Genomic DNA, 57,671 nt, shown 5'->3' with positions numbered 1-57,671 from the left:
GCGCCCTACGGAATTGATTAAAGGGGCGATGTTAAAAGAAATATCGCTCGCTTTTAAAGAGCGTTTTCTAAAAACTTCTCTTTGGCGTAAAAACCCCATCGCCCCTAAGGATTCTTTTTGCAAAAAATACAAGGCTTTAGAAACTAAAAAGCGGTTAAAAAAAGTCAAAGGCATCATGTCAGCAATAGTCGCCACGCCCGCTAAGCATAGCAACTCACTAGAATGGCTTTTTTCTTTTCCCAAAAGCTGGTGGATCCCATAGCACAAATAAAACGCCACCAACGCCCCGCACACTTCCTTTTGGATAAAATCACAATCTGGTTGCTTGGGGTTGATCACCGCATAAGCGTCTGGGACTTCATCATGGTGTAAGCAATGGTGATCGGTGATGATAAGGGTGTAGTTTTTTTCTTTGCAAAATCGCGCGGCTTCAAAGGCGTTAATCCCGTTATCCACCGTGATGATTAAAGGGGCGTGGTGTTTTTCTAAAAATTTTTTAGAAATCCCATAGCCATCCATGAAGCGATTAGGGATTGCAATGCGGACATGCTTATAGTTCAGGCTTTCAAAGAATTTTGCCATGATAGCAGAGCTAATCACGCCGTCAGCGTCATAATCGCCCACCACTAAAATTTCTGTGTTTGCACGCATGGCTTCTATGATTTTGAGTGCGGCTTTTTTCAAGTCTTTAAATAAAAAGGGGCTAGGAAACCCTTTTTCATTATAAGCGATAGAAGCCAATCGCTCTTTGATTTGAGCTTTAAGCTTTTGTTTCATTTGTTAGATTAGGATTTATGAAGAGCGCTCTTAATGAAATCCAAAATAATAGGGTTAGGGCTTTGCAACCTGGAAGTGAATTCCGGATGGAATTGCACCCCCACAAAGAACGGGTGATCTTCTAATTCAATCGCTTCAATCAAATGATTCGCTCCAAAACCCACCACTTTCAAGCCCTTATTTTCCCACTCTTGGCGGTATTTGGGGTTGATTTCATAACGATGGCGGTGTCTTTCTTTGATGTTAGGTTTTTTATAGGCTTTTTCTAGCAAGCTGTTGGGCATGATTTCGCATTCGTATTCGCCTAATCGCATGGTGCCACCCAATGGCGAATTATAGGTGCGCACCTGTTTTTGGTGGTTTTGATCCATAAAATCTTCAATCAAATACACCACAGGGTATTCGCAGCGTTGGTTAAACTCCGTAGAGTTAGCCCCTTTCAAGCCTAAAACATTGCGGCAAAATTCCACGATCGCTAATTGCATGCCCAAACAAATCCCTAAAAAGGGGAGTTTTTCTAACCTAGCCCTTTGAATGGCGCAAATTTTGCCTTCAATCCCCCTTTCTCCAAAGCCCCCAGGCACTAAAATCGCATCAACGCCCTCTAAATCAGTCTTTTCATTAAAATTCTCGCTATCCAGCCATTCAATATTGACTTGCGTATCCAGATGCGCCCCCGCATGGATTAGGGCTTCAATCAAGGATTTATAAGATTCTTTTAAGCTTAAATACTTGCCCACAAAACCAATTTTGACCTTGTGTTTAGGAGCGATAATCTTTTCTACTAGAGTGTTCCAAGCCGCCATTTTGGGATGCAACTTATTCAAATTAAAGCGTCTGGCAATGGGGGTCAAAATGCCTTCTTGTAAGAAAAGAATAGGGCATGCGTAAATGCTTTTAGTGTCTGTGGCGACAATCACGCTGTCTTGCTCCACATCGCAACTCAAAGCGATCTTTTTTTTCAATTCTTTATCCAAAGGCTTAGGCGATCGCGCCAAAATGATTTGAGGGGTTACGCCAAGGCGCCTTAATTCCTGGACGGAGTGTTGCGTAGGTTTGGTTTTTAATTCGTTAGTGGTTTGGATATAGGGGATCAAGGTTACATGCACATTAATGACTTTCTCATTCCCTAATTCCAATTTAAGCTGGCGGATCGCTTCCAAATAGAACATGCCCTCCATATCGCCCACGGTTCCGCCCACTTCCACGATTAAAAAATCCAACCCTTTAGCCGCGCTTTTAATGCGCCTTTTGATTTCATCGGTTACATGGGGGACGATTTGAATGGTCTTGCCTAAATATTCCCCTTTCCTTTCATTTTCTATCACGCTTGAAAAAATCTGCCCGGTGGTGAAATTATTCAACCTCGTTAAATTCCTGTTCAAAAAGCGTTCATAATGCCCGATGTCTAAATCCGTTTCAGCGCCATCGCTAGTAACAAACACTTCCCCATGCTCTAAAGGGCTCATGGTGCCTGGATCAATATTAATATAAGGATCAATCTTCAAAATAGAAACCTGGTAATTGCAATGCTGTAAAAGCGTAGCGATTGAAGAAGATGAAATCCCTTTCCCTAGAGAGCTTAACACACCCCCTGTAACGAATATAAATTTGGCTCTATCCATAAGTTATTGCGTTCCTTTGATTTTTACTTCTTAAAATTGTAGTCTAAAAAGGGTTAAAAAGCTTTAAAAGAGGGCAAAAATTAAAACGATTTCAAAAAAAAAAAAAAAAACAATTTCAGTTTCTTATTAGTTAGGTTTGATTAAAATAAAAAGCTTTTATGTGTTTAAACTTCATTGTCTTAAATTTTTTAGGAGCAATTTTAAAGTTCGTTGGCGTATAATATCCAGTTTGAATGAACTGACTAAAAGGGTTTTAAATAATGGCTGAAAATTCTTTCAAAAATGTTTCCACACAACCCAAACCATTTTTCTTATTACCAGTGAAAACCCTGTTTCTTTTAGGAGGCGTTTTTAGCGCGTTTTTTATCCTTATTGCTGGCTTGGTTTTTTTTGATTATACTAATTCAATGGATAACGCCATTTTTAACTTGATGCGTTTAAATTCTTCTAACCCTATTTTAGATCAAACGCTCCAACGCGTTGTTTTTTTAGGCTCTTCTCAATTCGTGTTGCCTTTGAGTTTGTTAGTGGGGGTGTTTTTAAGCCTTTATCGCAGAAATTTAGCACTTGGGGTGTGGTTTGTGTTAAGCGTGGTTATATTTGAAGCCCTTTTAAAATCTTTAAAGCACCTTTTTTTGCATTCTGTTCAATGGCTTTCGCACAGCGTTAATTTCCCTAGCGCTATTGCGCTCTCTTTGACGCTATTTTATGGGTTGCTTGTTTTACTGATACCTCATTTGATCACGCATCAAATATTTCAAAACATTCTCTCTTATAGTTTGCTTGGTTTGATTCTTTTAATAGGCTTAGCGCTCATTGTTTTAGGGGTGTCTTTTAGTAGCGTTTTAGGAGGGGTTTGTTTAGGGGCGTTAGGGGCTTGTTTTTCCATAGGGATTTATTTGAGCGTGTTTCAAAAGATCTAAGCGAACGGCTTAAAAGAATGAGAATTTTATCAAGGTTTTAATATTGGATTTAAAGGTATTATTGCAACGGATTGTTGATTTTTTCATCAAGCTCAATAAAAAGCAAAAAATCGCCCTGATCGCAGCGGGGGTTTTGATCACCGCTTTGCTTGTGTTTTTGTTGCTCTATCCTTTTAAAGAAAAAGACTACGCGCAAGGGGGCTATGGGGTTTTATTTGAAAGATTGGACTCTAGCGATAACGCTTTAATCTTACAGCACCTCCAGCAAAACCAAATCCCTTATAAAGTCTTAAAAGACGACACCATTCTCATCCCTAAAGATAAAGTGTATGAAGAAAGGATCACTCTGGCTTCTCAAGGGATCCCTAAAACGAGTAAAGTGGGCTTTGAAATCTTTGACACTAAAGACTTTGGGGCGACTGATTTTGATCAAAACATCAAACTCATTCGCGCCATTGAGGGCGAATTGTCGCGCACGATTGAAAGCTTAAACCCCATTCTTAAAGCCAATGTGCATATTGCAATCCCTAAAGACAGCGTGTTTGTGGCTAAAGAAGTCCCTCCTAGCGCTTCGGTGATGCTCAAACTCAAGCCTGACATGAAGCTTTCACCCACTCAAATTTTAGGGATTAAAAATTTAATCGCTGCAGCTGTGCCTAAACTCACGATAGACAATGTGAAAATCGTGAATGAAAATGGCGAATCAATAGGCGAAGGCGATATATTAGAAAACTCCAAAGAATTAGCCCTAGAGCAATTGCGCTACAAACAAAATTTTGAAAACATTTTAGAAAATAAGATCGTCAATATCTTAGCCCCTATTGTGGGGGGTAAAAACAAGGTGGTCGCAAGGGTCAATGCGGAGTTTGATTTCAGCCAAAAGAAAAGCACTAAAGAGACTTTTGATCCCAATAATGTCGTAAGGAGCGAGCAAAATTTAGAAGAGAAAAAAGAAGGCGCTTCTAAAAAACAAGTTGGCGGTGTGCCTGGGGTTGTGAGCAATATCGGGCCTGTGCAAGGATTGAAGGACAATAAAGAGCCAGAAAAATACGAAAAGTCTCAAAACACGACCAATTATGAAGTGGGTAAAACCATTAGCGAGATTAAGGGCGAGTTTGGCACTTTAGTGCGTTTGAATGCGGCGGTTGTGGTGGATGGCAAGTATAAAATTGCGCTTAAAGATGGGGCAAATACTTTAGAATACGAGCCTTTGAGCGATGAATCGCTTAAAAAAATCAACGCTTTAGTCAAACAAGCCATTGGTTATAATCAAAATAGAGGCGATGATGTGGCGGTGAGTAATTTTGAATTTAACCCTATGGCGCCCATGATTGACAACGCCACTTTGAGCGAAAAAATCATGCACAAAACTCAAAAAATCTTAGGCTCATTCACGCCTTTAATCAAGTATGTTTTAGTGTTTATAGTGCTATTCATTTTCTATAAAAAAGTGATTGTGCCTTTCAGCGAACGCATGCTGGAAGTGGTGCCTGATGAAGATAAGGAAGTGAAATCCATGTTTGAAGAAATGGATGAAGAAGAAGATGAATTGAACAAACTCGGCGATTTGAGGAAAAAAGTAGAAGATCAATTAGGGCTTAATGCAAGCTTTAGCGAAGAAGAAGTAAGATATGAAATTATTTTAGAAAAGATTAGAGGAACCCTTAAAGAGCGCCCTGATGAAATCGCCACGCTTTTTAAACTCTTAATCAAAGATGAAATTTCTTCAGACAGCACGAAAGGTTAAAAGATAAAAGGTTAAAAATGGCAACCAAGCTCACCCCCAAACAAAAGGCTCAATTAGACGAACTCTCCATGAGTGAAAAAATCGCCATTTTACTCATTCAAGTGGGCGAAGACACCACGGGCGAGATTTTAAGGCATTTAGACATTGACTCCATTACAGAGATTTCTAAGCAAATCGTGCAATTAAACGGCACGGACAAGCAAATCGGCGCGGCGGTTTTAGAGGAATTTTTTGCGATCTTTCAGTCTAACCAATACATCAATACCGGCGGTTTAGAATACGCTAGGGAGCTTTTAACTAGGACTTTAGGGAGCGAAGAAGCCAGGAAAGTGATGGACAAACTCACTAAAAGCTTGCAAACGCAAAAAAACTTCGCTTATTTAGGCAAAATCAAGCCCCAACAACTCGCTGATTTCATCATTAACGAACACCCTCAAACCATCGCCTTGATTTTGGCCCACATGGAAGCCCCTAATGCGGCTGAAACTTTGAGCTATTTCCCTGATGAAATGAAAGCCGAGATTTCTATTAGAATGGCGAATTTAGGCGAAATATCGCCCCAAGTGGTTAAAAGGGTTTCCACGGTGTTAGAAAACAAACTAGAATCGCTCACCAGCTATAAAATTGAAGTGGGCGGCTTGAGAGCGGTGGCTGAAATCTTTAACCGCTTGGGCCAAAAGAGCGCTAAAACCACGCTCGCTCGCATTGAAAGCGTGGATAACAAGCTCGCCGGCGCGATTAAAGAAATGATGTTCACTTTTGAAGACATAGCCAAACTAGACAATTTCGCTATCAGAGAGATTTTAAAAGTGGCGGATAAAAAAGACTTGTCTTTGGCCTTAAAAACTTCTACCCAAGATTTAACCGATAAATTCTTAAACAACATGAGCAGTAGGGCTGCAGAGCAATTTGTAGAAGAAATGCAATATTTAGGGGCGGTTAAAATCAAAGACGTGGATGTGGCCCAAAGAAAGATCATTGAAATCGTGCAGAGCTTGCAAGAAAAAGGCGTGATCCAAACCGGTGAAGAGGAAGATGTCATTGAATAGCCGTAAAAACTTGATCCAAAAAGACCATTTGAATAAGCATGACATTCAAAAATACGAATTTAAGAGCATGGCAAACTTACCCCCTAAAACTAATCCTAATAGCGCGTCTTTAGAAACGCCTAACCTAGAAGAGCCTTTGGAAAAAAAAGCGATAGAAAACGATTTGATTGATTGCTTATTAAAAAAAACCGACGAGCTTTCAAGCCATTTAGTGAAATTGCAAATGCAATTTGAAAAAGCCCAAGAAGAGAGCAAAGCTTTGATTGAAAACGCTAAAAACGATGGCTATAAAATCGGCTTTAAAGAGGGCGAAGAAAAAATGCGTAACGAACTCACTCACAGCGTGAATGAAGAAAAAAACCAGCTTTTGCATGCGATCACCGCTTTAGATGAAAAAATGAAAAGCTCAGAAAATCATTTAATGGCTTTAGAAAAGGAATTGAGCGCGATTGCGATAGATATAGCTAAAGAAGTGATCCTTAAGGAAGTGGAAGACAACAGCCAGAAAGTGGCCCTAGCTTTGGCTGAAGAGCTTTTAAAAAACGTTTTAGACGCAACGGATATTCATCTAAAAGTCAATCCCTTGGATTACCCTTATTTAAACGAGCATTTGCAAAACGCTTCCAAAATCAAATTGGAGAGCAATGAAGCTATTTCTAAAGGAGGCGTTATGATCACTAGCTCTAACGGGAGCCTTGATGGGAATTTAATGGAGCGCTTTAAAACGCTCAAAGAAAGCGTGTTGGAAAATTTTAAGGTGTGATTTTGCAAAATAAAACTTTTGATTTAAACCCTAATGATATTGCAGGCTTGGAATTGGTGTGTCAAACGCTAAGGAATCGTATTTTAGAAGTGGTGAGCGCTAATGGGGGGCATTTAAGCTCTTCTTTAGGGGCTGTGGAGCTGATTGTGGGCATGCATGCCTTATTTGATTGCCAGAAAAACCCTTTTATTTTTGACACTTCGCACCAAGCTTACGCCCACAAGCTTTTAACTGGGCGCTTTGAAAGCTTTAGCACTTTAAGGCAATTCAAGGGTTTGAGTGGCTTTACTAAACCCAGTGAGAGCGCATACGATTATTTCATTGCCGGACATAGCTCCACCTCTGTGTCTATAGGCGTGGGGGTGGCTAAAGCTTTTTGTTTGAAACAAGCGTTAGGCATGCCTATCGCTTTATTAGGCGATGGGAGCATTAGTGCGGGGATTTTTTATGAAGCCTTAAACGAATTGGGCGATAGGAAATACCCTATGATCATGATTTTGAACGATAATGAAATGAGTATCAGCACGCCTATTGGAGCTTTGTCTAAAGCCCTTAGCCAGCTGATGAAAGGCCCGTTTTACCAGTCTTTCCGCTCTAAAGTTAAAAAAATCTTAAGCACCTTACCTGAAAGCGTGAATTACTTAGCGAGTCGTTTTGAAGAATCTTTTAAGCTCATCACCCCGGGCGTGTTTTTTGAAGAATTGGGCATTAATTATATAGGGCCTATTAACGGGCATGATTTGAGCGCGATTATTGAAACCTTGAAATTAGCCAAAGAGCTTAAAGAACCGGTGCTAATCCATGCGCAAACCTTAAAAGGCAAAGGCTATAAGATCGCTGAAGGGCGCTATGAAAAATGGCATGGGGTGGGGCCTTTTGATTTGGATACCGGTTTGTCTAAAAAATCCAAAAGTGCGATTCTACCGCCCACTGAAGCGTATTCTAACACCCTTTTAGAATTAGCTAAAAAAGATGAAAAAATCGTAGGCGTAACCGCGGCTATGCCTAGCGGCACAGGATTAGACAAACTCATTGACGCTTACCCTTTGCGCTTTTTTGATGTCGCTATCGCTGAACAACACGCTTTAACTTCTAGCAGCGCTATGGCTAAAGAGGGGTTTAAACCTTTTGTGAGCATTTATTCTACTTTTTTGCAGAGGGCTTATGATTCCATTGTGCATGACGCTTGCATTTCTAGCCTGCCGATTAAATTAGCCATTGACAGGGCTGGGATCGTGGGCGAAGATGGCGAGACGCACCAAGGGCTTTTGGACGTGTCGTATTTGCGCTCTATCCCTAATATGGTCATTTTTGCCCCACGAGATAATGAGACTTTAAAAAACGCCGTGTATTTTGCCAATGAGCATGATTCAAGCCCTTGTGCGTTCCGCTACCCTAGGGGGTCGTTTGTGTTAAAAGAGGGGGTTTTTGAGCCTAGCGGTTTTGTTTTGGGGCAAAGCGAATTATTGAAAAAAGAGGGCGAAATTTTACTCATAGGCTATGGTAATGGCGTGGGGCGGGCGCATTTAGTCCAACTGGCTTTAAAAGAAAAAAACATAGAGTGCGCGCTTTTGGATCTCAGGTTTTTAAAGCCTTTAGATCCAAATTTAAGCGCGATTATTGCCCCTTATCAAAAGCTCTATGTTTTTAGCGATAATTACAAGCTTGGGGGGGTGGCTAGCGCGATTTTAGAGTTTTTGAGCGAACAAAATATTTTAAAGCCTGTTAAAAGCTTTGAAATCATTGATGAATTTATCATGCATGGGAATACCGCTTTAGTGGAAAAATCCTTAGGCTTAGACACAGAGAGTTTGACTGACGCTATTTTAAAAGATTTAGGACAAGAGAGATGAAACCAAAAGCGCCAATGAAGAATATCCGCAATTTTTCCATTATCGCTCACATTGACCATGGTAAAAGCACTTTAGCGGATTGTCTGATCGCTGAATGCAACGCTATCAGTAACAGAGAGATGACTAGCCAGGTGATGGACACTATGGATATTGAAAAAGAAAGGGGCATTACGATTAAGGCTCAAAGCGTGCGCTTAAATTACACTTTTAAGGGGGAGGATTATGTTTTAAACCTCATTGACACCCCAGGGCATGTGGATTTTAGCTATGAAGTGTCTCGCTCTTTGTGTTCGTGCGAAGGGGCGTTATTGGTGGTGGATGCCACTCAAGGCGTGGAAGCGCAAACCATCGCCAACACTTACATCGCTTTAGATAACAATTTAGAAATTTTACCAGTGATCAATAAAATTGATTTGCCGAATGCGAATGTTTTAGAAGTCAAACAGGATATAGAAGACACGATAGGGATTGATTGTTCTAACGCTAATGAAGTGAGCGCTAAAGCTAAGCTTGGCATTAAAGATTTGTTAGAAAAAATCATTACCACCATTCCTGCCCCTAGCGGTGATTTTAACGCTCCCTTAAAAGCGCTCATTTATGATTCATGGTTTGACAATTATTTAGGGGCGTTAGCACTAGTGCGTATCATGGATGGGAGCATCAACACCGAGCAAGAAATTTTAGTGATGGGGACGGGTAAAAAACACGGCGTTTTAGGGCTATACTACCCTAATCCTTTGAAAAAAATCCCCACCAAAAGTTTAGAATGCGGCGAGATTGGCATTGTGAGTTTGGGGCTAAAAAGCGTAACTGATATTGCGGTGGGCGACACGCTCACAGACGCTAAAAACCCTACCCCTAAACCCATTGAAGGCTTTATGCCGGCTAAACCCTTTGTTTTTGCGGGGCTTTACCCTATAGAAACGGACAGGTTTGAAGATTTAAGAGAAGCGTTATTGAAACTCCAGCTTAACGATTGCGCTTTAAATTTTGAGCCTGAAAGCTCTGTGGCGCTTGGCTTTGGCTTTAGGGTGGGCTTTTTAGGGTTATTGCACATGGAAGTGATTAAAGAAAGGCTGGAAAGGGAATTTGGCCTTAACTTAATCGCTACCGCTCCCACGGTGGTGTATGAAGTGCATTTGACGGATAATAGCGTCAAATACGTCCAAAACCCTAGCGAATTGCCCCCTGAAAATCATATCGCTTGCATCAAAGAGCCTTTTGTTAGGGCGACGATCATCACGCCGAGCGAATTTTTGGGTAATTTAATGCAGTTATTGAACAATAAAAGAGGCATTCAAGAAAAAATGGAATATTTAAACCAATCTCGTGTCATGCTCACTTATTCCTTGCCGAGCAATGAAATTGTGATGGATTTTTACGACAAGCTCAAATCTTGCACGAAAGGGTATGCGAGCTTTGATTATGAGCCGATAGAAAACAGAGAGGCTCATTTAGTGAAGTTAGATGTGAGAGTGGCAGGCGATGTGGTGGATGCACTTTCTATCATTATAGATAAAAATAAGGCGTATGAAAAGGGGCGAGCTTTAGTGGAAACGATGAAAGAGCTTATCCCAAGACAGCTTTTTGAAGTCGCTATCCAAGCGAGCGTGGGGAATAAAATCATCGCCAGGGAGACGATTAAATCCGTTGGTAAGAATGTAACGGCTAAGTGCTATGGGGGCGATATTACACGAAAAAGAAAACTCTTAGAAAAGCAAAAAGAAGGCAAGAAACGCATGAAAGCTATCGGTAAGGTGGAGCTTCCCCAAGAAGCGTTTTTAGCGATATTAAAGATTGATTAGGGCGTTTGATGAAAGTAGGCTCACTTTTTGCTGGGATTGGAGGGTTTGAATGCGCGTTTTTGCAAGCGGGCTTTGAAATTGGTTGGGCGAATGAATTAGACAAAGACGCATGCAACACTTATAGGGCTAATTTCAAACACAAGCTTTTGGAACAAGACATTAAAGATTTAAACCCTAATGAGTTAGAAGATGTTGGGTTGATAAGCGCGGGGTTTCCTTGTCAAGCGTTCAGCATTGCTGGGTTGCAAAAAGGGCTTAATGATGAAAGAGGGGCGATCGTTATGGAAATGTTTCGCATCATTCAAGCCAAAAAACCTCAAGTTCTATTATTAGAAAATGTCAAAAATTTAGTGAGCCACAATAAGGGGGAAACCTTAAAATTTATTTTAGAAACTTTGAAAAACTTAGGCTATTTTGTCCATTATAAAATACTAAACACATATGAATATTCTACTATACCACAAAATAGAGAGCGGATTTATATCATAGGATTTTTAGATAAAAACCATTACAAGCGCTTTCATTTTCCTTTAAAAATCAATCACACACAAAGCATTAAGGATTTATTAGAAATAAAAGTGGGTGAGGAATTTTATTACAAGCAATATCGTTTTTATGAGACTTTAAAAAAAGAAATCACTAAAAGAGACACTTGCTACCAATGGCGCAGGCATTATGTAAGAGAAAATAAAAACAATCTTTGCCCCACTCTTACAGCCAACATGGGGACAGGAGGGCATAATGTGCCTTTAGTTTTAGATGAGCAAGGCATAAGAAAACTCACGCCTAAAGAATGTCTGAATTTTCAAGGTTTCGCTAAAGATTATGTTTTACCTAATACCGCTAAAAGCAAACTTTATAAACAAATTGGTAATTCTGTGAGTGTGCCTGTGGTTAAAGCTTTAGCGTTAGAAATTAAAAAGGTTGTTTATGGATAATCATACGCATCAAACTTGGGTCATCAATTTAACCGGTATTGACAAGGGGATTTTTCGCACAATGAATGGCAACGCTGATGAACTCATTGCTATAGGAAGGGTGATTAAAGCAGGATTTCCTTGCAGTAGAGTGGATGTTACAAACGCTAAATATGATGCCATTGTGGATCTAGGGGGAAAGCAGAAATTATTGAGGATACAGATTAAAGGCACAGGGGGAGATACCTTGAATTTTACAGGAGGCTATAGGAGTGGGGTTCAAATTGATAGGAATGCCCCCAAACGCACTTACAAATACACCAAAAAAGATTGCGATTTGATTTTAGGGATAGACACTCGCACGAGCGAATGCTATATTATCCCTATTGAAGACATACAAGAATGGGGCAACACAAAGAGATTGTCGCAACTCCAACACTATAAAGAGAATTGGCAGATTTTGATTGACTTGGCGTTGGAGTAAAAATATAAAACTACATTCACAAACAAGAAAAAAGATTTCTTTAGATATAGTGTTGGTTATGCCAAAAGGATAAAATCAAATTGGACTTAAAAAACAAAAGTTTTCGCTCACACACCGCCTATACAAACGCTTTAAAGAATGACTTGCTCTTAAACCCTAGTTTAGTGGAAGCAGAAAGAAAATTTTTACAAGCTTTTTAAAATGGCTCTATCTTAAAATGGACGCTGATAATCAAGTGGGTAATCAAAAAGCTTGATTGGGGCAATAAAAACATTAAGGGAATTAGAAACCAAGTCGACACTCTCTAATCATTACAGAGACGGCATCAACTATAGCGTCTCAAACCTTAATGGGAATATCCTACCACAAACGAGCTTAAAACACAAGAACCATAACGAACTGAACAATAAAAAAGAAAAAATAAACATGCAAACACACGCATGCATGGAAATTTTTCACAAGTCAAAGAGGCAAAAGAAATTTTTGAAGACTCGCAAGCTAAAAACAATCCTAAACCATTCGCTCTTAAGCTTTTGTAGCGAGTTTGTTGATCGCTTCAGCGTTCATGTCATCTTGATGGGTTTTTAGCACTTTAGAATACATGTCCAAAAAGCGGTTGATTTCAATCAAAGCGCTCATTTCACGCACCGCATTGACATTGCTTTTTTCTAGCATGGATTGCCTTAACGCGCCAGAGTCAGAGACTTGATGGACGCCTTCGCCCTGATAAGTATAAAGGTTTTGCCCTATTTTTTTAAGGTTTTTAGGTTCGCTAAAACTCACTAAAGCTAACGCGCCCGCTTGAATTTGGGCTTCATTATCCCTAAAAGTGATTCCACCATTTTGATCCACTTCAATTTCAGCGTCAGGCATGAGCATGATCCCTCCTTTTTCGTTCAAGCCAGAGCGTGAAAGCACCCTAAAGCCATTAAGAGTAACTAAAAAGCCGTCTTTATCAACGCTGAAATGCCCGTCTCTGGTATAAGCGACTCCCTCATTAGTTTGTATCGCAAAATAAAGGTTAGGGCTTGTTAGGGCAAAATCTAGGGGGTTATTCGTCCCTTCAAACGCGCCAAGACTCCTATCCGTATAGATTTCTGATAAAATAGGCACACGATTGAGGTTGCGGTTTAGATACTTCGCGCTCGCTTTGGTTTGATCTTCTAAGGGCAGTTGCTCTCGGTATTGTTGGTAAAGCCTTAAAAAATCGCCTGTAATCGCATCGTCTCTTTTAAAGCCGTTGGTGTTTAGGTTGGCTAAATTATTAGAGGTTAAATCCAAGCGGTTGAATTGTGTCGCCATAGCGCCTGTGGCCGCATAATACCCATTTTGCATGCAATAATCCTTTTAAAAGGAAAAATTATAGCAAAAATCAAATAAAAACAGATTCATTCCAAATAGGTTTTTTTAGGGAATATGATAACCATAACCATAAAGATAATAATACTCAACATGACATAGCCCACAAACCCCGCTTCAAAACCATGCTGTTTGAACTCTAACGCTATATAGCTCGCGCTCCCTCCAAAAAGCGCATTGGCGATCGCATAGGCTAAACCCACGCCAAGCGCTCGCACATGTTCAGGGAATAATTCCGCTTTAATGACCCCAGCAATGCAAGTGTAAAAACTCATGCTGCTCAATGCGAGTATTTCATAAAATAGGGCTTCATACACGCTAGTGGCATGCTTGATACCATAAAAGACAACAGGCGTTACAATAAGCCCTGTGATCGCAAAAACCATCAGCATTTGGGTGCGTTTGATTTTATCCGCAAGCATCCCGCATAAGGGTTGTAAGAAGATGAAATAAGAGAGCGCTAAAAGCATGATGAAACTGCTTTCTTTAGGGCTGAACGATGAGCTGTTGGTTAAAAAGATCTTTAAATACACCGTAAAAGTATAAAAACACAAACTCCCTCCCATAGTTAGCCCAAAGACTATCATTAAGGCTTTTTTATGGTGGAGCAATTCCCTTAAACTGCCTCTTTCTTCTTTAATAGTGATTTTGGAAGTTGTTTTACTATCCATGGTTTCTTCCATGATATTTCTTAAAAAGAGCGAGAGTAGGGCTAATATACCCCCTAAAGCGAATAAATAACGCCAAGCGAACGCGCTGATTTGCTCATGCGTGTAAATGTTTTCAACGATAAAGAGCGAAAAAATAGCTAAGAGTTGCCCTCCCACTAAAGTTACATATTGGAAAGAGCCATAAAAACCTTTTTTGCCATTCTTGCCTAATTCAGAGAGATAAGTAGCGACCACGCCATATTCGCCTCCCACGCTAAAGCCCTGTAAAAGCCTGGCTAACAATAAAAACAAAAACGCCCATTCCCCTACGATTTCTTTAGTGGGGAGCAATGCGAGCATGAAAGAGCCTAGCGCCATAAGGATAATGGAATACACCATAGAAGTTTTACGCCCCTTTTTATCCCCCAATTTACCAAAAAACAAACTCCCCAAAGGGCGCATGAAAAACCCTAACATGAAAACTAAAAAAGCTGAGATGAGCACTAAAGTGGGGTCGTTCGTGTGGGTAAATTCCTTAGCGAAATAAGGCGCTAAGAACGCATAAGCGTAAAAGTCATACCATTCCACTAAATTACCTGAACTAGCGGCTAAAAGGGATTTTAAGGGTTTTTTGGTGGCGGGTTGGGGGCTCATGGCTATCCTTGAATATGAAATTTTTAGGTAATTTTACTAGGAGTTAGGGAAACCACAGATAATATTTGATTAATAGATGAAAGGTTGGTGTCGTTTGTATCATTGAGAAAAGTTTTTGTTTTTAATAAAGGATTGGTGGTAAAGCCTAAAAAATGCGCACAGGCATTTTTAAAATCAATCATAAAAAGCTTGCGAAAAGCAAGCGGTAATTTTTTAAAGCGGTCTTTTAGGGGATTTAGTTGGGGTTTTTAGGGGAGAATGATTTCAAAATAGCCCCCATCCCCTTAAGAAAATGAGTTTTAAAATAAAACTATTAAATAAAGTTTAAAAAATTTTAAAAATTAAAAACAATGTTTTTATTACCAATATCCAATGGAAACAAAGCCTAAAAATTTTGCAAAATCTCTCTGTTGCCTTTGGCGTTTCTTGGGGATAGAAAGCCTTGAGCTTCTAATTCGTCAGTAATGGTGGCGGCTTGGTTGTAGCCGATTTTTAATTGGCGTTGTAAAAAACTCGTAGAAGTGATCTTTTTTTCTAAAATCACCGCTTTAGCCCTTTCTAGAATGTCATCGCCTTGATAGTTAGGGGTGTCTAAAGGCATGCGCGATTCTTCTAGCAAGAAATCTTTATCATATTCCACCTCTTTTTGGGCTTTAATAAAATCCACGATTTTTTTGATTTCATCTTCAGTGGCAAAGGGGGCATGCAAGCGCACTAACCCGTTTGTTCCTGGGGGGGTAAAGAGCATATCGCCCCTTCCTAACAAGCTTTGCGCCCCATCGGTGTCTAAAATCACTTTAGAATCAATCTTAGTGCCTACCCTAAAACTCACCCTTGAAGGCAAATTGGTTTTAATCAAGCCGGTTACGACATCCACGCTCGGGCGTTGGGTCGCTACAATGAGGTGCAAGCCGCTCGCTCGCCCCATTTGAGCGATTCTAGCGATAGGAACCTCCGCTTCTTTTCCCCCTGTCATCATCAAATCCGCTAATTCATCAATCACCACAATCAAATAGGGGAACGCTTCAACGCCATTACTTGGGGCTTGCTCATTATAAGAATCAATGGTTTTAACCTTGTATTCGCTCATTAAAGAATACCGGCGCTCCATTTCTTTAGCCACGCTTTGTAAAGCCCCAATAGCTTTTTTAGGGTCGGTGATAATGGGCGTGAGTAAATGAGGGATGTCCGCATAAATGCTAAATTCCACCATTTTAGGATCGATCATCACTAATTTGAGTTGATCAGGGGGGTTTTTATAAAGTAAGGATAAAATCATCGCATTCACGCCCACGCTCTTACCGCTCCCTGTCGTGCCGGCGATGAGCAAGTGGGGGAGCTTTTTTAAATCCGTGATGAAAGGGTTACCCACAATGTCTTTGCCTAAAGCTAGAGTTAAGGGCGAGCTGGATTTTTGAAACAATTCGCTCTCTAAAATTTCTCTTAAATAAATAATTTGGCTTTGGCTGTTAGGGATTTCAATACCAACGACATCTTTACCCTTAATGGGGGCTTGAATGCGGATGGATTCAGCGCATAAAGTCATCGCTAAATCATCGCTCAAGCCTAAAATACGGCTCACCTTAACGCTAGGGGCTGGGCGGAATTCAAAAGTGGTTACAATAGGGCCTGAATAAGTGCGGATAATATCGCCATCAATTTTAAAGGTGCGCAACTTGCTCAATAAATCCTGGATTTTTTGGTCAATCTCGTTTTCGTCTAAAGAAGTTTCTTTCAAACAAACCGCATTCAATAATTGCGTGGTGGGAAGCTCATAATCTTTGGGTTTTTGCACTTCGCCATAATCCAATCCGTCTAATATCTCTTTATTTTCGCTCAATTCTTTAACCATAACGGGTTTTTTAGCGCTGGTGGGGGTTAGTGGGCTAAAGCTTGGAGCGTTTTGTGTTTCTTTTTCTTCTTCTTTAAGATTTTCTTTTTCTTCTATATTTTCTTTTTGATTTTCTTTTTGTGGGTTTTCTTGTGGGCTTTCTTCTTTTTTTGGGTGGTTGGGGGTTTTTTGGTTTTCTGTTTTGTTGTCATTTTCTGTGTTGGGTACAGATGCGGGCATGGCAGGTTTGGGTGTGGTGGGCGTAAGAGTTTCTTTTGTAGGCGTGGGTTCTCTTTCTTTAGTTTCTTGCTTAGTTTCTTTTAAAGTGGGGTTAGTGGGGTTAGCCAAATCATCAAATCGGTTTTTTTTAGGGTAAATGGTGTAATGGGTAGGGGGGTGGGAGGAAATTTGGACTAAGCCTTCTTGCGGCTCTGAATCGTTTAAAGTCGTGTTATAGGGGGTAGGGATCGCTAGAAACGATTCTTCGTTAGGGGGTTTGTGGTTTTCATCAATAGGGTTTTCTTTGAGGTTTTCTTTTTCGTTTTTGGTTTCTTTTTTTTGAGAATCTGATGAGGTGTTTTCAAAACCCTCTTTTTTCAGGCTAAAATTAGGGCTAAAAGCCTGTAAGCATTGTTTGTAAATCTCTTTTAAAAGGTTTTGTGTTTTGTTCATATAAGGATAAAAAACGCTTTTAGGGGGCAGTTTGAATAAAATCAAATAAGAAATAACTACCATAAGCACCATAAGTGCATAAAGCCCAAAATCCCCTATAAAAGGGCGTAAAAACAAACGCACGCTGTTGCCGATTTCCCCTTGATTCAACAGGCTAGATTGTAAAAAGAGTAAAGATAAAATGCCTAATAGATGCCCTAAAGTTTTTTCTAAAACGATTTCTGTAAAAGGGTTTTTAGCCTTGTATAAAAGGAATAAAACCCACGCTAAATAGGGTAAATTAATCAATGAAAGATACCCAAAATATTTTTTATTGAGTGCGGCAAACCACACCCCAAAACGCCCCACTAAACCGCTATTACCCAGCCATGAAGATAGGGTTAAAAACGCTAATAAAACCCCTATGATTAAAGCTAAATAAAGTTTTTTAGATTTCATCGGTTGCACATGTCTTTAAAAGAGCAATATTCACAATCTTTAGCCTCTAAAGTTTTTTCAAAATCAATCTCTTGTTTGAGCTTGGGGATAAGAGAAAATTCCAAATGATCCATTTTAGCCTGTAAAACAAGCTTGTCTTCTTCTAGCAACTCGCCCTTTCTCAAATCATAAAAAAAGGCTTTTATAGGATCTTTGTAGCCTAAATTTTTAAGAGTGCACGCGTAGATGGCCATTTGATAATCGGTGCTGATTTGAGAGATTTCTATGGGGCTTAAGCTTTTTCGTTGTTTTTCGCTCATGTTGTCTAATTTCAAATCGTTTTTGAATTTGTAATCCAATAAAATAATCTCATTGTCAGCCGTTTTGTCAATCCTGTCTATACGCCCTTTAAAAATAACGCCTTGAATGATCGTTTCAAAGCTTTTTTCAAGATCAAGGATTTTGATTTTTGTATTAAAGCGTTCTTTTTCTTTAAGATAAAAAGCCTGGATTTTTTTGAGTGCTACAAGAGTGTCTAAACGCTCTTTAGGGGTAATGTTTTCTCTTGTTTCTAAGAGCCAAATGAGCCTTTCTTCTAATGAATAGGGGTTTTTGTCTTTTTCATAAGCTTCTTTTAAAAGTTCATGGAGCAAACTGCCCACAGCGTTATTATTTTCGTCTTTAGGGCTTTCTTTGAAGTGCTTCATGTAGTGGTAGTAAAAACGGCGCTTGCAAGTTAAAAAAGCGTTCAATGAGCTAGCGCTAAAGCTAAAATCTTTAGGGATAGCGGCTTTGATTTCTTCTTCTTGGTAGTCTTTTAAAGGGCTTGTTTCAAAAAGCGTGTAAGCGTCTTTGATAGGCTCTGTGTGTAAATCCAATTCTAAAAGCATGTTAGAGGCTTTTGAAGTTTCGCTCTCTATATAAGAAAGCACCACTTCTTTAGAGTTTTTAAAGAGCTGGTAGTAATAGTGTTTTTGCAAATTTTTCTTATCCAATAAAGTGGGGAGGTTGAGCGATTTCCTTAAAGCAGAGTTTAAAAACAAATCGCAATCTTTAAGGCTTGGCACACAAGTTTCATTAAAATCCACAATAACGATTTTATCAAATTGCATGCCCCTTGTCTCTAAAGTGTCCATGACTCGTATTTTGCCCCCACTAGAATCGTCTAAGCGGAAATTGGCTTCAAATTCTTGCAAATACAAATACAATAAATCTTTAAGGCTGTAGTTTTTAAGCGTGTCTTTTAAAAGATGATACTGGTGCATGATTTGAGAATGCGCTTCTTTTAAGGGCGCTTTTTCTTTAGAGCTTTGTTGTTCTAAAAGCGGGAGCGTAATATTTTCTAAATCCAATAACGCAGACTCGCTCAAATTACAATCGCTTGTTTGTAAATCTTCTAATATTTTGACAAGCTCTGTATAATAAGGGCTGTTTTTAGCCCCTAATCCCATCGCAAAATTCAAATTGTTGTTTTTGTCTAAAAGTTTTAAAAAAGGCAAAAAATCCGCATTAGGCGTGATGATCGCCATTTTATTAGGGTCGTTATCTTTTTGCAAATATTCTTCTATGGTTTGTAAAACTAAAGCGCCTTGTTTTAAATAACTGGAGTTAGCGTAAAGCTTTGGCTCTATTTTTTGATCATTAAAAGTTTGAGAAAGGATCTTTTGGGTTTTAAAATCAATGGAATAATCGCAATCCGTTTCTAATTTGAGATTGAGAAATTCCAAGAATTTTTGATTGTATTTATCGCATGACAGGTGTAAAGTGATAGGCACTAATTCGGCCACTTCTAATAAGCATTGCCTTTCAAAAACGCTCATAAAGCCGTCTAAATGCCATTCAATGGAGGAAAAATGCTCAAAAAATTCTTTTAAAATCGTGGGCTTTTCTTGCATGATTTTGTCATAAAAGCCTAATTCTTCTAGCTTTTTAATGTAACGATTATAAATCATTTCTAAAACTTCTAAATGCTTTTCATAATCCAAATAAATGTCTTTAAAAGAAAGTTCATTGAGTTTGATACAAGCGGAGCTTAATTCATCAAACAAATCAAACAAAAAAGAAGTGCTTTCCAAATACCCTAAAAAGCTGTTTTCAAAAAGCAAAAGCCCTTCAAGAATGGATTTTTTTTCTTTAGCGATGGCTTTAATGGTGTCTATCATTAAAATTTGGCGTGCGTTTTTAGGGATTTTCTTTTTATTAGGGATGTAAAAAGCCTGTTCAAAAAAATTCCCCATGCTCATTGCGTTAGGCAAAAACCCTTCGCCTTGCTCTAAATAGAAATGTTTTAAACGCCTGGTGGAGCTAAAAACAAATAGGGGGGTTTTTTCTAAAAAAAGTTTTTCTAAGTTCATGCGTTGAGTAACCTTTTAGCTTGAGCGGTAACATTTTCAACGCTAAAGCCAAATTTTTCAAAGAGTTTATCGCCCTTTGCTGAGCTACCAAAAGAATCCATGCCAATGATTTTATCCGCAAAACGATACCACTCTATCGCGCGGCTCGCTTCAATCACTAAGACCTTACCCTTAAAGAGTTCTTTAAGATAGCTTTCATCTTGCTCTATCAATAAATCAAAGCATGGCACGCTGATGACTTGCGTTTGGATATTTTCTCGCTCTAAAATTTGAGCGCTCTCTAAAGCCAAAGAGACTTCACTTCCGCTCGCAACAAGCGTGATAATGGGATCTTTAGAGTGGTGTTTAACATACGCCCCTTTTAAAACCTGCTCTTTAGAAACCTCATCAAGCACGGGCAAATTCTGGCGCGATAAAATAAGAGCGCTAGGAGCGTTCAAACTTAACGCCACTTGCATGCAAGCCGTATTTTCAAAAGCGTCGCTGGGTCTGAAAGCGTAAAAATTAGGCAAGGCTCGTAAATGGCTCAATTGCTCTACGGGTTGGTGCGTTGCCCCGTCTTCGCCCACGCCAATGCTGTCATGCGTGAAGATAAAAAGGGCTTTTAGTTTCATTAAAGCGCTCAAACGCATGCTAGGCATTAAATAATCGCTAAACACAAAAAAGGTCGCACAAAAAGGCAAAAACAAGCCATACGCCGCTAAAGCGTTAGTGATAGCCCCCATGGCATGCTCTCTGATCCCAAAATGCAGGTTTTGCCCTAAAGGGAAATCGCCAGAGTGTTTCAAATGCGTGTTATTGGATGGGGCTAAATCCGCGCTCCCCCCTAAAAAGCCCTCGCATTCTTTAGCGATAGCGTTTAAAATCATGCCGTTACTCACTCTCGTGGCTAGAGATTCGCCTTTTTTAAAGGCGGGGTAATTAATGGCGTTAAAATCAAAATTCTTTAACGCATGGATTTTTTCTTTTGTTTTAGGGCTTAAGGATTTTTCCCATAAGGCTTCTAAACTAATACCCCTAACTTTCACTTCTTCAAAATGCATTTTGTTTTTTGGGCTGATTATAAAGCTTTCATTGGGATTGATTTGAGCGTTTTCTTTGGATTGTTTTAACACTTCTTTGTTTAAAGGCGATCCATGCGTTTTTTCACTCCCCTCTAAACCAATAGCCCCCTTACCAATGATCGTATGAGCGATTAAAAGCGTGGGTTTAGGGGATTTTTTGGCTTCTTCTAAAGCGTCATTAATGGCTTGATAGTCATGCCCATCGCATTCTAGAACTTCCCAATTTTGCGCTAAAAAACGCATTTTAACCTGTTCGCTAAAACTGATATTAATAGTGCCTTCAATACTGATCTGATTACTATCATAAATCACAATGAGGTTATCAAGGCGAAGGTGTCCGGCTAAAGAAGCGCTCTCATAGCTAATGCCTTCTTGCAAATCCCCATCCCCACACAAGCAATAGACTTTATGAGAGATCGTTTTTTTATCCAAAAGGGTTTGAGCGTATTGGCTCGCCATGCTAAAGCCCACAGCGTTAGCAAAACCTTGCCCCAAAGGGCCTGTGGTGATTTCAATGCCTTCGGTGTGGTGCAATTCGGGGTGTCCTGGGGTTTTAGAGTGTAATTGCCTGAAACGCTTTAAATCGTCTAAACTCAAATCAAAGCCCCATAAATGCAACAAACTATACGCTAACGCGCTCGCATGCCCTCCGCTAAAAACCAACCTGTCCCTATTGAGCCATTTGGGGTTGGTGGGGTTTAGATTAAGGTGCAAGCTTAAAACCACCATCACATCAGCTAACCCTAAGCACACGCCCGGATGCCCGCTATTAGCCTTATCTATCATGTCCGCGCACAAAAAGCGAAGCGTGTTCGCCATGCTTTTTAATCGTTCCAAGTCAGCGTTACTCAATCGCATCAAATTTTTCCATTTTTAAGGTTTTTAAAAGCCATTTTAACACAAATTATCTCAAAATCTCTTTGGCCATTAAGATGTCTTGTTGGATCTGGTTTTTAAGCTCTTTTAAAGAATTAAAACGCATGTTGTCTCGTATTTTTTGAACCCAACGCAAAGCGATTTCTTTGGGCGGGTTTTCTATGATAGTGTCAATTGCATGGCATTCTATGGCGAAATTGTGATCCGTGCTTAAGCGATTGCCTATAAAACTCACGCTTTTTTGATAAATCTGATCTTTTATTCTCACCAAACTCGCATACACCCCAAAGCTAGGGAGGATAAAATCTTTGGTTTTGATATTTAAAGTAGGCGCTAATTCTTTATGCCCTAAGCCTTGATCACTAATGACTTCCCCGCACACTTCATAAGGCCTGCCTAAGAGCTTGTTAGCTAAAAGTAAGTCGCCATGACTTAGGGCTAGTTTGATGATTTTAGAATGCACGCTGATGTTTTGGATTTTCACTTCAGGCACAATAATGGTTTTTTCAAAACGCTCTTTTAAAAATAAAGCGTCGTTTTGTCTTCCATGCCCAAACCTGAAATCATAGCCCACCACTAGGCGTTCTAAATTGGGGAATTTCTTTTTTAAAAGCTCTAAAAAATCTAGAGCATTTAATTGTGAAATCTCTTCTAAATACACAAAAAATAAAGGCATCTTAACGAGTTTGGCGCGGTATTTTAAGGGGGTTAAATAGCCCTTAGTGTAATGCTTTTTTTCTATGATTAAAAGGGCTTTGGGATCTTTTAATTCCTTAAAAAGGGCTTGATGCCCTAAATGCAAGCCATCAAATTTACCGATAGCTAGGCTTTTAATCTCAGGCTCGCTTGAAATGGATAAAAAATTCAACATTCCCGTTTTTCCCTTTCACTAAGCTTTCTTGGATCGTTAAGATTTGAAAATCCTTTGTTTTTAAATGGTTTTTAAAGTTTTCTAAAGCGTTTAAAATGGCTTCTTTATCCATTACTACCCCCTTTTTATTGCGTTTTGTGGCTCTGCCCACTTCAAATTGCGGTTTGAAAAGCGCTAAAAATTCACCGCTTAAAGGCGCAATCGCTTCTAAAATACAATATAAAGAAATAAAACTCACATCACAAAGCGCTAAATCAATTTTTTCTGGCGTTTTAAACCCTCTAATATCGCATTCTTCGTAACATTCTATGCGTTGGTCGTTTTTCAAACCCTCATCTAATTGCATTTTCCCCACATCCACGCAAAGCACCTTTTTAGCCCCTTTTAAAAGAGCCACTTGACTAAAGCCCCCCTTACTCGCTCCCACATCTAAAACGACCTTTTCTTTAAAATCTATAAAGTGATTTTCTAAAAAAGCCCCTAATTTTTCCCCAGCCCTGCTAACGAATAGATTTGGAGCGATGAGTTCAATTTGATCACCCTCTTTAACGATAAAAGAGGGTTTAGAAACCACTATTTTATTGACTAAAACTTGATTTTTTAAAACCAACGCTTTAGCTTTTTCTCTGCTATTTGCTAAATGCTGGTTGAATAGGGCGTAATCTAGGCGCATTAAAATTGAGGTAAGGGGACTTGGTAAGCGAAATTAAAAACAATCTTGCCTAAACTATAGGCATCAAGCTCTAATTTGGCTTCTTGCACCGCTAAATAATCCAATTTGTTAAAAGCGAGCAAAAAGGCTCGGCTCCACCGGTTCGTGGTTTCTAAAATGCCATCAAATTCGTCTTTTGTGATTTCTCGCACCCATAAAGGCTCTGAGCCTGTAGGTTTTGTGCCAAAAAGCTCATAAGAAATATAGCCATCATCTATCCAGTCGTTATTTTGCGTGAAAATCTCCACTAAAAAATACTCATGGTCATAGTAAGTGCCGCTATCCACATCGTTTAAATGCGTAGCGATAGCTGTGATGATAGGCACATTATTTTGGGTGATTTCGCCCTTTCTGCTGGCTTGGATCTTTTTTTCTAGAACTAAGTCTAGCGTGTAGGTGTCCTCATTAAAATTGCTCACACACCCCAAACAAAAGAATAAAAACACCAGAAGTGTTGAGAGATTTTTCAAGCCCATTCCTTGCTAAAACCCATGCCATTTTTAGCTAAAATAAAATCTGTATTATAACTAAAAGGGGGTTTTATGCCAAAAAAATGCCGACACTTGCTCCAAACCAGCGATTTAAGCCTAGATGAAATCAAGCTTTTATTGAACAAAGCGAGCGTTTATGCGAACGATTTTAACGCCGTATTTTTAGAAACGAAAGAAAAAATGCACAATAAAATCATCGTGGCGTTATTTTTTGAAAATTCCACCAGAACGGTGTCTAGTTTTGAAATCGCAAGCTTAAGGTTGGGGGCAAAAATAGTGAAATTAAACATGCAAACAAGCTCCACTTCAAAGGGTGAAACTTTGATAGACACTTTTAAAAATATCCATGCCATGCAGCCTGACGCTATCATCACACGGCATGCTTTTTCAAGCGCACCTTTTAAATTAGCTGAATTTTCACAATGCCCCTTGATTAACGCAGGAAGCGGCACAAGCGCTCATCCTACCCAAGCGTTATTAGACTTGCTCACCCTTTATCGGCATTTTGGCAGTTTGGAAAATCTAAAAGGGAAGAAAATCGCTTTTATAGGCGATGTGAAAAATTCAAGAGTGGCTAATAGCAACATTAAATTGCTCCAAAGACTAGGGCTTGAGATCATGCTGTGCGCTCCAAGCTCCATGCTCCCTAGCACTCCTTTAAGAACGACGCATAATATTGAAGAAGCGATAGGATTTGCTGACATCTTAATGAGTTTGAGGACCCAAACCGAACGGCACAACGCGCCCATTTTTGCGAGCTTGAAAGATTACGGCAACGCTTATTGCATCACCCAAAAACGCCTAGAGGCTCATGCTAAAAATAAAGAGGTCATTATTTTACACCCAGGCCCGGTGCATAGGGATATTGATATAGAAAGCGCGGTGTTAGAAGATAGGCGATCTAAAGTTTTAGAGCAAGTCAAAAATGGCGTAGCGATGCGCATGGCGGTGTTGGAGTTTTTGCTATTAGATTGATTGTCAAACTTAAAAATGCTTTTTGGCATTTTTTAAAAAATGGGTTTGGTTGTAAAACGGCACAAAAACCCCACTTTGATTAAATTTTGATTTACTTTATCTCATTTTATGATGAAATTAAAAAAATTTCGTTATAATCTAAAATAGTTGAGTTAATTAAAAGTAAATAAATAGCTTGATTATGCTTCTTTGTTTTTAGATCAGTTAAGAATTGTAGTCTTTAAGATGTATTGGCTATTAAAAGGGAAAAAATGAAAAATAGCGCGCCTTTAAAGAATCAAGTTTTTTGTGGGTTATATGTTTTAAGTTTGAGTGCTTTTTTGCAAGCGTTTGATTATAAAATTGAAGTTTTAGCGGAGTCCTTTTCTAAAGTTGGCTTTAATAAAAAAAAGATTGACATAGCTAGGGGGATTTATCCTACAGAGACTTTTGTAACCGCTGTGGGTCAGGGCAATATTTATGCGGATTTTTTATCCAAAAGCCTTAAAGATCAAGGGCATGTTTTAGAGGGAAAAGTTGGCGGCACAATTGGTGGGATCGCTTATGACAGCACGAAATTCAATCAAGGCGGATCGGTTATTTATAACTACATCGGTTATTGGGATGGCTATTTAGGAGGTAAAAGGGCCTTGCTTGATGGCACGAGTATCCATGAATGCGCGCTTGGTTCTGATGGCAAGGTGATTGATTCTATAGCGTGTGGGAACGCTAGGGCTAATAAAATCCGCCGTAATTATGTGATGAATAACGCTTTTTTAGAATACCGCTATAAGGATATTTTTACGGCTAAAGGAGGGCGTTATCAATCCAGCGCTCCTTATATGAGCTCTTACACGCAAGGTTTTGAAATCAGCGCTAAAGTTAAGGATAAAAATGAGGGAAGCCACAAATTATGGTGGTTTAGCTCATGGGGTAGGGCGTTCGCTTATGGGCAATGGATTTATGATTTCTATTCTCCAAGAACCGTGATTAAAAACGGGCGCACTCTAAACTATGGTATCCATTTAGTGAACTACACTTATGAAAGAAAAGGGATTAGCGTCAGCCCTTTTTTCCAGTTTTCGCCCGGGACTTATTATAGCCCTGGGGTGGTTGTAGGCTATGATAGCAACCCTAATTTTGATGGCGTGGGCTTTAGATCCGAAACCAAAGCTTATATTTTGCTCCCTGTCCATGCCCCCTTAAAAAGGGATACTTATCGTTACGCTGTGAAAGCGGGCACTGCTGGGCAAAGCTTGCTCATTAGGCAACGATTTGATTACAATGAATTTAATTTTGGGGGAGCGTTTTATAAAGTGTGGAAAAACGCAAACGCTTACATCGGCACGACAGGAAACCCTTTAGGCATTGATTTTTGGACCAATAGCGTTTATGATATAGGGCAAGCCTTAAGCCATGTGGTAACCGCTGATGCCGTCTCTGGTTGGGTTTTTGGTGGGGGCGTGCATAAAAAATGGCTGTGGGGGACTTTGTGGCGTTGGACTAGCGGCACTTTAGCCAATGAAGCGAGCGCGGCTGTTAATGTGGGCTATAAAATCAGTAAGAGTTTGACGGCGAGCGTGAAGTTAGAATATTTGGGCGTGATGACGCATTCAGGCTTTACGGTAGGGAGTTACAGGCCCACGCCTGGCTCTAAAGCGCTTTATTCAGACAGGAGCCATTTGATGACAACCCTTAGCGCTAAATTCTAATAGATGGCTTTAAGCTGTTTATTAAAGCGTTAAAAATCCCTTAATAAAAACACTATAATAAGAGTTTAATCAAATCCAAAGGTTAAGCATTTGAAACTCTTTTTTAGGCGTTATTCTAAATATCTTAAAGAGCATTATAAAGGTTTTATAGTGGTTTTATTTTCTTCTTTAGTGGTGGCTTTAAGCACGGCTTGGGGGACTTATTTAGTCAAGCCCACTTTAGATGAAATTTTTATCAATAAAGACACTCACATGCTCAAAATTTTACCTTTTTTAGTGATTTTGGCGTATTTGGGTAAGAGTGGGGGCATGTATTTAGGCACTTATTTCACTAACTTTATTGGGCTTGATATTGTCAAAAAAATACGCAACACCATGTTAGAAAGCCTTCTCAAAATGGAAATGGATTTTTTTAACAGGACTAAAAAGGGCGAATTGATCGCAAGGATCACCAATGATATAGGTTTGATTAGAGCGAGTTTGTCCAATTACCTTTCAGAGAGCCTAAGAGAGGGGCTAACGATTGTGGGATTAGTGGGGGTGGTCATTTATCAAAGCCCTAAATTAGCGTTAGTGGGGCTAGTGATCATGCCACTAGCCGCCATTCCTATCAGTAAAATCATTCGTAAGGTTAAAAAACTCGCTAAATCCCATCAAGAGAGTAACGCCAAAATCACCGCTCGTTTGAGTGAAGTCTTTAACAATGTGGAAGCGATTAAAATTTCTAATGGCGAAAAATTAGAGCATAAGGCTTTTGTGAAAGAAAATGAAGCGTTTTTTAAGATCGGTATCAAAAACATCGCCGTGGCTGAAATTTCTTCGCCTTTAATGGAGTTTTTAGGCTCTATTGCGATAGCGTTAGTGATTTATTTAGGGGGGAATGAAGTGATTAGGGGCCATATTAGCGTGGGGGCGTTTTTTTCTTTCATCACAGCCCTTTTTATGCTTTATACGCCGATCAAACGCCTAACTAGGATCGTTTCTAATTTTCAAGAAGCCTTAGTCGCTAGCGACAGGATTCATGAGATTTTAGAAAGAGAGCCGGCTATTGTTGATGGGGAATTAACGCTAGATGACTCTATACACACCATTGAATTTAAAAAGGTATGGCTGGCTTATGCGCTAGAAGATCAGGAGCGTTATGTTTTAAGCGATATTAGTTTGAAATTCCAACAAAATGAAATCATCGCTCTAAAAGGCGAAAGCGGGAGCGGTAAAAGCTCGTTAGTGAATCTGATCTTACGCCTTTATGAGCCAAGTAGGGGCGAAATTTTCATCAATGATCAAAAAATAGAAAGCATCACTCAAAAATCCTTGAGGGAAAAGATTAGCGTTGTCACTCAAAGGGTGTTTATTTTTAATGGGAGCGTGGCTGAAAATGTGGCGTATGGTTTAGAAATTGATGAGGTAAAAATCAAAGAATGCCTAAAAAAAGCTCAAGCCTTAGATTTTGTGGAAAAAATGCCTCATGGGATAGAAAGCGTTTTAGATGAATTTGGCGCTAACCTTAGTGGCGGCCAACGCCAAAGGATCGCCATTGCAAGAGCTTTGTATAAAGACGCTCAAGTTTTAATCTTTGATGAAGCCACTTCCGCTTTAGACAATCACACAGAAGAGAGCGTCAAACAAAGCATTTTAGAATTGAAACAAAACCGCTTGATCATTCTCATCTCGCACAACCCAAGCACGCTTAAATTAGCCACCAAGCATGTGAAATTAGAGCATGGGCGTTTGATAGAATGTTAAGGGTTTTAAGCGTTGGTATTGCTTTTATTTTACTAGGGTGTCAGTTTTTCAACAAAACGACTCTGCATTTAAAATATAAAGATTACCCCAAAAACAGTGCTTTAAAAACCGCTTTTACTTTAACCCCCCCTAAAATCTTTTTTAACGCCCATTTTGTGCCGCCCTTTTACCAAAAAGAATTTAAAAAAGCACTCGCCCAGCAAATCGCTTATTTTTTAAAAGATAAAAGCGCTTTCACTTTCAATGTTTCAGGCAATGTTTTTTTTTCTTTTGAAGAGAGTCCTAAAGATTTAAAAGCCATTAAAGAAAGGCTTAAAAAGACTATTGAGCCTAACGCTGACCCAAAAGCCGTCATGCGTTTTTTAAACCTTCAAGCGAGCTTGATTTTAGAATGCGTCCCGCAAACCGCTTGCCCGTTTGACACCCTTTTAATCCCCACCGCTTTCAGCGTGCCTGTTTATTACGCTAATCGTTTGGGCGATAACCCCTCTCTTTTTTCCCAAGAGGACAAATCCTACCATAACGCTTTAATCAAGGCCATTAATAAGGCTTACTATTCTCTTATGGAGGGTTTAGAAAAGCGTTTGAACGCTATAGAAAATGCCGAGTGGCTTTAGGGCATGAAAAAGATTGTATTTTTTATTTTTGTCATTTTATTTTCGGTAGGGATTTATTTAGCTTGGCATGTTGTATTGGAAAAAGCCCTAGAATTGAAATTAGTAACCTCAGCTAACGATTTGCTTTTAAAATTGTTTGCGCTTCTTGGCGTTTTTTCCATATTAGTGCTTTTTCAAGGCGTTATTTCTTCGTATAAGAAGCACCAACTCAAACGCATTTTGCAAAAAATAGACGCCATGAACGGCTTTGAATTTGAAGAATATTCCAAAATCTTTTTCACTTCAAAAGGTTTTGAAGTTACAATCACTCAAAAAAGCGGCGATTATGGAGCGGATTTGATTGTAGAAAAAGATGGCGTCAAATGGGCGGTTCAAGCCAAACGCTACTCGCATAAAGTTTCGCCCAAAGCCATTCAAGAGGTGGTCTCTTCTAAAGCTTACTACGCTTGCGAAAAAGCTTGCGTGATCACCAACAGCTACTTCACGCAGGCCGCTCAAAAACTGGCTCAAGCTAACGGAGTGCTTTTGATTGACAGAGACGAATGGATCAAATTTTTGGGTGGGAAAAACTAATCCAAGCAAGATAATTTATATAATGCTTTTATTTTTATGATTTCTTATTTATTTCCTATTAATTTTTTTCGTAATCGCATGCGTTATAATATGAAAATTTAGCATCAATTTTTGTTTGGATAAAGGGGTTCAATGATTCAGTCTGTTCGCATTAAAAACTTTAAGAATTTTAAGAACACTCAAATTGATGGTTTTACCAAACTCAACATTATTACTGGTGGGAACAATGTGGGTAAATCTAATTTATTAGAAGCGTTGTATTGTTTAGTGGGAAAATCCATGCACCCATGCACTAATCTAACAGAAATTTATGACAATATACGCAAAGAGCCTTTAACAACAGAATCAAAGAACTTGATGTTTTATGGTTTAGACACTAAGGAAGAAATACAAATTGTTACAACTTTAGACAACAATCAGACCTTGGATTTGCAAATAAAATTCATAGCCAGTGAAAACCAAAAGGTAATAGAGTCGCAAATAATACCCACAGCAGAACAAACTCAAATGCCCTCTCAGCTCAATTTCACTCTTAAAAAAAATAATGAAGAAATTTATAACGATCATTTGAATATTGCTAAAATTCCTAATTTCCCACCAATTCCTAATCAGTCAGGCTACAATAGGCAATTTAAGAATTTTGAACCTAGTCAATTGCAAAAACTTTTACCCTTTGAAAGCACTACCATAATACCTAGCGATGTTGTTTACAGGCAAGCTCATATGATTCAAGCGGTGAGTAAAATTTGCAGTAACAACCAATTAGAAGAAGAATTAAATAAACATCTTAATCAATTTGATAACAATATCCAATCTATTAGCTTTAATACCAACAACCAACTCAAATTAAAAGTGAAAGGTATAAAAGAAAAAATCCCATTATCTATGTTTGGTGATGGTTTGATTAAATATTTGTATATTGTAAGCACTTTTATTGCCAATAACGCAAAAACGATTTATATTGATGAAGTGGAAAATGGCTTACACTTTTCTCGCATGAGATTATTGTTAAAAAATATTATTGATTTTATCAATAATAATAAAGATGGTAATTTGCAAGTGTTTATGACTACCCACAACCAAGAATTTATAGAAATTTTAGATCAAGTTATCAGAGAAAAGGATTTTGTGCATCAAACTAAGTTGTTTTGCTTAGAACAATACGATGATTTAATTGTTGCAGAGCCTTATTATGGAGAAAATTTAGAATATTATTTTGAAAATGAAGAGAATCTTTTTGGCTAAAGCATCATACTAAGATTAGGATCATTCAATGGCAGATAAAGAAATACTGATTTTTGTAGAAGGTCCAAGCGATAAGGTGTTTTTAGAAGTTTATCTGTATTTTCTAGAAGATATTCCAATCAAAAATTTTAAGGTGCAAAATATAAAAGGAAAAGATAACCTATCTAAACGATTGCTTGAAATTGAAAAATACGATAAAACACTTATCATTTTTGATGCGGATAAAAACTATGAGAGTAATAAAAAAGAGATTTTAACAGTCGTATCAAAAACGAAACAAACTATTTCAGAAGAACAAATCTTTTTATTCCCTAACAATCAAGATGATGGCGATTTAGAAACCCTATTATTAGAAATTGCTGAACACGATGAATTTCTTAAATGTTTTGAAGGATATTTAGAATGCATTAAAAGTAAAGAACATTATAAACCGATTAAAGACATAAGAAAAAATATGCTGTATGCCTATTTAGAAGCGCTTGGATTAGAGAATTTGACCAAGACCAATATAGATGTTTTTGATGATAAAAGTAAAATAAGGAAAGAATATAAAGAATAATATGAAAGATTAAAAGAAGTGATTGATTTTAATTCAAATTCTCTCATTCCCCTTAAAAATTTTCTAGGGCAATTCGCAGAAAATAATCAAAAAACAAATCTTAAGATTTTCTAATTTAACAAAATATATTACAATCACTCAAAAAATATTATTTTTACAAAAAGGCACGTTGTGAAATTGTGGTTTCCTTATTTTTTAGCGATTGTGTTCTTGCATGCATTGGGTTTAGCGTTGCTCTTTATGGCTAATAACGCTTCGTTTTATGCGGCGGCGTCTATGGCTTACATGCTAGGGGCAAAGCATGCGTTTGATGCGGATCATATCGCTTGCATAGACAACACCATTAGAAAGCTCACCCAACAAGGCAAAAACGCCTATGGTGTGGGGTTTTACTTTTCTATGGGGCATTCAAGCGTGGTGATTTTAATGACCGTCATCAGCGCGTTTGCGATCGCTTGGGCTAAAGAGCATACGCCGATGCTAGAAGAAATAGGGGGGGTAGTGGGGACTTTAGTTTCTGGACTTTTCTTGCTCATTATAGGGCTATTGAATGCGATTATTTTAGTGGATTTATTAAAAATCTTCAAAAAATCGCATTCTAATGAAAGCTTGAGCCAGCAACAAAATGAAGAGATTGAACGGCTTTTGACGAGTAGGGGCTTGCTCAATCGCTTTTTTAAGCCCTTATTTAATTTCGTTTCCAAGTCGTGGCATATTTATCCTGTGGGTTTTCTTTTTGGGCTAGGCTTTGATACCGCTAGTGAAATCGCGCTTTTGGCCCTCTCTAGTAGCGCGATTAAAGTGAGTGTGGTGGGCATGCTCTCTTTACCCATTCTTTTTGCCGCTGGCATGAGTTTGTTTGACACATTAGATGGGGCGTTCATGCTCAAGGCGTATGATTGGGCGTTCAAAACCCCTTTAAGAAAAATCTACTACAACATCTCCATCACCGCCTTGAGCGTGTTCATCGCGCTTTTTATCGGGTTGATTGAGCTTTTTCAAGTCGTTAGTGAGAAACTCCATTTAAAATTTGAAAACCGCCTTTTAAGCACCTTACAAAGCCTGGAATTTACAGACTTGGGCTATTACTTGGTGGGCTTATTCGTAATAGCGTTTTTAGGCTCATTCTTTTTATGGAAAATCAAGTTTTCTAAATTAGAGGGCTAGATTTTAAGCTCTCAAATCATCGCTCAACAAATCTTTAAGGCTTTTATTTGAAAAACTTGGCGTAAAGGCTTTAGGGTTTGAAAGGCTTTCGCTCAAATAACCTAATAATTCCTTAATTTCGTTTAATTTTTCTTCCAAATAAGCTTGAAACCCGCCCACATTTTCCAATAAATTCAAAGGATTATCCACAATCATGGAAAAAACTTCATCATTAATGGCAATGTTGAGCTGAGTGTCAAACAAAGGGGAGGCTAAAAACTGGCAATTTTCTACAATTTCTCGCAATTCCTGTTTAATGATGGAAGCTTGCAAAGCGTCTTTATCTTCCAAACCCATGCTCTTATTCAGGAGTTTTTTACAAGCGATTTGCAAAACTTGTAACGCTCCAACGCTCTCGTTTATATTTTTCATGTCCCTACTGAATTTAGCGATTTGTTGGGATTTTTCTATCGCATTGGTTTTGAAATCGCTTGTTTCAACATCGCCCAAATGCTTTTGAAGAGTTTTTAAAATATCCATAAAGAACCTTTTAAATAGAATTGATCATTCACAAGCATTTTTCGTTCCTTTTTCATAGAAACTTCAAAAAACACCCTTAAAAAGGTTTTTAGGTATAATTAGCGATCTTTTAGTTTCAAAGAGTAGAGAGATTGGATGAAAAAAATATGGCTTTTAGTGTGGGGCTTGTATTCTTGGGTGTTTTTGCATGCGATAGAAACGATAGAAAAAGCCCCTACAAATGTAGAGGATAGGGACAAAGCCCCCCATTTGTTGCTTTTAGCAGGGATTCAAGGCGATGAGCCTGGAGGGTTTAATGCGACTAATTTGTTTTTAATGCACTATAGCGTTTTAAAAGGCTTGGTGGAAGTGGTTCCGGTATTGAATAAGCCTTCCATGTTAAGAAATCATAGGGGCTTGTATGGGGATATGAACCGCAAATTTGCCACTTTAGACAAGAATGACCCTGAATACCCCACTATCCAAGAAATCAAATCCTTGATTGCAAAGCCTAGCATGGATGCCATCTTGCACTTGCATGATGGCGGTGGGTATTATCGCCCTGTTTATATTGATGCGATGCTCAATCCTAAACGCTGGGGGAATTGCTTTATTATTGATCAAGATGAAGTTAAGGGGGCGAAATTCCCTAATTTGCTTGCTTTTGCTAACAATACGATTGAGAATATTAACGCCCATTTATTGCGCCCCATTGAAAAATACCATTTAAAAAACACGCACACCGCTCAAGGCGATACAGAAATGCAAAAAGCCCTAACTTTTTATGCGATCAATCAAAAAAAGAGCGCTTTTGCCAATGAAGCCAGCAAAGAACTCCCACTAGAGTCAAGGGTGTTTTACCATTTGCAAGCCATTGAGGGCTTACTCAATCAACTCAATATCCCTTTTAAGCGTGATTTTGAGCTTAACCCTAACAGCGTGCATGCCCTAATCAACGATAAAAGCTTGTGGGCAAAAATCAGCTCTCTGCCTAAAATGCCCCTTTTTAACTTACGCCCTAAACTCAATCATTTCCCTTTACCTAATAACACTAAAATCCCACAAATCCCCATAGAGAGCAACGCTTACATTGTAGGGCTAGTCAAAAACAAGCAAGAAGTGTTTTTAAAATACGGCAACAAGCTCATGACACGATTGTCGCCCTTTTATATAGAGTTTGATCATTCTTTAGAAGAAGTGAAAATGCAAATTGACAATAAGGATCAAATGGTTAAGATAGGGAGCGTGGTTGAAGTAAAAGAGAGTTTCTATATCCATGCTATGGACAATATCCGCGCGAATGTGATTGGTTTTAGCGTTTCTAATGAAAGTAAGCCTAATGAAATGGGCTATACGATTAGATTTAAAGATTTTCAAAAACGCTTTTCACTGGACAAGCAAGAAAGGATCTATCGCATAGAATTTTATAAAAACAACGCATTTAGCGGGATGATTCTAGTGAAATTTGTGTAGGAATGGATAAATCTTACCAAAAGATCTAATAGTGTTTTTTAAGGCAACGCCTGATAAAATATGATAGTCGCAAATAAAGGATAGTGATGCCAGACATTAGAAATCTTGATTTATCATTACCTAACTTAACAGAGAGGTTAAGCAAAATAAGCAACAGACTTTATGTCATGCATTCATCTTGTTCTTTTTCAGCAAGGGAATATCGTGTTTTAGAAAGAATGCATGAGATAATCCAAAAGGGTCCAAAAGGGCTTGGATGGCTTAATACAGCGACTAGACAATGACCTAAAGGATGATTGCTCTCGTATTCTTGTCCCTATTAAATATATATAGGGCTTATGCCTTGTTGACAATATGAAACCTGACGAGTTATGCATATTGTTTATTAAAATCTGTGAACTTATTCGTTCATCATTCAAAAGCCATTTATCTTGTAGCTCTCTTTCTTTTATGGGTGGTGTAATTAGCGGCTTGAATAGGCAGATTTATATGTATAAAAAATTGGAGTAAGAAAAAGGGGAAATACGATAAATTTTTTCTCTTATGGTTATGATAAATCACCATTGAAAGGCGTGAAAACGCCCAAACAAAGCATTAAAAGACAACAACCCTTTTGAATGTTGCGGTATTTAACCCGCTACTTCTATATCGCACTACCTTATTATATTACTTCTTGCCCCGCATCCAATAAGGCTTCCTTAATCAAATCCTGTGTCGCTGGAGCGTCAAATTCTACAACCACGCTCTTTTTTTCCACGCTCGCATCAATAAAGCTCACGCCTTCAATTTCGCCCACAAATTTTTCAATTTTATCCACGCAATGGCTGCAAGTAATGCTTGGCACTTGAAAAGTTACTCTCATTCAATGATCCTTAATTTTAAAATTCCTTAGCCTTTGGGAGTTTAAAACCACACTCATAGAGCTTAAGCTCATCGCTAAACCCGCAATCGCTGGGCTTAACATGATATTAGCCTTATAAAGAACCCCACAAGCTAAAGGGATAAACACGCTATTATAACAAAAAGCCCAAAACAAATTTTCTTTGATATTTTTAATGGTCGCCTGGCTCAATTTAATCGCGTTATAAACCGATTTGATGTCGTTATTAAAGCTCACAATATCCGCTGCTTGCACGCTCACATCGCTCCCTTTAGCCATCACCACCGCCACATCGCTCATAGCAAGGCTAGGAGCGTCATTCAAGCCATCGCCCACCATCATAACGATCTGCCCTTTTTCCTTAAGCTCTTTGATCTTATTGAGCTTGTCTTGTGGTTTAGCGTTACTGATATAGCCATCTATCCCTAATTCAAGCGCGCATTTTTGGACATTCTCTCTATTGTCCCCGCTTAAAAGAAAGGTGTTAATGCCTAATTTTTTGATTTGAGCGATATGCTCTTTCACGCCTTTTTTGGGCAAATCTTCTAAAATAAACGCCCCTAAAAGCTCGTCTTCTTTTTCATTGATCACTCTACCCACAAACACTAAAATCCCATTTTCTTGAATTTCTAGCGTGTTAATAGGGTTAAAAAACTCGCTATTACCGACTTTGATAACCTCTTTAGCGCCTTGATAATCTGTTTTAGCGCTGATGCCAAAACCTGTTTTCACTTTAACTTCACTCATTTCTTTTAAGGGAGCGTCATGCTCTTTGGCGTATTCTACAATCCCTTTAGCAATGACATGTTCGCTGCTCTTTTCAATACTGCTCGCTAAACTCAATAGCTCTAATAATTCTATGTTAGAATGAACGCTTTTAACGACAGGCTTGCCGTTAGTGAGCGTGCCGGTTTTATCAAAAACGATCGTATTGACTAGCCTTGCTTTTTCTAAACTTTTAGCGTCTTTAAAAAATAATCCTAAAGAACTCGCTTTCTGGTTCGCTACTAAAATGCTCATAGGCGTAGCCAACCCCAAAGCGCAAGGGCAAGAAATCACTAAAACCGATACAAACACTTCTAAAGCGGTGTCAAAATTCCACCAAAAATCAGGCTTAGGCGCGATGATGAGCCACACCACAAACGCTAAAACAGCGATAGCGATCACGCTTGGTACAAACACGCTTGAAACCTTATCCGCTAAGCGAGAAATCTCTGCCTTTGAGCTTTGAGCGTTATGGATCATTTCTATAATTTGAGACAAGGTGCTGTTTTTGTTATTTTGCGTGGCTTTCATTAAAAAACTCGTGTTGCTGTTGAGTGTCCCTGAAAAGACTTTATCGCCGACTTTTTTATAAACCGGCAACGCTTCGCCGCTTAACATGCTCTCATCTAATTCCCCTTCGCCCTCTATGATTTCACCATCCACCGCAATCGCGCTTCCAGGGAGGACTTTTAGAATATCCCCCACCACAATGCTATCCACTAAAACTTCAATCTGTTGGTTATTGTGCATTTTAAGGGCGGTTTTTGGGGCGTTTTTCATCAAGGCTTGCATAGCGTCTAAAGCTTTGTCTTTAGAAACATTTTCAATGCGTTTGCCCACCATCACAAACATTAAAATCACGCACACGCTTTCAAAATAATAATGCCCATAAGACCACTGGCTTGTATAAACGAAATACAATTGCCACAAGCTTGAAATTAAAGCAGCGCTTGTGCCTATGGCGATAAGGCTACTCATGTTGGGTTGTCTGTGCCATAAGGCTTTAAACCCTTGAATGTAAAAATCCCTCCCCCAATGCATGACAATGAGCGTGCCTATAAGCTGTAAGCATGCGTTTAAAAAATTACTATGGTTATTAATCGTAAGCAAGCTTTCAGGTAAAAGGCTAGGACTAAGCATCGCCCCCATAGAAAGATACACCACAAAAAGCGTAAAAATAACCGCCAACGCTAATTTAACATTAGGGCTAAAAAATTCTTTTTTTTCTTCCGCTAGAGTTTTTTTAGGGCTATAACCCAGTTTTTCAATGAGTTTAAAAATCTCGTCTAAATTGGTTTCGTTTTCGTTAAATTCAATGTTAGCGCTCTTATTTAAAAGGCTCACTTCTATTTTTTTCACAAAACTCTTACGCCCTAAAGAGCGTTCAATCCCACTAGAACACGCCGTGCAAGTCATTCCCTCTATGTAAAAAGATTCTTTCATGCACTTTTATTTTTATTAAAAATAATTTTTACCATTAAAAAGAGCCACCGAATGATGCCATAAATCAAATACAATCCCATAAACACGCTTAAAGCCTCTAAAGGGCGCACAAACACTAACGATAAAAAAATCAACACTAAGATGAAAAGCTTGAGATTCCATTTGACTTTTTTAAAATTAGGGTAGCGGATATTGCTCACCATAAGCACCCCTAATAAGACAATAAAGCCTAAAAATAACTTTTCGGTATTTCCTTCTAAAAAATGGTATTTGTTATCCAGTAACACGCAAAGCACCACCAATACCGCCGCCGCAGGGATAGGGATACCGATGAAAGAATAGGGGTCGCTTGTGTTGGTGCTGATATTGAATCGCGCTAATCGTATCGCTCCAAAAATCACAAACAACGCGCTCACCGCCATGCCTATGCGCCCAAAATTATACCCCACATAAAAGTAAGTAATAAGACTCGGGGCTACCCCAAAAGCGACTACATCAGCTAGGGAGTCAAATTCAATGCCAAACTTGCTAGTGGTGTTGGTAAGCCTTGCGACACGCCCATCAAGCCCGTCTAAAATAAGACTCGCTACCACTAACCAGCATGCCATGACAAATTGGTAACTGGAAGCGTAAAAAATACTCATCATGCCTAAAAAAATACTGCTAGCGGTGAAAAGATTGGGGAAAAGATAGAGAGGGTTAATAGGCATTAGAGATTCTTTTTAACTTGGCTTTTAGAGTAGGGATAAAAACGATTTTAAAATCAATTATGGGAATAAAAATTTTACAAGCACTAAAAAACTCACAAAAAAAGAGTGTTAAAGCAAATGCTTTGTAACGCTGTTGATAAGCATGGGTTTTTAGAAAACAGAATTTAAAAAAAAGCTTTAAACAAACAGAATGTTTATCATAAGGCTTTAAACCCTTATCAAAAATCTGTTTGCAAGATCGCACTTTTAACTCGCTTGCTCTTCTAAAGGGATCAAACGGCTTTCTAAATTATTGGCGGTCTCGTATTCGCTGATGATTTCACGCACCCTTTCGCCTGTAATGACTTCTTTGTCAAACAATTCTTTGACCATGATTTCAATCGCTTCTCTGTAGTCGCTCAAGGTTTGTTTGACATGCTGATAGCGCTCTTCTAGCAAGTTTTTAATGAAAAGATCCATTTCTTCTGCGGTTTTTTCGCTAAATTCCCTACTGCTTCCATAACCGCCTCCTAAAAAGGCGTTCCGTTGCTTTTCTAACACCATAAGCCCGCTGACACTGCTCATGCCGTAGTAACTCACCATGCCTTTAATAATATCAGTCGCTCTTTCTAAATCGTTGCTCGCACCGGTAGAAATTTCTTCCAAAAAGACTTCTTCAGCCGCTCTCCCGCCCAAAAGCACATCAATTTCAGCGATGAGTTCGTGTTTTTGCATCAAGTATTTGTTTTCTTCAGGCGTGTTAAGGGTGTAGCCTAAAGCCGCCATGCCCCTTGGAATGATAGAGACTTTATTCACCCTAGCGCTCCCTTTAGTCATTTCAGAAATCACGGCATGCCCGCTTTCATGGTAGGCGACGATTTTCTTTTCCTTAGGACTGATGCGCCTGCTTTTCTTTTCTAACCCTGCAATCCCTCTTTCAACCGCTTCTTTTAAATGCTGTTGCCTGACTTCTTTTTGGTTGTTTCTTCCTGCTAAAAGCGCGGCTTCATTGATGATATTCGCTAAATCCGCTCCTGCAAGCCCTGCGGTGAGTTTGGCGACTTCTTGCAAATTCACATCATTAGCGAGTTTCACGCCTTTAATATGCACTTTTAAGATTTCTACCCTGCCATTAAAATCAGGCTTATCCACTAAAACTTGCCTGTCAAAGCGCCCTGGACGCATTAAGGCCGGATCTAAGATTTCAGGGCGATTCGTTGCGGCTAAGACAATCACAGGAGCGTTTTCGCTCCCAAAACCATCCATTTCAGCTAAAAGTTGGTTTAAAGTTTGCTCTCTTTCGTCATTCCCGCTTATCATGCCTCCAGCTGCTCTGCTCTTACCTATGGCATCAATTTCATCAATAAAAATGATGCTAGGGGCTTGTTTTTTAGCGGTTTCAAACAAATCCCTAACCCTGCTTGCCCCTAAGCCCACAAACATTTCAATGAAACTGCTCCCTCCCATAGAGAAAAACGGCACATGCGCTTCGCCGGCCACCGCCTTTGCTAAAAGGGTTTTACCCGTTCCTGGAGGCCCTACTAATAACACGCCTTTAGGGATTTTAGCCCCTAAATTAGCGTATCGTTCGGGGTATTTTAAGAAATCTACGATTTCTACCACTTCTTCTTTGGCTTCTTCATTGCCCGCCATGTCATTAAAACGCACATTGGGTTTTTCAGCGTTAATGAGTTTTTTCGCACTCCCCATGCCAAAAATACCCCCACCCATATTTTTTTGCATGCGGTTTGCCATAAACATCCATAGCCCTAAAATCACTAAAATAGGCATGAGCCACCCTAGCATGTCGGTAAAAAAGTTAGACTCGCTAAAACCAGAATAATTGATTTTTTTCTCGTCTAACAAAGGCACTAAGGTTAGATCAGGCACTCGTTTAGCGATATAAATCACACGATTGTTGCCCTCTTTATGGCTGGCTTTGATCAAAGTTTGACCGATACTCACATTTTCCACTTCATTATTGCTGATGAGCTGTTTGATCTCATGGTAGCTCACATTTTTAGTGCTAGAAGCTAAGAAATTGTCCGAAAAACTGCCATCAGAATTGAAAGAGCGCAGAAAAAAAATGAGTAAAATCCCTCCAAGAACCGCAAGGATAATGGGACTTTGAAAAAAAGGTTTTTTAGGTTCGTTCGTTGGTTTCATCATAATCCTTAATTTATTGGTTGTTTTTTAAGCAATTTTAGAGCGACCCATTCGTTACGCTGTCGCTGTTCTAAAACCTCAAATCCATTATAATAGATCTGTAAAACAGAGTTTAAATGGGTTTCTAAAATCCCTGATAAAATAAGAGTGTGGTTACAAAGCCGCACAAATTCACTATACAAACTCTTAATCACATCAGCGACAAGGTTTGCCACAATAATATCAAAACGCCCTTCAATTTTTTGCGTAGAGCCATAAATGACTTTATCTTGCGCTAATAGGGGTATTTGATTCAAGCTAAAATTTTTTAGGGTTTCTTCAACGGCTAAACTATCCGTATCGCAAGCTACTAAAGCGCTAACGCCTTGTTTTTTTAAGGCGATGCTTAAAATCCCGCTCCCACAACCCACATCTAAGGCGTTTTTGCGTTTTAAATCAAGGTTAGAGAGCAGTTCCAAACACATAGAAGTGCTTTCATGATGACCTGATCCAAAGGCCAAAGCCGGATCGATCATTATGCTATCATCTGTAGCGACATGGCTTGGCTTTTGATGCCAGCTAGGGTGTATGTAAAATTTGGCGCATTGCACCGGTAAAATAGCTTGTTTGTAAGCTTCTAGCCAATCTTTTGAAGCCAAATTGCGTGAAAGGTAGAAAAAATCAAACTCACTTTGCAGGTTTTGCTTTAAGTTCAAACAAAACGCTTCTAACGCCGGAAAAAGCGAATCGCTCAAATTTTTTTGAGAGCGTAAAATAACGAAATTTTTGAGATGCGGGGGTTTTTCTTTTAAATCTTTCTTTAGGGGGTCATGAGTGGCGAAATGATGCCAACTGGATTGGCTTATAAATCCAATGGTTTCTTTATCGTCAAACGCTTTTAAACTTTCTAAGCTTGATTCTTCTAAGGCTAGATGCGTGGCGTCTAAAAGAAAGCTCTCAAAAAGCTCTCGTTCCTTAGGGAAGATAAAGAAAAACTCATAATACATTGGCTTTAACACTCAATCGTTTGTCCCTAAAACAACCTCTAATTTTTCCTTCAAAACTTGGGGGGTAAAAGGCTTCACAATATAGTTATTCACACCCGCTTTCAAAGCCGTAATGACCTCAGCCTTACCGCCCTCTGTGGTGATCATAATAATAGGGATTTCTTTAAAACGGCTGTCGGAGCGCACCTTTTTAACGAGATCCAAGCCGTTCATTTCAGGCATGTTCCAATCTGTAATAAGCACTTTAGTGTCCGCATTAGCGTCTAGTTTTTCCCAAGCTTCCACCCCATGCTCAGCTTCTAAAACATCTTCATAGCCTAAGCGTGAAAGTGTATTTTTAATAATTCTTCTCATAGTTGAGCTATCATCTACTACCAGTAGTTTCAAAGCGCTTCTCCTTTTAAGATTGCATTTAAATTAGATTCTTTTAAACAGCCAAAGCGTCCTAAACGCCTTATAATAATAAATCATTCCAAATAATAGCATGTTTTGATTAAAATTACCTTGACCAACAATAATCATTGGCTAAATGGAGCGTTTAATGAGCGTTCTCATTTGTAAAAAAATTCAGTTTGTTTGCTATCATAATCGTTTAAAAGTAATAAAATAACTTTTGAGTGCGATAAAGGGTCATTGGATGGTTTGAAAAAAGAAAGACAAGGATTTTACAAGCAAGTGTATTATTTAAGAATTTTAATACTGGGTATAAGTTTTTTAAATATTTTAAATGCTGAAAATTTGAGTTACATGTCTTCTTCTTATCAAATAGGCACGGTGTTTATGCGCCCCTTAAACACCAACAAGCTTTTACAAGGGGCTTCAATCCTTCAAGGCTATGAAGTGAATCCTAAAAACGATTGGGCTTATTCTAGGTATTATTTCTTTATAGATTATGGTAATGTGCTTTTCAATAACGATTCCACTTTGCAAGCGAACATGTTCACTTATGGGGTGGGAGGGGATTTTATGGTCGCTTACGCTAAAAACCCTATCAACCGCTGGGCTTTTTTCTTTGGCTTGCAACTAGCGGCTAACACATGGATACTCAATAATAAAGTCAAAGATTTGGTGGTGAATACTTGGGATTCATTGAAAGATTTCAATTTTCACAACACTTATTTTAGGGCTATCGGGAAGTTTGGGGTGCAGTTTCGCACGATCGTTTTGTATCATAAGGTGGATGTAGAAATTGGCATGAAAATCTTTCTAACGCCTGAAAGAAATAGCTTGTTTGAAAGGAGTTTTTTGTTTTTTGTTTCGCACTCGTGGCATTTTTAAGTGGCATTTTTAAAATGGCGGAGAGAGAGGGATTCGAACCCTCGAAGGCTTGCACCTTACACGCGTTCCAGGCGTGCTCCTTCAACCACTCGGACATCTCCCCTTAAAAGGGGCTTATTATAACTAAGATTTGTTTAAAAAGGGCTTATTTTAAAAGGAGTGAATCTTTAGAAATCACGCCATCTATTTGATTTTTAGCGCAAATTTCCCACGACTCTGTATCGTTTAAATCCATAGAAAACAAGATTTTGCTATCTAATAAGTAATTCGTGGCGTGTTGTTGGGCGAGTATCGCTTGTTTAATATCCTTAAAAATGCAATAGAGTGGTTTGAAAGCGTTGAATAAAAAAAAGGTGTCTGTCTCTATCTTGTGCGATAAAAAGATCACGCTAAAATGGACGCTATTTTCACAGCAATACTTAGCTAATTCCAAATTTTTTGGGTGCGCTTCAAAACACACTATATCGTTATTGGTGCTGGAATGAATAGCACCGGTGTCTTTAATGAAAACAAAACGATCGCTAGGGATTAAAGGGTGTCCTAAAATAAGCATGTTTACTCCTTATCATTCAAACAAGTTTCACTGCAATAGGCTACCGCTCCGCTATAAATAGCGTCTTTGCTAGAGACATAGGTTTGGCATTTAGAGCATACAATCATGTGATCTTCTAATTCTTTGGGGGTTTGTTGCATGTAAGAGTGGTTGTCTTTGTGGGGTTTTTGCCTTAAAAACAAACGCCATAAAACCCACACGATAATGAGTAAGGGGATTAAAATTCTTAACATAAACTTTCCTTTGATTTGTAAAAATAAATGCGCTTTTGATACACAAAGCATTCAGTGGTTTTATAAGCGATTTCATTCTTTAACTGCTCGCCTTTGTAGAATAAAAAATGCCCCTTATCTTTTAGGAAGCGTTGGCTTTTTTCTATCAAAAAAGAAGAGCTAGCGACCGCTCTAGAAGTGATTAAATCCACTTGTAAAAGATTTTGATAATCTTCTAAACGCTTTTTAATGATTTCAATATTTTTTAAAGGCAAAACGCTTTTAAGGTAATTTAAAAAAGCCGCTCTTTTTATTCTTGGCTCTAAAAGAATGAATTGTGCTTCAGGTTTTTCAAGGGCTAAAGGGATAGCAGGAAGTCCCGCCCCGCTCCCAATATCCAAGCAGCTTTTAAAATCTTTGATAAATTCTAAGGGTTTTAGAGCGTCTGTGATCTGGGGTTCTAACTCGCTTAAATTTTTTGCGCCGCTCAAATTGTGCGTTTGATTCCATTCTAAAAGGATGCGCGCATAATCTTGCAATAAGGGATTCATAAAATCAGCATCCCATCGCCATAAGAATAAAAACGATACTTCTTTTCTATGGCTATTTTGTAGATTTCTTTGGTTTTTTCTAAGCCTATCATCGCGCTTACAAGCATTAAAAGGCTTGATTTGGGTAAATGGAAATTAGTGAGCAAATGATTGACATGCTGGATAGGATTGGCAAGATGCAAGAATATATCGCATTCAAACGATTCTTGATTAGGGTTTTTTAAACGCTTAAAGTATTCCACGCTCCTTAAAGCGGTCGTGCCGATGCATAAAATCTCTTGGGATTCTTGCAAAATTTCTTGGCTTTTTTTAGGAATGCGTAAAACTTCTGTATGGATTTGATGCTCTCTAATATCCTTAGTTTCTACGCCAAGAAAAGTCCCAGCTCCCACATGTAAGGTCAAAAAAGCGTGCTTGAAATCTTTCAATAATTTTTCTAAGGTATTTTGAGAAAAATGCAATGACGCCGTAGGGGCAGCCACCGCGCCGATGTGTTTAGCGAACACGCTCTGGTATTCATGCGCATCCAAACTCTCATCCGCTCTTTTAATATAAGGGGGTAAGGGCATATGCCCGTATTGTTCTAAAAGCTTTAAGATATTTTCTTGATTTAAGGGGGTTTGATTGTCATAAAAAGCGATCAAGCGCTGGCCGTTATGAAGCAATTCCAAAACTTCAGCGTAATAATTTGCATCAAAAAAAATCTTATCCCCCGCTTTGATCTTACCCTTGATTTGAGTTAAAGCGGTATTGCCTTTAAAAAAGCGGTGGAAAAACACTTCAGTCGTTTTTGATGGCAAAAGGGCATGCTTAGATCCAAAAAGCCTGGCTTTGATCACTTTAGTGTCGTTCAACACCACAAGGGCGTTTTTAGGGAAAAAGTCTAAAACATGCTCAAAAGTGGTGTGCGTGATTGTTTGCGAACGCCTTTCATAGACGAGCAATTTAGCCTTTTCTTTGGGCAAAACGGGGTAGTCTGCGATCAATTCCTTAGGCAAATGATAATCATAGCTTTCTAAATCAAATTCTTTCAACTACGACTCGCTCTTTGTATGCTCTTTGGCGTCATTTTCGTGATCATTTTCGTTGTCTTTAGAAGCCGGATTGACCATTTTGGCAATCAAAATAGAAAGCCCATAAAGCCCCACTAAAGGCAACGCCATAAAGATTTGACTCACCACATCAGGAGGAGTGATAATCGCTGCTACAATAAAAATCACTACAATAGCGTATTTGAAATACGCTTTCAAGCTCGCATCGGTAATCAAGCCCACTTTGGCTAAAAAATACGCTAAAACAGGCAGTTCAAACGCCACGCCAAAGCCTAAAATCAAGCGCGTGAAAAAGCTCACGTAACTGGACGCAGAAATATTAGCCGCAAACACATCGCTCCCAAAAGTGGCTAAGTATTCAATGATGAAAGGGAACACCACATAATAAGAAAACGCCGCCCCAATCAAAAACATCCCACTCCCAAAAAACACAAAAGGCAAAATCACTTTTTTTTCATTCTTATAAAGCCCTGGAGCGATAAAGAGCCACAATTGCCAAAAAATAATGGGCATGGAAATGACGATAGCGGCTGAAAAACTGATTTTAACCGCTACCATGACCCCTTCAATAGGGGAGAGCTGAATGAGCGTGCCTTTATAAGAATTTTTAACAAATTCAAAAATATTTTTCCAAAAATGAAAACACCCCAAAAACGCCACTAAAATCGTTCCTACAGAAATCATTAAGCGCTTTCTTAACTCCTGTAAATGCGGTTTTAAATCTTCAAACATGCTCTTTTTCTTTGTCGTGTTCTTTGGCGTTGTTATCGGTTGTTAATTGGACTTCTTTAGGAGACTCATCGCTTGAAACTTCTTCATTTAAGGCTTCTTCATTGGAAACTTCTTTATTGGAGTGGTTAGGGGGTGCGTTGTTTTCTAGGCTTTGTTTGTAATCTTGCATCAAATCCTGAATGCTTTTAATCTCCTTTTCTGCAGTTATTTTAGCGTCTTCTAATTCTTCAATCTTAACGCCCTTAAGACTCTCCACTTTGTTTTCAAAGAGTTTTTGATACTCTAGGGTTTCTTTTTTGATTTCTTCAATATTGATTTCTTTATCTAAAGTGTCCTTAGCGTCATTGAGCGTTTTTTTAACCGCACGAAAAAATTTCACCATATCCACGACAGCTTGGGGGAATTTTTCTGGCCCTAAAAAAATAATCGCTACAATCAACACCACAAGGATTTCAAAAAAGCCCATGCCAAACATAATGATCTACTTTCACACCCTTTAAAATTTTGTCGTTATTGTAGTGTAATTTTCTTTCTAAACAAGATTAAAATAAAGTTTGAGACTTTAAAGTGGGGATTTTTAAAAGCGCATGGGTTTTAGGCGTGGCGATCCTGCCTTTAGCGGTGCGCTCTAAATAACCATTAGCGAGTAAAAAAGGCTCAATCACGTCTTCAATCGTGCCTTCATCTTCTCTCATAGACGCTGCAATCGTGTTCAAACCCACCGGCTTTCCTTGAGCGTTAGCCAACAAAGATAAATACGCCAAATCCGCTTCATCAAAGCCTAATTCATTCACGCCTAATTCATTCAAAGCATGCAAAGTGATGTTCAAATCCATCAAGCTTGAATTTTTGACTAGTGCAAAATCGCGCACCCTTTTTAAAAGCCTTAAAGCGATCCTTGGCGTGCCTCTACTCCTTTTAGCGATTTCATCAGCGCTTTCTTCTTTGATGTCTTGGTTGAGTTTAACGGCGGCTTTTTTGATGATAAGAGCTAGTTCGCTAGGGCTATAAAATTGCATCCTAAAACTCATGCCAAATCTGTCTCTTAAGGGGTTAGAGAGCATTCCGGCTCTAGTGGTAGCGCCGATGAGGGTGAAAGGGGGTAAATCAATCTTAATGGTTTGAGCGGCTGGGCCTGAGCCTATGATAATATCCAATCTAAAATCTTCCATAGCTGGGTATAAAACCTCTTCAATCGCTGGGCTAAGCCGGTGGATTTCATCAATAAAAAGAATGTCTTTAGCTTGCAAATTAGTCAAAATGGCAGCTAAATCACCGCTTTTTTCTATCATGGGAGCGGCGGTGATTTTGATATTGGTTTCCATTTCTTTAGCGATGATATGGCTGATTGAAGTTTTACCCAAACCGGGCGGGCCAAAAAAGAGCATGTGATCCAAACTTTCTTGGCGTTTTTTAGCCGCGCAAATAGAAATTTGCAAGTTGCTTTTAATCTTTTCTTGACCGATAAAATCTTCCCAAAGATTAGGGCGCAAACTCACTTCTTGAGAAGTTTCAAAATCCAAAGTTTCTAAATTGACTATCCGTTCTTTCATTTAATGATAACTTTCTAATTCGTTAGGGAAGTTTCCCTTTTTCACGTCATCAGCGTATTGTTTGATAGCGTTTTGAACCAATTCTTTCCCCTTAAGGTACTCTCGCACGAATTTAGGCTTAAAGCTATCAAAAAAGCCTAACATATCGCTCCACACTAAAATCTGCCCGTCGCAATCCTTGCCGCTCCCTATGCCGATTGTGGGGATTTTGATTTTTTGCGTGATTTTCTGAGCGATAGGGGTGGTTATACCCTCTAAAACCAACAAACCCACCCCAGCTTCTTCTAAACTCAAGGCGTCTTCTAAAAGCTTTTTTTGCTGTTCTTCATTTTTGCCCTTAATCTTATAACCTCCATCAAGGTGCACGAATTGAGGCATTAAGCCGATGTGCCCTACCACAATAACGCCCTCATTAGTGAGCGTTTTAACCAGTTTCGCTTTTTCTTTCCCCCCCTCTAATTTGATCGCGCTCGCTTGGGTTTCTTTATAAACTCTAATGGCGTTTTTTAGGGCTGTTTTTTCATCTTTATAGCTTCCAAAGGGCATGTCTGTGATGATAAAAGGAGTCTTAGCGCCCGCGCACACGGCTTTGGTGTGATAGAGCATCATTTTTACACTCGCGCTTAAAGTGTCGTTTTGATTGAAAAAACTCATGTTCAAACTATCGCCCACTAAAATCACATCCACTAGCGGATCAAATATTTGAGCGAATAGCGCATCATAAGCGGTAATGGCGATGATTTTTTCTTGATTTTTTTTAGCTTGGAGGTGACTAAGGGTGATTTTTTTAATTGGGGCGGTTTGCATGCTCATTAAAAATCCTAAGTGTTAAATATAGTGGCATTGTAGCATGACTTTGTTAGGTGGGTAAAAATTTTACTCCATTTTAACCGGTCATTTTAATTATTTTAGTATAATTGAAAGAAACTTTTAACAAACAATTCAAGGGATTTGGCGATTTTGTGTCTTAAAAAACGAGCTATTTTATGGTCTTTAATGGGATTTTGTGCAGGATTGAGTGCGCTTGATTATGACACCCTAGACCCCAAATACTACAAATATATCAAGTATTATAAAGCTTATGAAGACAAAGAAGTTGAAGAATTAATCAGAGATTTAAAGAGGGCGAACGCTAAAAGCGGGCTTATTTTAGGGATCAATACCGGGTTTTTTTACAACCATGAAATCATGGTCAAAACCAATAGCTCTAGCATCACCGGGAATATTTTAAATTATTTGTTTGCCTATGGCTTGCGTTTTGGCTATCAAACCTTCAGGCCGTCGTTTTTTGCGCGCTTGGTTAAGCCCAATATTATTGGCAGGCGCATTTATATCCAATATTATGGAGGGGCTCCTAAGAAAGCGGGCTTTGGGAGCGTGGGGTTTCAATCGGTCATGCTGAATGGGGATTTTTTATTGGATTTTCCTTTGCCTTTTGTGGGGAAATACCTTTATATGGGGGGGTATATGGGTTTAGGCTTGGGGGTTGTGGCGCATGGGGTGAATTATACGGCGGAATGGGGGATGTCTTTTAACGCAGGCTTGGCTCTAACGGTATTAGAAAAAAACCGCATTGAATTTGAATTTAAAATTTTGAATAATTTCCCTTTTTTACAATCTAATTCTTCAAAAGAAACTTGGTGGGGAGCTATAGCAAGCATTGGGTATCAATATGTGTTTTAAAAAAATAAGAAATCTCATTTTATGCTTTGGTTTTATTTCAAGCTTGCACGCTGAAGAGAATACCGCTCAAGAGAATACGACTGAAGAAAACATGATTAAAGAAAATCCCCCTAAAGACGCTCCCATTCTTTTGGAAGAAAAACGCGCCCAAACGCTAGAGTTTAAAGAAGAAAAGGGGATTGCAAAAAAGATTGATGAAAAAAGTTTGCTTGAAGAAATCCATAAGAAAAAACGCCAGCTTTACATGCTTAAAGGGGAATTGCATGAAAAGAATGAATCTCTCTTATTCCAGCAAATGGCTAAAAATAAGAGCGGTTTTTTTATAGGCGTAATCCTTGGCGATATAGGGATTAACGCTAATCCTTATGAGAAGTTTGAACTTTTAAACAATATTCAAGCTTCTCCTTTGTTGTATGGCTTAAGGAGCGGGTATCAAAAGTATTTCGCTAACGGGATTAGCGCCTTACGCTTTTATGGGGAATATTTAGGGGGGGCGATGAAAGGGTTTAAAAGCGATTCTTTAGCCTCTTATCAAACCGCAAGTTTGAATATTGATCTGTTGATGGATAAGCCTATTGACAAAGAGAAAAGGTTTGCGTTAGGGATATTTGGAGGCGTTGGAGTGGGGTGGAATGGGATGTATCAAAATTTAAAAGAGGTTAAAGGGTATTCACAGCCTAACGCCTTTGGACTGGTGTTAAATTTAGGGGTGAGCATGACGCTTAACCTCAAACACCGCTTTGAATTAGCCTTAAAAATGCCTCCCTTAAAAGAAACTTCGCAAACTTTTTTATATTATTTTAAAAGCACTAATATTTATTATATTAGTTACAACTATTTATTGTAAAGGCTCAAGGGTTGAAACTCAAATACTGGTTAGTTTATCTGGCGTTCATTATAGGACTTCAAGCGACAGATTATGACAATTTAGAAGAAGAAAACCAACAATTAGACGAAAAAATAAACAATTTAAAGCAACAGCTCACCGAAAAAGGGGTTTCGCCCAAAGAGATGGATAAGGATAAGTTTGAAGAAGAATATTTAGAGCGAACTTACCCAAAGATTTCTTCAAAGAAAAGAAAAAAATTACTCAAATCTTTTTCCATAGCCGATGATAAGAGCGGGGTTTTTTTAGGGGGTGGGTATGCTTATGGGGGATTTAATCTTTCTTATCAAGGGGAGATGTTAGACAAATATGGCGCGAATGCCCCTAGCGCGTTTAAAAACAATATCAATATTGACGCTCCTGTTTCTATGATTAGCGTTAAATTCGGGTATCAAAAATACTTCGTGCCTTATTTTGGGACACGATTTTATGGGGATTTGTTGCTTGGGGGAGGGGTGTTAAAAGAGGATGCAAGCAAGCAATCTGTAGGCTCGTTTATTTATGTTTTAGGGGCTGTCAATACTGATTTATTGTTTGATATGCCTTTAGATTTTAAGACTAAAAAGCATTTTTTAGGCGTTTATGCAGGTTTTGGGATAGGGCTTATGCTCTATCAAGACAAGCCTAATCAAAACGGGAGGAATTTGGTGGTAGGGGGCTATTCAAGCCCTAATTTTTTATGGAAATCTTTGATTGAAGTGGATTACACTTTTAATGTGGGCGTGAGTTTAACGCTTTATAGGAAACACCGCTTAGAGATTGGCACCAAATTACCGATTAGCTATTTGAGAATGGGAGTGGAAGAGGGAGCGATTTATCACAATAAAGAAAATGATGAACGATTGTTGATTTCGGCTAACAACCAGTTCAAGCGATCCAGTTTTTTATTAGTGAATTATGCGTTTATTTTTTAAGGCTTGATCTTGGAGTTAAGGTTTAAAATTTTAGCGTTAGTCGTTTTGATTTTAGGGGGTTATTTGATTTTTAACGCTTTAATCACAAAACCCAGAGCTTTAAGTTTTAGTTTAAGCAACAAAGAGGGTGTGCTTAATGACAATGATGAAACGCTTTTTTGGGATTTAAAAAAACCCATTAAGATTAAAATAATAGCCCCAAAGGGCATCAAACGCTATGATTTAAAAGTAACCACACAAGATGGTTTGATCTTGTATGAAAAAGAAAATCTGGTATTGGATAAACCCAAGTCTTTAGAAGTGCCTTTGATCAAGCCTAAAATCATGGGGCTAGAAGACAAGTGCCTTTTATATGAAATTAAAGCTAATGATTGGAGTTATGCTAATTTTTTCAATGGTAATAAGGCGTCTTTCAAACAAGAAGTGTGTGTTGATACGATAAAACCCTCAATTACTATTTTATCTCGATCCCCAAGCATCGCTTATGGAGGGAGCGCGATAGTCGTCTTTGAAGCTTTGGATAAGAATTTGTCTCAAGCGTTTGTTCGCGTCAAAAAAAAGGATTTTAAAGCGTTCAGGCTTTTAGAATTCAAACAGCGTAATGTCTTTATCGCTCTAGTGCCTTGGTCTTATAAAAATAAGGATTTTAAGGCGTTCATTGTCGCTAAAGATAAAGCCTATAACTCTAATACCACCCCTTTATTACTCAAGCGAAAAACCCATCATGTGAGGGAAAAAGAGATAGACTTAAGCGCCTTAAAAGACACGATTGCAAAGCAAGAAAAATTTCAAAATCACACTGAGCAAACTTTATTAGAAAGATTTTCTAACGCGCGCTTAAAAGATTTAGAAAAAATCCAAAAGATCGCTTTAGATCAAGGGGATTTTTATAAGGATTTTTCCCATTTTCAAGCGCTAAAACCCTTGAATGGGCCTTTTAAAATGATAAGCAATTTTTTAGAAAATCGGCGGTTTTTAAAGGACAATCAGGTGTTGTTTAAATTCTTGCATTTAGGGGTGGATTTGATACCCAGCAAGGATTTATCTTTAGCGTTTGATTTATCTGTGAAGAGGGTTTTTAAGGGGGAGTTGGATTTTTATGGTAATAGTTTAATCAATTGCTATGGGTTAGGTTTGTGCGTTTTTTTAGCGCATTTAAAAGATGATGGAAGCGTGGGGAGTAGTGGTTTGAAATTAGGGAGTGGGTTGCATTTAGGGATGCTTTTGCAAGGGGTTTTTGTCCGGCCCAATGAATGGCTTAATGAGCAATGGATAAAAACCAATATCATCACCCCCATAGAGCAAGCCAAACAGCTTTTAATGAAAGGATAGTCATGTTAAAAACCAATCAAAAAAACGTGCATGCGTTTGAAATTGAAAAGCAAGAGCCTGAAGCGGTCATGGAATTTTTAGAAAAAAACCATGCCCTTTTGCAGTATTTTCTTATTATATTTAAATATGATATTGAACCAGAAGTCAAAGCCATTTTGCGCAAACACCAGCTTTTGTTTTTAGAAACGAATCGCCCTTTAAACGGGCGTCATATCAAAACCATGCCTTTAAAAGAAGAAACCAATCATTCAAAACCCAATCATTCTAAAACAGAACCTAAAACAACGATTTATGAGCGCCACATCAGGAGTGGGGAAGAAATTTATAGCGCTAATCACCTTATTTTTTTGGGTAATATCCACAATGGAGCGAAGATTATTTCAGAGGGCTGTGTGTCGGTTTATGGGGTTTGCGAAGGGGCGATTGTGTGCTTTGGAGAGTGTTTGATTTTGAAAGAAGTCAAGAGCGCTCAAATCGTTTTTCAAAATAAAATTTTATCTCTAAAAGAGGTTGAACGGCTTTTGGTAAATAAAAATATTAAAATAATCACTAAAAATGACGATATACTAGACATAAAGGAAGTATTATGAAACAAACAACCATTAACCACTCTGTGGAATTAGTAGGGATAGGCTTACACAAGGGCGTTCCCGTGAAGCTTGTTTTAGAGCCTTTAGGAGAAAATCAAGGCATTGTTTTTTACCGCTCTGATTTGGGCGTGAAGCTCCCCTTAAAACCTGAAAACATCGTGGATACCAAAATGGCAACCGTGTTGGGTAAGGATAACGCTAGAATTTCTACGATTGAGCATTTGCTTTCAGCTGTCCATGCGTATGGCATTGACAATCTTAAAATCTCTGTGGATAACGAAGAAATCCCTATCATGGATGGGAGTGCTTTGACTTATTGCATGCTTTTAGATGAAGCAGGGATTAAAGAATTAGACGCTCCTAAAAAGGTGATGGAAATCAAGCAAGTCGTTGAGATTAGGGAGGGCGATAAATTTGTTAAAATTGAGCCAGACAGCCAGCTTTCTTTGAATTTCACGATTGATTTTAACCATCCGGTTATCGCTAAGCAAGCCCATCATTTCGTCTTTAGTAAAACCGCTTACAAAGAGCAAGTCGCTAAAGCCCGCACCTTTGGGTTTTTGCAAGAAGTGAATTACTTGCGATCCATTGGTTTGGCTAAAGGGGGGAGCTTGAATAATTGCATCGTGCTGGACGAAAACAGCATTTTGAATAAAGAGGGCTTGAGGTGCGAAAAGGAATTCGTGTGCCACAAGATTTTAGACGCTATGGGGGATCTAATGGTCTTAGGCATGCCTGTGATGGGCAAATACACTTCTTTTTCAGGGAGCCATAAGCTCAATTCCATGCTAGTTAAAGCCATTTTAGCGGACGCTAAAAATTACGAAGTTTTGATCGCTACGGATCCGGCTAAAGAGTTTGCGTTGCAAAAGGCTTTCGCTTAATCCTAAAATTAGGGTTTATTTTTTGAAATTGGATTTAGTGCTTATTTCTTTGGGCGAGGGGGTCTTGCTTGGGGTGTATCAAAACAATTTTTTATGCGCTTCTTACACTTCCAAATCAAAAACAAGCGAAGCTTTAGTGGAGGTTTTTTCGCAATTATTCAAAGATTTTAAAAACCCCACTTTACCGGCGGTTAAAGGGGTTTATTACGCTAAAGGGCCAGGGAGTTTCACTAGCCTAAAGCTCACGCATGTTTTCTTACACACTTTGGCTTTAATCCATGACTTTGAACTCTATTCAACCACAGGCTTTGATTTTAACGACAACACGCCCATTTTGGCGTATGCCAATAAATACTTTGTTTCACAAGAAAGGGAAAGCTTGGCCGATTTTAAAGATTTGAAAATTGCACCAAAAGATTTCAAGTTGCCCTCTTTTTTAGAGAAAGACAAATTCACCCAATTGAACACGCCGTTTTACATTTTGCCTCCTATTTAGTGTATAATGCTAGTTTTAAAAATGAAAGGGTACCAACAATAGGGGTTTAAAATTTGGTAGTGAGTGTTCCTGCAACAAGTGCGAATTTAGGCCCCGGTTTTGATTGCTTGGGTTTGAGCTTGAATTTACGCAATCGTTTTTTTATTGAGCCTAGTAGCTTCCATGCGGTGAAATTGGTTGGGGAGGGTGAGGGGATCCCTAAGTTTTTAACCAACAATATTTTCACTAAAGTGTTTTATGAGATTTTAAAAAAGCATGGGAATGACGGATCGTTTAAATTTTTATTGCATAATAAAGTCCCTATTACAAGGGGCATGGGGTCTAGCTCGGCGATGATTGTGGGTGCGGTCGCTTCAGCGTTTGCGTTTTTAGGGTTTGCTTTTGATAGAGAAAATATTCTTAATACCGCTCTAATTTATGAAAACCACCCGGATAATATCACCCCAGCGGTCTTTGGGGGGTATAATGCAGCGTTTGTGGAAAAAAAGAAAGTGATAAGTTTAAAAACCAAAATCCCTTCTTTTTTAAAAGCGGTGATGGTGATCCCTAATAGGGCCATTTCTACCAAGCAATCGCGCCATCTCTTGCCCAAGCGTTACAGCGTGCAAGAAAGCGTGTTTAACCTTTCGCATGCGAGTTTGATGACGATGGCGATTGTGCAAGGGAAGTGGGATTTGTTGCGTTGTTGTTCTAAAGACAGGATGCATCAATACAAGCGCATGCAAACTTATCCCGTGTTGTTTGCGATCCAAAAGCTCGCTTTAGAAAATAATGCCTTAATGAGCACGCTTTCAGGGAGCGGTTCGTCGTTTTTTAACATGTGTTATGAAGAAGACGCCCCTAAATTAAAGCAGGTTTTGAGCAAGAAATTCCCTAAATTCAGGGTAGCGGTTTTAGATTTTGACAATGATGGAGTCCTTATTGAGAAAGACTGAAATTAAAATCCGCATGTGTGTGGCGTGCAGAATGCGCCAACCCCAAAAGGATTTGTTGCGTTTGAAAAGCTTTGACAATCAAATCATGGAGTTTGATGGCAAGGGCCGTAGTTTTTATGTGTGTGGAAATTGTTTGAAAAATGGAGAAAAAAAGTTGTTGAAAGCGGTTTCAAAAATAAAGAATGCCCCAAAAGATACCAAAAACATCATTACTTGGATTAAGGAGAGAAGCATAGCATGAGTGGTATGGTTGATTTAAAAGAATTTTTAGCCGAGCTTGGTAAGACCCAAAAAGAGCTTAAAAATGTGATCGAGCAAGCCAAAGACATTGGTTTAGAGCTTAAGACAAATTCTAAAATGACCCCAGAGGAAGCAAACAAGCTATACAAATACATTGTGGAGGGCATTAAAGAACAAATACAAGCCAATCAACCCACTAAAAATCCTGAACAAGACAATAAAGATGATTTGAATACGGCCCAAACGCCCAAACCCCTTAACAAAAAGGTTTCCAAAACGCCTAAAAAAGAAGAAACAAAAAGCCAGCCAAAGCCCAAAAAAACTAAAGAAAAGAAAAAAGAAGCTCCCACGCCCATTGCCAAAAAAAAGGGTGGGATAGAGATTGTCAATACTTTTGAAAACCAAACGCCCCCTGTAGAAAACACCCCTAAAGTGGTTAGCCACTCTCAAATAGAAAAAGCCAAGCAAAAGCTCCAAGAAATCCAAAAAAGCCGAGAAGCCCTAAACAAGCTCACCCAAAGCAACACTAACAACGCTAACAGCACCAATAACATTAATAACGCTAAAAAAGAAATCAGCGAAGTTAAAAAGCAAGAGCAAGAGATCAAACGCCATGAAAACATTAAAAGACGCACCGGTTTTAGGGTGATTAAACGCAATGATGAAACTGAAAATGAAATTGAAAACAGCGTAACGGAAAGCAAAAAACCCACTCAAAGCGCGGCGGCTATTTTTGAAGACATTAAAAAAGAATGGCAAGAAAAAGACAAACAAGAGGCTAAAAAAGCCAAAAAACCCAGTAAGCCCAAACCCACCCCCACCGCCAAAAACAACAAATCCCATAAAATTGATTTTAGCGATGCGAGGGATTTTAAGGGCAATGATATTTATGATGATGAAACCGATGAAATCTTATTGTTTGATTTGCATGAACAAGATAATCTCAATAAGGAAGAAGAAGAAAAAGAAGTGCGCCAAAATATCAACGACAGGGTGCGCGTCCAAAGGAAAAACCCTTGGATGAATGAAGGCGGGATCAAACGACAATCCAAAAAAAAGCGCGTATTCCGTAACGATAACAGCCAAAAAGTGATCCAAAGCGCGATTGCAATCCCTGAAGAAGTGCGCGTCTATGAATTCGCGCAAAAAGCGAATTTGAATCTGGCCGATGTGATTAAAACCCTCTTTAATTTAGGGCTTATGGTAACTAAAAACGACTTTTTGGATAAGGATAGTATAGAAATTTTAGCCGAAGAGTTTCATTTAGAAATTTCTGTTCAAAACACCTTAGAAGAATTTGAAGTAGAAGAGGTGTTAGAGGGGGTGAAAAAAGAGCGCCCGCCTGTGGTGACTATCATGGGGCATGTGGATCATGGTAAAACTTCACTATTAGATAAAATCCGTGATAAAAGAGTCGCTCACACTGAAGCTGGGGGGATCACTCAGCACATTGGCGCTTACATGGTAGAAAAGAATAACAAATGGGTGTCTTTCATTGACACCCCAGGGCATGAAGCCTTTAGCCAGATGCGTAATCGTGGGGCTCAAGTTACAGATATTGCAGTGATCGTGATAGCGGCTGATGATGGCGTGAAGCAACAGACTATTGAAGCTTTAGAGCATGCAAAGGCGGCTAATGTGCCTGTGATTTTTGTGATGAATAAAATGGATAAGCCTAATGTGAATCCGGACAAACTCAAAGCCGAATGCGCTGAGCTTGGTTATAACCCTGTGGATTGGGGCGGAGAGCATGAGTTCATCCCTGTTTCGGCTAAAACGGGCGATGGCATTGATAATTTATTAGAAACCATTCTCATTCAAGCGGATATTATGGAATTAAAAGCCATAGAAGAGGGCAGCGCTAGAGCGGTTGTTTTAGAAGGGAGCGTGGAAAAAGGGCGTGGGGCAGTAGCCACGGTGATTGTCCAAAGCGGGACTTTGAGCGTGGGGGATAGCTTTTTTGCTGAAACGGCGTTTGGTAAAGTAAGAACGATGACTGACGATCAAGGCAAGAGCATTCAAAGTTTAAAACCCTCTATGGTGGCTCTCATCACAGGCTTGAGCGAAGTGCCTCCTGCGGGATCTGTTTTAATAGGGGTAGAAAACGATTCTATCGCGCGCTTGCAAGCTCAAAAGAGGGCGACTTATTTACGCCAAAAAGCGTTGAGTAAAAGCACTAAAGTGTCTTTTGATGAGCTTTCAGAAATGGTCGCTAATAAGGAATTAAAAAACATTCCTGTAGTCATTAAAGCGGATACGCAAGGAAGCTTAGAAGCCATTAAAAACAGCTTGTTAGAGCTTAATAACGAAGAAGTGGCGATTCAAGTGATCCACTCAGGGGTGGGGGGCATTACTGAGAATGATTTGAGCCTAGTTTCTAGCAGTGAGCATGCCGTGATTTTAGGCTTTAATA

General features: G+C 38.9%; 54 protein-coding genes, 1 tRNA gene and 2 pseudogenes (2 of these 57 cut by a window edge). 30 read left to right on the top strand and 27 right to left on the bottom strand.

The genetic code is table 11. The annotated features are described in order from the left end of the window. Together recJ and pyrG are read right to left on the bottom strand one after the other, a co-directional pair. Positions 1-777, bottom strand: the 5' portion of a protein-coding gene (gene recJ, locus EAL04_RS02285; RefSeq protein ID WP_120973001.1) for a single-stranded-DNA-specific exonuclease RecJ. The gene continues 774 nt to the left of window position 1, outside the view; only the first 777 of its 1,551 coding nucleotides appear in the window; the start codon lies at positions 775-777; its stop codon lies off the left edge, out of view. 8 nt (positions 778-785) lie between these two features. Next, entirely contained in the window at positions 786-2,402 is a 1,617-nt protein-coding gene (gene pyrG / locus EAL04_RS02280) for a glutamine hydrolyzing CTP synthase (protein WP_000373185.1), read from the bottom strand. Positions 2,403-2,662: 260 nt separating this feature from the next. On the opposite strand from pyrG, the gene EAL04_RS02275 reads away from it, so the two are divergent. The 8 genes from EAL04_RS02275 to EAL04_RS07890 are packed head-to-tail and all read left to right on the top strand — an operon-like array spanning position 2,663 to position 11,943. Beyond that, on the top strand, positions 2,663-3,325 hold the full coding sequence (locus EAL04_RS02275; protein WP_120972999.1) for a phosphatase PAP2 family protein: 663 nt from the start codon (positions 2,663-2,665) through the stop codon (positions 3,323-3,325). A gap of 43 nt (positions 3,326-3,368) precedes the next feature. Next, positions 3,369-5,072, top strand: a complete 1,704-nt coding sequence (fliF, locus tag EAL04_RS02270; protein WP_120972997.1) for a flagellar basal-body MS-ring/collar protein FliF — start codon at positions 3,369-3,371, stop codon at positions 5,070-5,072. A gap of 17 nt (positions 5,073-5,089) precedes the next feature. Further along, positions 5,090-6,121, top strand: coding sequence for a flagellar motor switch protein FliG (gene fliG, locus EAL04_RS02265; RefSeq protein WP_000201859.1), 1,032 nt, complete (start codon positions 5,090-5,092; stop codon positions 6,119-6,121). Then, positions 6,108-6,884 carry a flagellar assembly protein FliH gene (gene fliH / locus EAL04_RS02260; RefSeq protein ID WP_120972995.1) on the top strand — a complete coding sequence of 259 codons (777 nt, stop codon included), beginning with the start codon at positions 6,108-6,110 and terminating at the stop codon, positions 6,882-6,884. Before fliG ends, fliH begins: the two co-directional genes overlap by 14 nt. A gap of 2 nt (positions 6,885-6,886) precedes the next feature. Beyond that, complete coding sequence (dxs, locus tag EAL04_RS02255; RefSeq protein WP_162982456.1) at positions 6,887-8,737, top strand: 1-deoxy-D-xylulose-5-phosphate synthase; 1,851 nt, start codon at positions 6,887-6,889, stop codon at positions 8,735-8,737. A 14-nt stretch (positions 8,738-8,751) separates the two neighbouring features. Continuing rightward, positions 8,752-10,542, top strand: a complete 1,791-nt coding sequence (gene lepA, locus EAL04_RS02250; protein WP_162982461.1) for a translation elongation factor 4 — start codon at positions 8,752-8,754, stop codon at positions 10,540-10,542. A gap of 8 nt (positions 10,543-10,550) precedes the next feature. Beyond that, positions 10,551-11,480 carry a DNA cytosine methyltransferase gene (locus tag EAL04_RS02245; protein WP_120972989.1) on the top strand — a complete coding sequence of 310 codons (930 nt, stop codon included), beginning with the start codon at positions 10,551-10,553 and terminating at the stop codon, positions 11,478-11,480. Continuing rightward, positions 11,473-11,943 (top strand): group I intron-associated PD-(D/E)XK endonuclease, encoded by a 471-nt coding sequence (locus tag EAL04_RS07890; RefSeq protein WP_341352198.1) that lies wholly within the window; start codon positions 11,473-11,475, stop codon positions 11,941-11,943. Before EAL04_RS02245 ends, EAL04_RS07890 begins: the two co-directional genes overlap by 8 nt. 525 nt (positions 11,944-12,468) lie before the next feature. On the opposite strand, the gene EAL04_RS02235 is transcribed toward EAL04_RS07890, so the two are convergent. The 8 genes from EAL04_RS02235 to EAL04_RS02200 form a co-directional block, all read right to left on the bottom strand. Beyond that, positions 12,469-13,278 (bottom strand): flagellar hook-basal body protein, encoded by an 810-nt coding sequence (locus tag EAL04_RS02235; protein ID WP_097697819.1) that lies wholly within the window; start codon positions 13,276-13,278, stop codon positions 12,469-12,471. A 53-nt stretch (positions 13,279-13,331) separates the two neighbouring features. Beyond that, positions 13,332-14,606, bottom strand: coding sequence for an MFS transporter (locus tag EAL04_RS02230; RefSeq protein WP_120972987.1), 1,275 nt, complete (start codon positions 14,604-14,606; stop codon positions 13,332-13,334). A 385-nt stretch (positions 14,607-14,991) separates the two neighbouring features. Further along, positions 14,992-17,547 (bottom strand): DNA translocase FtsK, encoded by a 2,556-nt coding sequence (locus EAL04_RS02225; protein ID WP_162982455.1) that lies wholly within the window; start codon positions 17,545-17,547, stop codon positions 14,992-14,994. After that, positions 17,544-19,880, bottom strand: coding sequence for an ATP-dependent deoxyribonuclease AddB (gene addB / locus EAL04_RS02220; protein WP_120972983.1), 2,337 nt, complete (start codon positions 19,878-19,880; stop codon positions 17,544-17,546). Before addB ends, EAL04_RS02225 begins: the two co-directional genes overlap by 4 nt. Further along, positions 19,877-21,802, bottom strand: a complete 1,926-nt coding sequence (gene tkt / locus EAL04_RS02215; RefSeq protein WP_120972981.1) for a transketolase — start codon at positions 21,800-21,802, stop codon at positions 19,877-19,879. Before tkt ends, addB begins: the two co-directional genes overlap by 4 nt. Positions 21,803-21,848: 46 nt before the next feature. Next, entirely contained in the window at positions 21,849-22,691 is an 843-nt protein-coding gene (locus EAL04_RS02210; RefSeq protein ID WP_120972979.1) for a bifunctional riboflavin kinase/FAD synthetase, read from the bottom strand. Beyond that, positions 22,657-23,364 carry a 23S rRNA (cytidine-2'-O)-methyltransferase TlyA gene (gene tlyA / locus EAL04_RS02205; protein WP_120972977.1) on the bottom strand — a complete coding sequence of 236 codons (708 nt, stop codon included), beginning with the start codon at positions 23,362-23,364 and terminating at the stop codon, positions 22,657-22,659. Before tlyA ends, EAL04_RS02210 begins: the two co-directional genes overlap by 35 nt. Then, a complete protein-coding gene (locus tag EAL04_RS02200; protein ID WP_000523549.1) occupies positions 23,364-23,879 on the bottom strand; it encodes a hypothetical protein in 516 nt (171 codons plus the stop codon). The genes tlyA and EAL04_RS02200 overlap by 1 nt, the downstream gene beginning before the upstream one ends. Positions 23,880-23,945: 66 nt before the next feature. Between EAL04_RS02200 and pyrB the strand changes: the two genes are divergently transcribed. From pyrB to EAL04_RS02160, 8 genes and pseudogenes are all read left to right on the top strand, one after another. Beyond that, positions 23,946-24,869, top strand: a complete 924-nt coding sequence (pyrB, locus tag EAL04_RS02195; RefSeq protein ID WP_120972975.1) for an aspartate carbamoyltransferase — start codon at positions 23,946-23,948, stop codon at positions 24,867-24,869. 251 nt (positions 24,870-25,120) lie between these two features. Continuing rightward, entirely contained in the window at positions 25,121-26,560 is a 1,440-nt protein-coding gene (gene hofB, locus EAL04_RS02190) for an outer membrane beta-barrel protein HofB (RefSeq protein WP_120972973.1), read from the top strand. A gap of 90 nt (positions 26,561-26,650) precedes the next feature. Beyond that, on the top strand, positions 26,651-28,306 hold the full coding sequence (locus EAL04_RS02185) for an ABC transporter ATP-binding protein (RefSeq protein WP_120972971.1): 1,656 nt from the start codon (positions 26,651-26,653) through the stop codon (positions 28,304-28,306). After that, on the top strand, positions 28,300-28,923 hold the full coding sequence (locus EAL04_RS02180; RefSeq protein WP_120972969.1) for a neuraminyllactose-binding hemagglutinin family protein: 624 nt from the start codon (positions 28,300-28,302) through the stop codon (positions 28,921-28,923). The genes EAL04_RS02185 and EAL04_RS02180 overlap by 7 nt, the downstream gene beginning before the upstream one ends. Before the next feature lie 3 nt (positions 28,924-28,926). Then, on the top strand, positions 28,927-29,496 hold the full coding sequence (locus tag EAL04_RS02175; RefSeq protein ID WP_120972967.1) for a restriction endonuclease: 570 nt from the start codon (positions 28,927-28,929) through the stop codon (positions 29,494-29,496). A 132-nt stretch (positions 29,497-29,628) separates the two neighbouring features. Then, a complete protein-coding gene (locus tag EAL04_RS02170) occupies positions 29,629-30,741 on the top strand; it encodes an ATP/GTP phosphatase (protein ID WP_120972965.1) in 1,113 nt (370 codons plus the stop codon). A gap of 28 nt (positions 30,742-30,769) precedes the next feature. Next, positions 30,770-31,414 (top strand): annotated as a pseudogene (locus EAL04_RS02165) (DUF3226 domain-containing protein). A 57-nt stretch (positions 31,415-31,471) separates the two neighbouring features. Beyond that, positions 31,472-32,467: a HoxN/HupN/NixA family nickel/cobalt transporter gene (locus EAL04_RS02160; protein WP_097715624.1), complete on the top strand. Its 996-nt coding sequence runs from the start codon at positions 31,472-31,474 to the stop codon at positions 32,465-32,467. Between the two features lie 3 nt (positions 32,468-32,470). On the opposite strand, the gene EAL04_RS02155 is transcribed toward EAL04_RS02160, so the two are convergent. Next, the gene (locus tag EAL04_RS02155; RefSeq protein WP_120972961.1) at positions 32,471-32,986 is read right to left on the bottom strand and encodes a flagellar FLiS export co-chaperone; all 516 of its coding nucleotides are present in this window, start codon (positions 32,984-32,986) and stop codon (positions 32,471-32,473) included. A 135-nt stretch (positions 32,987-33,121) separates the two neighbouring features. Between EAL04_RS02155 and csd4 the strand changes: the two genes are divergently transcribed. From csd4 to EAL04_RS08055, 3 genes and pseudogenes are all read left to right on the top strand, one after another. Further along, a complete protein-coding gene (gene csd4 / locus EAL04_RS02150) occupies positions 33,122-34,438 on the top strand; it encodes a DL-carboxypeptidase Csd4 (protein WP_120972959.1) in 1,317 nt (438 codons plus the stop codon). Between the two features lie 86 nt (positions 34,439-34,524). Then, positions 34,525-34,722 carry a hypothetical protein gene (locus EAL04_RS07885; protein WP_162982454.1) on the top strand — a complete coding sequence of 66 codons (198 nt, stop codon included), beginning with the start codon at positions 34,525-34,527 and terminating at the stop codon, positions 34,720-34,722. Next, positions 34,691-34,948 (top strand): annotated as a pseudogene (locus EAL04_RS08055) (hypothetical protein). Before EAL04_RS07885 ends, EAL04_RS08055 begins: the two are co-directional and overlap by 32 nt. A gap of 151 nt (positions 34,949-35,099) precedes the next feature. On the opposite strand, the gene copP reads toward EAL04_RS08055, so the two are convergent. From copP to EAL04_RS02115, 7 genes are read right to left on the bottom strand one after another with little or no spacing between them, the layout of a single operon-like run. Further along, entirely contained in the window at positions 35,100-35,300 is a 201-nt protein-coding gene (copP, locus tag EAL04_RS02145; RefSeq protein ID WP_001266710.1) for a copper-binding metallochaperone CopP, read from the bottom strand. Continuing rightward, a complete protein-coding gene (copA, locus tag EAL04_RS02140; protein WP_120972957.1) occupies positions 35,301-37,526 on the bottom strand; it encodes a copper-translocating P-type ATPase CopA in 2,226 nt (741 codons plus the stop codon). Beyond that, positions 37,523-38,236 carry a CDP-diacylglycerol--serine O-phosphatidyltransferase gene (pssA, locus tag EAL04_RS02135; RefSeq protein ID WP_001122213.1) on the bottom strand — a complete coding sequence of 238 codons (714 nt, stop codon included), beginning with the start codon at positions 38,234-38,236 and terminating at the stop codon, positions 37,523-37,525. Before pssA ends, copA begins: the two co-directional genes overlap by 4 nt. Then, positions 38,226-38,480: a hypothetical protein gene (locus EAL04_RS02130; protein WP_120972955.1), complete on the bottom strand. Its 255-nt coding sequence runs from the start codon at positions 38,478-38,480 to the stop codon at positions 38,226-38,228. The genes pssA and EAL04_RS02130 overlap by 11 nt, the downstream gene beginning before the upstream one ends. A 2-nt stretch (positions 38,481-38,482) precedes the next feature. Beyond that, complete coding sequence (gene ftsH / locus EAL04_RS02125) at positions 38,483-40,381, bottom strand: ATP-dependent zinc metalloprotease FtsH (protein ID WP_120972953.1); 1,899 nt, start codon at positions 40,379-40,381, stop codon at positions 38,483-38,485. 8 nt (positions 40,382-40,389) lie between these two features. Beyond that, entirely contained in the window at positions 40,390-41,367 is a 978-nt protein-coding gene (gene prmA / locus EAL04_RS02120) for a 50S ribosomal protein L11 methyltransferase (protein ID WP_162982458.1), read from the bottom strand. A gap of 12 nt (positions 41,368-41,379) precedes the next feature. Beyond that, positions 41,380-41,754 (bottom strand): chemotaxis response regulator CheY, encoded by a 375-nt coding sequence (locus EAL04_RS02115; protein ID WP_000772151.1) that lies wholly within the window; start codon positions 41,752-41,754, stop codon positions 41,380-41,382. 246 nt (positions 41,755-42,000) lie between these two features. On the opposite strand from EAL04_RS02115, the gene EAL04_RS02110 reads away from it, so the two are divergent. Then, on the top strand, positions 42,001-42,645 hold the full coding sequence (locus EAL04_RS02110; protein ID WP_120972949.1) for an outer membrane protein: 645 nt from the start codon (positions 42,001-42,003) through the stop codon (positions 42,643-42,645). 15 nt (positions 42,646-42,660) lie between these two features. Here EAL04_RS02110 and EAL04_RS02105 read toward each other — a convergent pair. The 9 genes from EAL04_RS02105 to panB form a co-directional block, all read right to left on the bottom strand. Further along, positions 42,661-42,748, bottom strand: a tRNA-Ser gene (locus tag EAL04_RS02105). A 42-nt stretch (positions 42,749-42,790) separates the two neighbouring features. Next, positions 42,791-43,198, bottom strand: coding sequence for a hypothetical protein (locus tag EAL04_RS02100; protein ID WP_120972947.1), 408 nt, complete (start codon positions 43,196-43,198; stop codon positions 42,791-42,793). Between the two features lie 2 nt (positions 43,199-43,200). Continuing rightward, positions 43,201-43,431, bottom strand: a complete 231-nt coding sequence (locus EAL04_RS02095) for a PP0621 family protein (RefSeq protein WP_162982453.1) — start codon at positions 43,429-43,431, stop codon at positions 43,201-43,203. Further along, positions 43,425-43,961, bottom strand: coding sequence for a 16S rRNA (guanine(527)-N(7))-methyltransferase RsmG (rsmG, locus tag EAL04_RS02090; RefSeq protein ID WP_120972943.1), 537 nt, complete (start codon positions 43,959-43,961; stop codon positions 43,425-43,427). Before rsmG ends, EAL04_RS02095 begins: the two co-directional genes overlap by 7 nt. Beyond that, on the bottom strand, positions 43,958-44,995 hold the full coding sequence (queA, locus tag EAL04_RS02085; protein WP_120972941.1) for a tRNA preQ1(34) S-adenosylmethionine ribosyltransferase-isomerase QueA: 1,038 nt from the start codon (positions 44,993-44,995) through the stop codon (positions 43,958-43,960). Before queA ends, rsmG begins: the two co-directional genes overlap by 4 nt. Then, positions 44,996-45,745 carry a twin-arginine translocase subunit TatC gene (gene tatC / locus EAL04_RS02080; protein ID WP_120972939.1) on the bottom strand — a complete coding sequence of 250 codons (750 nt, stop codon included), beginning with the start codon at positions 45,743-45,745 and terminating at the stop codon, positions 44,996-44,998. Continuing rightward, positions 45,738-46,220 (bottom strand): Sec-independent protein translocase protein TatB, encoded by a 483-nt coding sequence (tatB, locus tag EAL04_RS02075; RefSeq protein WP_078246585.1) that lies wholly within the window; start codon positions 46,218-46,220, stop codon positions 45,738-45,740. The genes tatC and tatB overlap by 8 nt, the downstream gene beginning before the upstream one ends. A gap of 67 nt (positions 46,221-46,287) precedes the next feature. Beyond that, positions 46,288-47,298 (bottom strand): Holliday junction branch migration DNA helicase RuvB, encoded by a 1,011-nt coding sequence (gene ruvB / locus EAL04_RS02070; RefSeq protein ID WP_000664486.1) that lies wholly within the window; start codon positions 47,296-47,298, stop codon positions 46,288-46,290. Beyond that, positions 47,299-48,111, bottom strand: coding sequence for a 3-methyl-2-oxobutanoate hydroxymethyltransferase (panB, locus tag EAL04_RS02065; RefSeq protein ID WP_120972937.1), 813 nt, complete (start codon positions 48,109-48,111; stop codon positions 47,299-47,301). A gap of 147 nt (positions 48,112-48,258) precedes the next feature. On the opposite strand from panB, the gene EAL04_RS02060 reads away from it, so the two are divergent. The 10 genes in view from EAL04_RS02060 to infB are tightly spaced (at most 53 nt apart) and all read left to right on the top strand, a layout consistent with a single transcriptional unit that may run on beyond the window. Then, positions 48,259-48,981: a hypothetical protein gene (locus EAL04_RS02060; protein WP_120917594.1), complete on the top strand. Its 723-nt coding sequence runs from the start codon at positions 48,259-48,261 to the stop codon at positions 48,979-48,981. Continuing rightward, entirely contained in the window at positions 48,971-49,828 is an 858-nt protein-coding gene (locus tag EAL04_RS02055; RefSeq protein WP_120972935.1) for an outer membrane beta-barrel protein, read from the top strand. Before EAL04_RS02060 ends, EAL04_RS02055 begins: the two co-directional genes overlap by 11 nt. An 11-nt stretch (positions 49,829-49,839) precedes the next feature. Next, on the top strand, positions 49,840-50,781 hold the full coding sequence (locus tag EAL04_RS02050; RefSeq protein ID WP_120972933.1) for an outer membrane beta-barrel protein: 942 nt from the start codon (positions 49,840-49,842) through the stop codon (positions 50,779-50,781). 9 nt (positions 50,782-50,790) lie between these two features. Further along, positions 50,791-52,113, top strand: a complete 1,323-nt coding sequence (locus EAL04_RS02045) for a M23 family metallopeptidase (RefSeq protein ID WP_162982452.1) — start codon at positions 50,791-50,793, stop codon at positions 52,111-52,113. 2 nt (positions 52,114-52,115) lie between these two features. Next, positions 52,116-52,703: a septum site-determining protein MinC gene (gene minC, locus EAL04_RS02040; protein WP_162982451.1), complete on the top strand. Its 588-nt coding sequence runs from the start codon at positions 52,116-52,118 to the stop codon at positions 52,701-52,703. Continuing rightward, the gene (gene lpxC, locus EAL04_RS02035) at positions 52,700-53,587 is read left to right on the top strand and encodes a UDP-3-O-acyl-N-acetylglucosamine deacetylase (protein ID WP_120804046.1); all 888 of its coding nucleotides are present in this window, start codon (positions 52,700-52,702) and stop codon (positions 53,585-53,587) included. The genes minC and lpxC overlap by 4 nt, the downstream gene beginning before the upstream one ends. 22 nt (positions 53,588-53,609) lie before the next feature. After that, positions 53,610-54,083: a tRNA threonylcarbamoyladenosine biosynthesis protein TsaB gene (locus tag EAL04_RS02030; protein WP_162982450.1), complete on the top strand. Its 474-nt coding sequence runs from the start codon at positions 53,610-53,612 to the stop codon at positions 54,081-54,083. 53 nt (positions 54,084-54,136) lie between these two features. Continuing rightward, on the top strand, positions 54,137-55,018 hold the full coding sequence (gene thrB, locus EAL04_RS02025; protein WP_000261704.1) for a homoserine kinase: 882 nt from the start codon (positions 54,137-54,139) through the stop codon (positions 55,016-55,018). Then, positions 55,005-55,259 (top strand): DUF448 domain-containing protein, encoded by a 255-nt coding sequence (locus EAL04_RS02020; protein ID WP_001232480.1) that lies wholly within the window; start codon positions 55,005-55,007, stop codon positions 55,257-55,259. Before thrB ends, EAL04_RS02020 begins: the two co-directional genes overlap by 14 nt. Beyond that, positions 55,256-57,671, top strand: the 5' portion of a protein-coding gene (gene infB / locus EAL04_RS02015) for a translation initiation factor IF-2 (RefSeq protein ID WP_120972929.1). The gene runs 428 nt beyond the window's last position; the window shows 2,416 of its 2,844 coding nt (coding positions 1-2,416); the start codon lies at positions 55,256-55,258; its stop codon lies beyond the right edge, outside the window. The genes EAL04_RS02020 and infB overlap by 4 nt, the downstream gene beginning before the upstream one ends.

This window comes from Helicobacter pylori (genome assembly GCF_003638305.1).
GTDB classification, from domain to species: domain Bacteria; phylum Campylobacterota; class Campylobacteria; order Campylobacterales; family Helicobacteraceae; genus Helicobacter; species Helicobacter pylori_DJ.
The sequence above is the reverse complement of the archived record's forward strand: the minus strand, read 5'-3'. Positions and strand labels throughout refer to the sequence as shown.

Bases quoted from the DNA above. Each gene is read 5' to 3' on its own strand.
- EAL04_RS02210 (WP_120972979.1), bottom strand. From the start codon at position 22,691: ATGTTGAATTTTTTATCCATTTCAAGCGAGCCTGAGATTAAAAGCCTA.
- ruvB (WP_000664486.1), bottom strand. From the start codon at position 47,298: ATGAAAGAACGGATAGTCAATTTAGAAACTTTGGATTTTGAAACTTCT.
- pyrG (WP_000373185.1), bottom strand. From the start codon at position 2,402: ATGGATAGAGCCAAATTTATATTCGTTACAGGGGGTGTGTTAAGCTCT.
- copP (WP_001266710.1), bottom strand. From the start codon at position 35,300: ATGAGAGTAACTTTTCAAGTGCCAAGCATTACTTGCAGCCATTGCGTG.
- fliH (WP_120972995.1), top strand. From the start codon at position 6,108: ATGTCATTGAATAGCCGTAAAAACTTGATCCAAAAAGACCATTTGAAT.
- panB (WP_120972937.1), bottom strand. From the start codon at position 48,111: ATGAGCATGCAAACCGCCCCAATTAAAAAAATCACCCTTAGTCACCTC.
- fliG (WP_000201859.1), top strand. From the start codon at position 5,090: ATGGCAACCAAGCTCACCCCCAAACAAAAGGCTCAATTAGACGAACTC.
- EAL04_RS07890 (WP_341352198.1), top strand. From the start codon at position 11,473: ATGGATAATCATACGCATCAAACTTGGGTCATCAATTTAACCGGTATT.
- lpxC (WP_120804046.1), top strand. From the start codon at position 52,700: ATGAAACAAACAACCATTAACCACTCTGTGGAATTAGTAGGGATAGGC.
- EAL04_RS02225 (WP_162982455.1), bottom strand. From the start codon at position 17,547: ATGAAATCTAAAAAACTTTATTTAGCTTTAATCATAGGGGTTTTATTA.
- EAL04_RS02230 (WP_120972987.1), bottom strand. From the start codon at position 14,606: ATGAGCCCCCAACCCGCCACCAAAAAACCCTTAAAATCCCTTTTAGCC.
- copA (WP_120972957.1), bottom strand. From the start codon at position 37,526: ATGAAAGAATCTTTTTACATAGAGGGAATGACTTGCACGGCGTGTTCT.
- EAL04_RS02170 (WP_120972965.1), top strand. From the start codon at position 29,629: ATGATTCAGTCTGTTCGCATTAAAAACTTTAAGAATTTTAAGAACACT.
- EAL04_RS02175 (WP_120972967.1), top strand. From the start codon at position 28,927: ATGAAAAAGATTGTATTTTTTATTTTTGTCATTTTATTTTCGGTAGGG.
- tlyA (WP_120972977.1), bottom strand. From the start codon at position 23,364: ATGCGCCTAGATTACGCCCTATTCAACCAGCATTTAGCAAATAGCAGA.
- rsmG (WP_120972943.1), bottom strand. From the start codon at position 43,961: ATGAATCCCTTATTGCAAGATTATGCGCGCATCCTTTTAGAATGGAAT.
- EAL04_RS02275 (WP_120972999.1), top strand. From the start codon at position 2,663: ATGGCTGAAAATTCTTTCAAAAATGTTTCCACACAACCCAAACCATTT.
- EAL04_RS02155 (WP_120972961.1), bottom strand. From the start codon at position 32,986: ATGGATATTTTAAAAACTCTTCAAAAGCATTTGGGCGATGTTGAAACA.
- tatC (WP_120972939.1), bottom strand. From the start codon at position 45,745: ATGTTTGAAGATTTAAAACCGCATTTACAGGAGTTAAGAAAGCGCTTA.
- EAL04_RS02055 (WP_120972935.1), top strand. From the start codon at position 48,971: ATGTGTTTTAAAAAAATAAGAAATCTCATTTTATGCTTTGGTTTTATT.
- lepA (WP_162982461.1), top strand. From the start codon at position 8,752: ATGAAGAATATCCGCAATTTTTCCATTATCGCTCACATTGACCATGGT.
- EAL04_RS02180 (WP_120972969.1), top strand. From the start codon at position 28,300: ATGTTAAGGGTTTTAAGCGTTGGTATTGCTTTTATTTTACTAGGGTGT.
- tkt (WP_120972981.1), bottom strand. From the start codon at position 21,802: ATGCGATTGAGTAACGCTGACTTGGAACGATTAAAAAGCATGGCGAAC.
- EAL04_RS07885 (WP_162982454.1), top strand. From the start codon at position 34,525: ATGCCAGACATTAGAAATCTTGATTTATCATTACCTAACTTAACAGAG.
- pssA (WP_001122213.1), bottom strand. From the start codon at position 38,236: ATGCCTATTAACCCTCTCTATCTTTTCCCCAATCTTTTCACCGCTAGC.
- addB (WP_120972983.1), bottom strand. From the start codon at position 19,880: ATGAACTTAGAAAAACTTTTTTTAGAAAAAACCCCCCTATTTGTTTTT.
- EAL04_RS02245 (WP_120972989.1), top strand. From the start codon at position 10,551: ATGAAAGTAGGCTCACTTTTTGCTGGGATTGGAGGGTTTGAATGCGCG.
- EAL04_RS02095 (WP_162982453.1), bottom strand. From the start codon at position 43,431: ATGTTAAGAATTTTAATCCCCTTACTCATTATCGTGTGGGTTTTATGG.
- prmA (WP_162982458.1), bottom strand. From the start codon at position 41,367: ATGTATTATGAGTTTTTCTTTATCTTCCCTAAGGAACGAGAGCTTTTT.
- ftsH (WP_120972953.1), bottom strand. From the start codon at position 40,381: ATGAAACCAACGAACGAACCTAAAAAACCTTTTTTTCAAAGTCCCATT.
- EAL04_RS02200 (WP_000523549.1), bottom strand. From the start codon at position 23,879: ATGGGCTTGAAAAATCTCTCAACACTTCTGGTGTTTTTATTCTTTTGT.
- minC (WP_162982451.1), top strand. From the start codon at position 52,116: ATGTTAAAAACCAATCAAAAAAACGTGCATGCGTTTGAAATTGAAAAG.
- tatB (WP_078246585.1), bottom strand. From the start codon at position 46,220: ATGTTTGGCATGGGCTTTTTTGAAATCCTTGTGGTGTTGATTGTAGCG.
- EAL04_RS02235 (WP_097697819.1), bottom strand. From the start codon at position 13,278: ATGCAAAATGGGTATTATGCGGCCACAGGCGCTATGGCGACACAATTC.
- hofB (WP_120972973.1), top strand. From the start codon at position 25,121: ATGAAAAATAGCGCGCCTTTAAAGAATCAAGTTTTTTGTGGGTTATAT.
- EAL04_RS02100 (WP_120972947.1), bottom strand. From the start codon at position 43,198: ATGCTTATTTTAGGACACCCTTTAATCCCTAGCGATCGTTTTGTTTTC.
- csd4 (WP_120972959.1), top strand. From the start codon at position 33,122: ATGAAAAAAATATGGCTTTTAGTGTGGGGCTTGTATTCTTGGGTGTTT.
- pyrB (WP_120972975.1), top strand. From the start codon at position 23,946: ATGCCAAAAAAATGCCGACACTTGCTCCAAACCAGCGATTTAAGCCTA.